We start from the raw sequence: 54686 nt of genomic DNA, 5'->3' as shown, positions 1-54686 counted from the left end.
GGCGCGGTCCTCGTCACCGCGGGGCTCGCCACCCTCGCGTACGGCATCGTCCAGACCGAGGAGGCGGGCTGGACGGCCCCGGCGACCCTGCTCACGCTCCTCGGCGGTCTGGCGCTCCTCGGCGTCTTCGTGGTGGTGGAGGCGCGCACGGCGGAGCCGCTGATGCGGCTGAGCATCTTCCGTACGCGCGCGGTGTCGGCGGCCAACGTGGCGATCCTGCTGTGCGGTTCGAGCTCCTTCGGCATGTGGTTCTTCATGACCACCTACGCGCAGAGCGTCCTCGCGTACACCCCGCTCCAGGCAGGTCTCGCCCTGGTCCCCAGCTCCCTCAGCGTCGTCATCGGCTCCAAACTGGCCCCCCATCTGATGCCGGCCGTCGGCGCCCGGAACCTCGCCGTCATCGGCGCCCTCGTCGGGGCGGCGGGTTTCGCCTGGCAGTCGACGCTCACGGCCGACGGCACCTTCCTCGGGACGATCCTGGGCCCCGGCATCCTGATGATGGCCGGCCTCGGTCTGGCCACCACCCCGCTGGCCGCCCTCGCCACCTCCAGCGCCGCCCCGTCCGACGCGGGCCTCGTCTCGGGCCTGGTCAACACCTCCCGCACGATGGGCGGCGCGCTGGGCCTCGCGGTCCTCTCGACGATCGCCGCGGCGGCCACCCCCGCCGTCACCTCGGGAGCACCCGACCCGTCGTCCCTGGTCCCGGGGTACGCGATGGCCTTCCGGGTGGCGACGGGCGTGCTGATCGGGGCGGCGGCGCTGATGCTCCTGTGGCTCCCGAAGCCGGCCAGGACCATGGCGCGCCGCGGGTGACAATGCCCGGGTGATATCGATCAAGAACAAGCTCAGAACCTCCGTGACCGCGCTGGCCGTCGGTGCGTCCCTCCTCGTCGCGCCGTCGGCCTCGGCGGAACCGGTCCTGGCCGTGACCACCGGCGCTGTCTTCAACGACCCCAACAGCACGGACGCCTCCGCCAGGGGGCGGATCCTCTCCCACCTGGCGGGCCTCGTCGACGGTGCGGAGGCCGGGTCGACCATCCGGATCTCCCTGTACCTGTACCAGTCCGTCTACCTGGCCAACAAGCTGGGCGACGCCCACAAGAGGGGCGTCACCGTCCAGGTCGTCGTCGACAACGACAGCAAATCCACGGGGCTCGACACCCTGAAGAGCCGGCTGGCCGATCCGGCGGGCAGCCCCGACTCCTGGGTCCGCGGCTGCAAGGCGGAGGAAGCCTGCCTGGCCCTGGACCCGGGCACCACGGCGGCGGACCCGAACGGCACGTACGACAACGTCAACCACAACAAGTTCTTCCTGTTCTCCCGCACCAAGGGCAAGGGCACCGTCCCGGTCGACAACGTCGTGGTGCAGGGCTCAGGGAACCTCACGAGCAACGACACCGACGACTGGTGGAACGACGCGCTGACCGTCGCCGACAACGCGGAACTGTTCGACGCGTACACCCGGTACTTCGGCGACCAGGCGGCGGCCGCCATCGGGCAGACACCCCAGGTCGCGGACTACGCGCACGACACCCAGGCGGGCAAGGCGAAGGTCTACTTCTTCCCGCGGTCCAGCACCGACACGGTCGTCAACATCCTCGGGACGGTGGCGCCGGTCGGCACCCCGGACTCCTGCGCGGGCAACTCCCCGGGCGTCGGCACCGCGGACGGACGTACGAAGATCCGCATCGCCCAGGGCCACATCACCCGCACCGAGGTGGCCAGGAAGCTGTGGGAACTCGCCAACGCGGGCTGCGACATCGAGGTCGTCTACCGGTCGCTCGACAACTGGACGGCCGACGACACGCCCATGGGACAGGTGGCCAACTGGCTGACCAGGCCGGTGACGGGCAAGGGCCGCATCACCCTGCACCAGCTCGACAACGACAAGCGCGGCGGCTCCGACTCCCACACCAAGTACCTGCTGGTCGAGGGCACGTACTACGGCGGCGTGGACAAGAAGATCGTCTTCACCGGCAGCCACACCTACACGACGACGGCGCTCAAGTACAACGACGAGGCGCTGCTCAAGTACGAGGACGCGACGGTCTTCGACGCGTACGTGGGGAACTTCGAGGCCCAGCGCGCGGCCGCTCTCGCGGGCCTGTAGGCGTCAGGGCCTACAGCCACCCCTGCCTGCGGGCGGCCCTGACCGCCTCCATGCGGTTGCGCGTGCCGGTCTTGCCGATCGCCGACGACAGGTAGTTGCGGACCGTCGACTCCGAGAGGTGGAGGGTCGCCGCGATGTCCGCGATCGTCGCGCCGTCCACCGCGGCGGCCAGGGCGTCCCGTTCGCGGGCCGTCAGCGGGTTGGGCCCCGCACCGAGCGCCGCGGCCGCGAGGGCCGGGTCGATCACCGTCTCGCCCCGCAGGACCTGACGGATCGACTCGGCCAGCTCCTCGACGGGGCCGTCCTTCACCAGGAAGCCCGCGGCGCCCGCCTCCATCGCCCGGCGGAGATACCCGGGGCGGCCGAAGGTCGTCAGGATCAGGACCCGGCAGTCCGGGGCCTCCGTGCGCAGGTCCGCCGCCGCGTCCAGACCCGAGCGGCCCGGCAGTTCGATGTCGAGCAGTGCGACGTCGGGGCGCGCGAGCAGCGCCGCGTCCACGATCTCGTCGCCCCGCCCGACCTGCGCGACGACCTCCATGTCGTGCTCCATCCCGAGCAGCAGGGCCAGCGCCCCGCGCATCATCCCCTGGTCCTCCGCCAGCAGCAGACGGATCATGTCGTCGGCTCCCCCTCGCAGTCGTGCGGGCCGGGGGTCTCCGCGGGGAGCTCCGCGGTGACCCGGAACCCGCCCCGCGGAGCGGGTCCCGACTCAAGAGTGCCGCCTGCCGCCGCGACCCGCTCGCGCAGGCCCCGCAGACCGCTGCCCGGGGTGGCGTCACCGACGGCGAGCGGGCCCCGGCCGTCGTCGGTGACCGTGAGGCGGACCCGCTCGGCGGTGCCGTCGAGGGTGAACACACAGCGGGACGCGCCGCTGTGCCGTACCGCGTTCGTCGTGGACTCCCGGACCACCCAGCTGAGCAGGGCCTCCGTCTGCGGTTCCAGGAGCGGGCCCGAGCGGCGTACGACCGGTTCGATGCCGACGGTGGTCAGCGCGTCGCGCGCCCGGTCCAGCTCGGTGGCGAGGCTGCCCTCGCGGTAGCCGGTGACGGCCTCCCTGATCTCGGTGAGCGCCTGCCGGCCCACCGCCTCGATGTCCGCCACCTGGGCGAGGGCCGCGTCGAGGTCGCGCGGTGCGAGACGGCGTACGACCTCCGACTTCACCACGATCACCGAGAGCGTGTGGCCGAGCAGGTCGTGCAGGTCGCGGGAGAACCGCAGCCGCTCCTTCTCGACGGCCGCCCTGGCCAGTTCCTCCCGGGTCGCCCGCAGCTGCCGGACCGATTCGTCGAGCGCGAGGATCGCCGCCGTCACCATCACGGACATGAACGTGCCGTACACGACGCCGATCGAACCCCAGCCGTCCCGCCAGAACGTCACGGCCCCCACCGCCACGACCAGCGGGGGGCTGACCCACCGCAGGAGCCTCCCGTGCCGCACCACCGCCCCGACCGCGAGGCCCAGGAGCGGGAAGAGCAGCAGCCACTCCCTCCCGTAACCGATGGCGAGCCCGAAGGTCAGCGCGCCGAGCGTGGCGAGGAGTCCCCAGGTCAGCGGGGTCTCCCGGCTGGGCGGGTGGCAGGCGCGGAAGACGATCGCGATGTAGAGGGTGTTGAAGGCGAGGAGGCCGAGTCCGCCGATCCACGGGTTCGGGGCCTGGCCGCCGAGCAGGTGGGAGAGCGCGCCCAAGCCCATCAGCAGCCAGGGGAGGAGGCTGAGCCCGTTCGGGCCCCGCTCCCGTTGCTGCTGGTCGCGCAGCGCCTTGATGCCTCGCCGGATGTTCCTCACAGCCGCCCCCTCATACCGTCCTGGCCGAACGACGGTACGAGACCGCCGCGTACGTGCCGAAGAGCGCCGCCCATCCGAGCAGCACGACCAGGGTCGCCGCCCCCGGCGCCGTCCCCTCCGTCACCGCCACACCAAGCTCGGCGAAACGGTTCGTCGGTGTGAGCTCCGAGACGGTGCGGAGCCAGTCGGGGAAGAGCACGACGGGGAACCACAGCCCGCCGACCACCGCGAGCCCCAGGTTGCAGGCGACGTTCACGACGCCGGTCGTCTGCGCCGTGAGCCGGTAGCCGTTGCCGAGGCCGAGCAGGGTGAACGGGAGCGAGCCGAGCCAGAGCGTGACGGCGACGGCGCCCCACTGCCAGGCCGCCATGCGCACGCCGTTGGCCAGACCGCCCGCCACCAGGACCCCCGTGATGGCCGGCAGGACGACGACCGAACCGGTCAGGGCGCGGCCCGTCACCACCTGCCGGGGCGTCATGGGCGTGATCCGCAGCTGCCTCAGCCAGCCCGTGGACTTGTCCTCGGCGACGCCCGTACCGAGGGAGAGCGCGGCGCCGAGCGCCCCGTACGCCGCCATCCCGACCATCGCGGCCTTCTTGTACGCGCCGTCGTCCCCGTCGCCGAGGTTGGTGAAGAGGAGGTACATCATCACCGGCACCCCGATCGTCGAGATGACGAATCCGGCGTCGCGCAGGGTCCTGCGCACTTCCAGCCGTACGTACGCGGTGATCATCGGACCGTCTCCAGAGTGGTGAGGGGGCTCTGCGTCAGGGCGAGGAAGGCGTCGTCCAGGGAGACCGGGGTGACTTCGAGGCGTCTGACCGCGTCCCGCTCCGCCAGCGCCCGTACGGTCCCGTCGGAGTCCCCGGTACGCAGCCGGGCACGGTCGCCCCTCACCTCGTACGAGGTGACGCCGGGCAGCAGGCCGAGCCACTCCGTCGGGCCGCCCGCCAGGTCGAAGGAGACCAGGTTTCCCCCGGCGGCCCGCTTGAGCTCCTCGCTCGTCCCCGCTGCGAGGATCCGGCCGGAGTCGAGGACGACGATCCGGTCGGCGTAAGCGTCGGCCTCCTCCAGGTAGTGGGTGGAGAAGAGCACGGTGTTGCCCCGGCGCGCGTAGCCCCGCATCGAGTGCCAGAACTCCTGGCGCGCCTCGACGTCGAGCGCCGCCGTCGGTTCGTCCAGGACGATCAGCTCCGGGTTCCCGACCAGGGCGACGGCGAACCGGACCCGCTGCGTCTGGCCGCCCGAGAGCTCGTCGACCCGGCGGCCCGCGAGCTCGCCGAGCCCGGCGAGCGCCAGCGCCTCCGCGACCGGCATCGGCGCCGGGTAGGTCCGGGCGACGAAGGCGACCAGCTCGTGGACGGTGACGCGGGGGACAGGCCGGCCCTCCTGGAGCATCGCGCCGACCCGCCCGGCCGCGACGGCACGGTCCGGTGTGCCGCCGAAGAGTTCGACCCGGCCGCTGTCGGGCTCGTCGAGGCCGAGGAGCAGGGCGATGGCCGTCGACTTCCCGGCGCCGTTGCGGCCGAGCAGGGCGACCGTCTCGCCGCGCCGGACGGTGAGGTCGATTCCGTCGACGGCGCGCACGGCGGTGCCGAATGTCCTGGTCGCGGCCCGGAAGGCGATCGCGGGTTCGTTCCTGAGGTCCTTCGTCATGGGTACGACGCTACGAAGCGGGCGCCCGCCCGGGCAGGCGTACACGTACGGACCTGGCGGTGACAAATGTACCGGGCGGCATTCCTGACGTACCGTCAGGTGAGGGCCGTCGGGAGGGTTCCCAACTCCCTCCGCCTCGGCTATACATGGGGATCACCGACCTAGAACGCGTTCTAGAACGGCCGCGTACGGGACGGTCCCCGCACGGCCTCGGTGCGGCCGACGGTGCGGACGGCCGCGCCGAGGTCTTCACCGCCACGAGGAGCAGCAGCCCGATGCCCATCGACCCCGCCAAGGCCGTCGCCGCCGAACCCCGCAGCGCCGAGATCTCCTGGGACCACAAGGACGTCCAGCTCTACCACCTGGGACTCGGCGCCGGAATCCCGGCGACCGACCCCGACGAGCTCCGGTACACCCTCGAATCCAGGCTCCACGTCCTGCCCAGCTTCGCGACCGTCGCGGGCGCCGGCATGGGCGTCGTCGGCGGGCTCTCCGCCCCCGGCATCGACATCGACCTCGCCGCCGTCCTGCACGGCGGCCAGACGGTCACCCTCCACCGCCCCGTCCCCGTCGCCGGCCGCGCCGTCTCCACCTCCCGCGTCGCCGCCGTGTACGACAAGGGCAAGGCGGCCGTCCTGGTCCTGCGTTCCGAGGCCTCCGACGCCGACGGCCCGCTCTGGACCAGCGACGCCCAGATCTTCGTGCGCGGGGAAGGCGGCTGGGGCGGCGACCGCGGCCCCTCCGAGCGCCTCGCGCTCCCCGACCGCGAGCCCGACAGGACCGTCGAGCGACCGGTACGCGAGGAGCAGGCGCTCCTCTACCGGCTCTCCGGCGACTGGAACCCCCTCCACGCCGACCCCGAGTTCGCGAAACTCGCCGGCTTCGAGCGGCCGATCCTGCACGGACTCTGCACGTACGGCATGACCCTCAAGGCGGTCGTGGACGCGGTGCTGGGCGGTGACGTCACACGGGTCCGCTCGTACCGCACCCGATTCGCCGGGATCGTCTTCCCCGGCGAGACCCTGCGCATCCGGATGTGGGCCGACGAGGGCCGTGTCCAGGTGACCGTGACGGCGGTGGAGCGCGACGACGCTCCCGTGCTCGCCGACACCCTCGTCGAACACTCGTAGATCCATCCCCGGCACTCGTAGAGCCCTACCGGAGGGAGCCGCACCATGCGCGCAGCCGTACTGCACGAGATCGGCCAGGACAAGCTCGAAGTCGTCGACGACGTCGAGGCGGTGGGCTTCGGCCCCGGCAAGGTGAGGATCCGGGTCCGGGCCACCGGCCTCTGCCACTCCGACGTCTCCGCGATGAGCGGCGTTCTCCCGCAGCCCGCCCCGTTCATCCCCGGCCACGAGGGCGCGGGCGAGATCCTCGACGTCGGCGACGGCGTCACCGGGCTCACCCAGGGCCAGCGGGTGCTGCTCTGCTGGCTGCCCGCCTGCGGCAGCTGTCCCGCCTGCAAGCGCGGCCAGACCCAGCTCTGCCTGGCCGGGTTCATGAACGCCGGCACGCCCAACTTCAAGCGCCCCGGCGGTGACGTCTTCGGCTTCGCCGGCACCGGCACCTTCACCGAGGAGGTCGTCGTCGACGCGGGCTGCGCCGTCCCGATCCCCGACGACGTGCCCTTCGACATCGCCGCCCTGATCGGCTGCGGCGTCACCACCGGCCTGGGCGCCGCCATCAACACGGCCAAGGTGGAGGCCGGATCGTCGGTCGCCGTCATCGGCTGCGGAGGCGTCGGCATCTCCGCGATCCAGGGCGCCAAGCTGCAGGGCGCCGCCCAGATCGTCGCCGTCGACCCCGTCGAGTCGCGCCGCGAGGCCGCGCTGCGCTTCGGCGCCACCGAGGCGGTCGCCCCGGACGCGCTCGCCGACGCCAAGCAGCGGATCACCGCGGGCGAGGGCTTCGACTACGTCTTCGAGGTCGTCGGCAAGTCCGCCACCGCCCGCACCGCGTACGAGAACACCCGGCGCGGCGGCACCCTCTGCGTCGTCGGCGCGGGCGCGATGGACGACAACCTCCAGCTCAACATGTTCGAGCTGTTCTTCGACGAGAAGCGGATCCTGCCCTCCATGTACGGCGGCGGCGACGTGCTCCGCTCCTACGAGCGGGCCATCGCGCTCTGGCGGGCGGGCCGCATCGACCTGGAGTCGCTCATCACCCACCGCGTACCGCTCGCGGGCATCAACGAGGCCCTGGAACAGATGCGGACGGGAGCGGCGCTCCGTACCTGCATCGAGATCTGATCCGTACCCGCATCGAGATCTGAGAGGACCGCGACACATGTCACTCCCTCTTGAGGGACTGAGCGCGATCGTCACCGGCGCCGGCCGGGGGCTCGGTCGCGCCGAGGCCCTGGAACTGGCCCGGCTCGGCGCGGCCGTCGTCGTCAACGACTACGGGCAGCCGGGTCGCGACGGCTCGGGCGCGGCCTCCGCCGCACCCGCCGAGGAGGTCGCCGCGGAGATCCGCGCGACGGGCGGCAGGGCGGTCGCGCACCTCGGCGACATCGCCGACTTCGAGACGGCGCGGGCCCTGATCGACCTGGCCGTGGCCGAGTTCGGCAAGCTGGACGTCCTGGTCAACAACGCGGGCATCCTGCGCGACCGGATGGTCTTCTCGATGAGCGAGGAGGAGTGGGACTCGGTCATACGGGTCCACCTCAAGGGCCACTTCAACACCACGCACTTCGCGGCGGTGCACTGGAGGACCCGGGCCAAGGCGGGGGAGACGGGCGTGTACGGCCGGATCGTCAACACCTCGTCCGAGGCCTTCCTCGCCGGCTCGGCCGGCCAGCCGAACTACGCGGCCGCCAAGGGCGGGATCGTGGGCCTGACGACGTCGACGGCGCTCGCGCTCGCCCGGTACGGGGTGACGGCGAACGCCATCTGCCCCCGGGCGCGCACCCGGATGACGGAGGACGTGTTCGCCGCCATCCCAGCGAACAAGGGGGGCGCCGAGCCGACGGCCGAGGGCGACCTCGACCCGCTGTCCCCGGAGCACGTGGCGCCGCTCGTCGGCTACCTCGCCTCCCCGGCCGCGGCCGGGGTCAACGGCCAACTGCTCGTTGTACACGGCGGGATGGTCGCCATCGTGGACCGGCCGCGGGTGGCGGCCAAGTTCGACACGGCCAAGGAGGCGTTCACGTACGAGGAACTGGACGGCCTCCTGACCCCGCACTACGCGTCCCGCCCGGCGGGCGAGACCTTCGCGGCGTCGGAGGTCCTCGGCCTGAAGAAGGGCTGAGCCGGGGGTGACCACCGGCCGGGGTGCGGCTCGGCCGGGGGGGATGGTGGGGAAGACGAAGGGCCCCGGGGGTGACCCGGGGCCCTTCGCCCGACCTGGTACTGCGCGTTACTGCGAGACGGGCTCGCGGCGGTGGCGGCCGTGCGGGGAGGACGCGGAGTCCTCCGTCGGCGCGGCGTCCCCGCGGTGCTTGCCTGAACCGTTCGGCTGCTGCCCGGTCGTGCTGTTTTCCGACATGGTCGAACTCACCCCGTTGACATCGGTCGTGCTGTGCAGCCCGAGAGTCTAGCCAGCGGGTTTCCCGTCCGTGAGGGGAGCCTGCTGCAACGGCACGGGACGGCACACCCGGGGCTCCCCGACGGCCGCGTCCGCCCCCGCCGAGGCCTCTGTCGAAGCCCCCGTCGCGACCGCCTCGGGTTCCGGCTCCGGCGGCGCCTCCACGTCCGCGAGACCGCAGGGCGCCCCGGCCGTCGCGTACGGCAGCCGGAGCACGCCCCCGGCCGTCCACAGGCCCGCCCCGGCCAGCCACCCCACGGGTGCGGCCAGTTGGCCCATCCGGCGGGCCATGGGCTGCCACGTCCCCACCCAGCTGCCGCCCGCCGCGTCGATCCGCAGGGCGACCGCGCAGGTCTCGGGCATCAGAACCTGCCCCGGCTGGACGGCGAACGGCGTCACCGCCGCGTCGTCGAGCCGCAGGCACTCCGGGAAACGCACCGGCAGCAGACTGCCGAGCACGCCCCAGCCGAGCCGGTCGTGCCCCGGTGACGGCGCGTCGGAACGGATCAGGAGCAGCCCGCTGTCCGGGTCCGCGAGGAGCAGCCGGTCGTTGCTGTCCTCGGTGATCTGCAGCAGCGGCGTCACCTCCCCGCCCCGCTCCAGGTCGACGGCGACCGCCTTCACCGGCCCGTCGTCGAGCCGCCGGTCGAGCGCCAGTATCCGGCCCGTACGGTCGAGCCACACGCCGCCCGCGCACCGGCCCTTGACCTCCGCGACCTGCTCGGGCCCGAAGGCCCCGCCCGCGACCAGCCAGAGCGTGGTCGTGTCGGGGCCGACGCACAGGGCGTACGCGCAGATGCCGTCCGGCGAGGGCGGCAGCAGCACCAGGTGCTCGGAGCCCGGGGCCTCCACGGCGCCGAGCCGGAGCTCCCCGGTGGCGGGTCCCGTGGGATAGAGCAGCGAGAACGTGTTCCGCCGCCCGTCCACGCGGCGGGCGACCAGGACCCGGCCGTCGGCCAGGGGCAGCAGCTGGGTACCGGGCTCCTCCGGCTGGTCGAGGGGGAGCGGGACGGCGTACGGCTCCGGGCCGTCGAGCGTCCACCTCTCCACGTACAGGGCGTCCCCGTCGCCCGCGAGCCTGGCCGCGTACGCGCCGTTCGCCGTGATCGTGAGACCCGTAGTGAACTCCGTCGGCCGGGCGGCACGGCCGGGGTGCTCCCCGCCGCGGTCGTCGTCTTCGGCCGTGGTCTCGATGGCACACGCTGTCATCGACTCGTCACCTCCGGCCATGAAGCTAGTTTTCGCACTTCCAGCCGAACAACACGAGCAGGGTCACTTCACACATAAGGGTGGCTGTGCGGCGGTTCGGCTGAGGGGTGGGGGGCGCGTGTGCTGGAGTTGCCCGTGATGAGTAAGGTAAGGCGAACCTAAACGGAGGCTGTGACTCCGGCCGGGCGCGCCCCGGGCGGAATCTGCGGCTCCGGCCGGTCGTCCCGGACGGAGCCCCCACACCTCCCGCCCGGTCGCGCCCGTCTCTCCGCCAGGACACGTACAGGAGCCTTCTCATGTCCCTCCGCCGCCGCGGCACCGCCGCCGTCGTCGCCCTCGCCGCCGCGCTCTCGCTCGCGGCCTGCGGAGGAGGCGACGGAGCATCCGACGCCTCCAAGAAGGAGGACACGGGCAAGAAGAAGGACGTCGCCACCGGCGGCAAGGACTTCGGCGACGCCGCCGCGAAGACCGCGGCCATGGGCACGGACGCCAAGGCCGGCCAGTTCCCGCGCACCCTGACGCACGCCCTCGGCAAGACCGAGCTGCCGGCCGCCCCCAAGCGGGTCGTCGTCCTCGACGTCGGCGAGTTCGACAACGTCGTCTCCCTCGGCATCAAGCCCGTCGGCTACGCCCCCGCCGAAGGCGACGACGGCATCCCCGCCTACCTCCAGAAGGACGCCGGCACCCCGAAGTCCGTCGGCACGATCAACAACCTCAACCTCGAGGCCATCGCCAACCTCCAGCCCGACCTGATCCTCGGCAGCCAGCTGCGCGCCGCGGACAAGTACGACGAGCTGTCGAAGATCGCGCCGACCGTGTTCTCCATCCGCCCGGGCTTCACCTGGAAGGAGAACTACCTCCTCAACGCCGCCGCGCTCGACAGGACCGCCCAGGCCGAGGAGAAGCTCGCCGCGTACGAGACCAAGGCCGCGAAGCTCGGCACGGAGATCGGCCCGAACAAGCCGACCGTCTCGATGGTCCGCTACCTCCCCGGCAAGATCCGCCTGTACGCGAAGGCGTCCTTCATCGGCACCATCCTCGAGGACACCGGCCTGCCGCGGCCCGAGAACCAGCAGATCGACGAGCTCGCGGCCGAGATCAGCCCCGAGAAGATCGACGAGGCCGACGGCGACTGGATCTTCACCGGCGTCTACGGCGAGGCCAAGGCCACCAAGAAGGACACTGCCCAGGCCAACCCGCTCTGGAAGAACCTCAAGGCCGTCAAGGCCGGCCAGGCCAAGGACGTCCCGGACGAGACCTGGTACCTGGGCCTCGGCGTGACGGCCGCGAACACGGTCCTCGACGACCTGCGCGGCTACCTCGTCAAGTAGCACGGGCCCCTCGTCGAGCAGACGGTGGACGAGCGGCCCCCGACGCCGGCCGACGGCGCCGGGGGCCGCCGGCCGTCGGCACCGCAACGGCGGCGGTACCAGCCGCGAAGGCGAGCCAGGTAGCCTTTCCTCGTGCCCCGTCTGTCTGAAGTCATCGCCGCGCTCGACGCCCTCTGGCCACCAGAGCGGGCCGAGTCGTGGGACGCCGTCGGCACCGTCTGCGGTGACCCCGACGCCGAGGTCACCCGTGTGCTCTTCGCCGTCGACCCGGTCGAGGAGATCGCCGACGAGGCGATCGCCCTCGGCGCCGACCTGATCGTCACCCACCACCCGCTCTATCTGCGCGGGACGACGACCGTCGCGGCCGGCCACTTCAAGGGCCGCGTCGTGCACCGCCTCATCAAGCACGACATCGCCCTCCACGTCGCGCACACCAACGCCGACACCGCGGATCCCGGCGTCTCCGACGCCCTCGCCGGCGCGCTCGACCTCCGGGTCACCGGCCCCCTGGTGCCCGAGAACAACCTCGGCCGGATCTGCGAGCTCGACCACCCCGAGACCCTCGCCGAGTTCGCCGCCCGCGCGGCGAAGCGGCTGCCCGCCACCGCGCAGGGCATCCGGGTCGCGGGCGACCCCGGCATGACCGTGCGCCGCGTCGCCGTCAGCGGCGGCTCCGGAGACAGCCTCTTCGACGCCGTACGTGCCGCCGGCGTGGACGTCTTCCTCACCGCGGACCTGCGCCACCACCCCGTCTCCGAGGCGACCCAGCAGTCGCCTCTGGGCCTGGTCGACGCCGCCCACTGGGCCACCGAATGGCCCTGGTGCGAGCAGGCCGCCGCCCAGCTCGACGAGATTTCCGACCGTCACGGCTGGGACCTCCGCGTCCACATCTCGAAGACGGTCACCGACCCCTGGTCCTCCCACCACACCTCCCCTGGAGCCCCCAACTGAACGCCGCGCCCGCCGACCAGATCCGCCTCCTCGACGTCCAGGCCCTCGACGTCCGCCTCCAGCAGCTCGCGCACAAGCGCCGGTCGCTGCCCGAGCACGCCGAGATCGAGTCGCTGACCAAGGACCTCACCCAGCTGCGTGACCTGCTCGTCGCCGCGCAGACCGAGGAGAGCGACTGCGGCCGTGAGCAGACCAAGGCCGAGCAGGACGTCGACCAGGTCCGCCAGCGGGCCACGCGCGACCAGCAGCGCCTCGACTCGGGCGCCGTGTCCTCCCCGAAGGACCTGGAGAACCTCCAGCGCGAGATCGTCTCCCTCGCCAAGCGCCAGGGCGACCTGGAGGAGATCGTCCTCGAGGTCATGGAGCGCCGCGAGTCCGTGCAGGAGCGCCTCGCCGAGCTGACCGAGCGGGTCTCCGCCGTCCAGGCCAAGACGGACGACGCGAGCGCCCGCCGCGACGCCGCCGAGGGCGAGCTCGCCGCCGAGGAGGCGTCCGTGGAGAAGGAGCGCGAGCTCGTCGCGGGCACCGTCCCGGCGGACCTGCTGAAGCTGTACGAGAAGCTGCGCGTCCAGCAGGGCGGCGTCGGCGCGGCCCGGCTGTACCAGCGCAAGTGCGAGGGCTGCCACATCGAGCTCAACATCACCGAGGTCAACGAGGTCCGTGCCGCCGCCAAGGACGAGGTCCTGCGCTGCGAGAACTGCCGCCGGATCCTCGTCCGCACGTCGGAGTCCGGCCTGTAATGACGTCGTCGTCCTCGCGTGAGGTGATCGTCGAGGCGGACGGCGGTTCCCGGGGCAACCCGGGGCCCGCCGGGTACGGCGCCGTGGTCCTGGATCCGCTGACGGGCGAGACGCTCGCGGAGGCGGCCGAGTACATCGGCGTGGCGACGAACAACGTCGCCGAGTACAAGGGCCTGGTGGCGGGTCTGAAGGCGGCGCGGTCACTGTTCCCCGACGCCACCGTCCACGTCCGGATGGACTCCAAGCTGGTCGTCGAGCAGATGTCCGGCCGCTGGAAGATCAAGCACCCGGACATGAAGCCGCTCGCGGCCGAGGCGGGCCGGGTCTTCCCGGCGGGCCGGGTCCGCTACGAGTGGATCCCGCGCGAACGCAACAAGCACGCGGACCGGCTCGCGAACGAGGCGATGGACGCGGGCAAGCGCGGCCGCCAGTGGGAGCCGTCCGACTCGACGGCCGCCCTCGACACCGCGGCCGCCCGCAACGCCGCGACCCTCCCTCCGGCACCGTCGGGCCCGCCCGGCGACGCGGCGGCGGGCGCGGCGCGGGCCCGCGCCGCCCTGGCGACGGGGGCGGGCACGGCCGGCGACCTCGGCCCGGGCCGTACGGGCACGGGCTCGGGCGCCTGGCCCGGCACCGTCGCGCCGCCGACGGCCCAGGACGACGGCCTGTTCGCCGCCGAGGAGGCCCTCGCGGCCCCGGCGTCGGGAGACTTCGAGGCGCAGGCGGGCGCCCTGGCCCCGACCGGCCACGCCGCGCGCACCCACGCGCTGGAGACCGCCACGGCGCCTGCGGCGGCACCGACCGAGACCACCGGGCCCGAGGCCGCGGGGCCCGCGACCACCGGGCCCGCGGCTGACAGGCCCGCGACCACGGGGCCCGCAACCACCGGGCCCGGGGACGCAGGGAGCGCCGCAGTACCTGCGGCCGCCGGGTCCGCACCCGCACCGGCCGCGCCGCCGGCCTCCGTCACCACGGCGGCTCCCGGTCAAGGCTGGTCCGCCGGCCCCGACATGAGCGCGCCCGCCACCTTCGTGCTCCTCCGGCACGGCGAGACCGCGCTCACCCCCGAGAAGCGGTTCTCCGGCAGTGGGGGAACCGACCCCGAGCTCTCGGCGGCCGGCCTCCGGCAGGCCGAGGCCGTCGCGGAGGCCCTCGCCGCACGCGGGACCATCCAGGAGATCGTCAGCTCGCCGCTCACCCGCTGCCGGCAGACCGCGGCCGCCGTCGCCGGTCGCCTCGGGCTCGACGTCCGCGTCGAGCAGGGGCTGCGCGAGACCGACTTCGGCGCCTGGGAGGGACTGACGTTCGGCGAGGTGCGGGAGCGGCACCCCGAGGACCTCGACGCCTGGCTCGCCTCGCCGAAGGCCGCGCCCACCGGCGGAGGCGAGAGCTTCGCGACCGTCGCCCGCCGCGTCGCCGCGACCCGGGACCGGCTCACCGCCGCCTACGCGGGCCGGACCGTCCTCCTCGTCACCCACGTCACCCCGATCAAGACCCTGATCCGGCTCGCGCTCGGCGCCCCGCCCGAGTCGCTGTTCCGGATGGAGCTGTCGGCCGCCTCGATCTCGGCGGTCGCCTACTACGCCGACGGCAACGCGTCCGTACGGCTCCTCAACGACACCTCCCACCTCCGGTAGGGGCGAAGGCGGCGGGACACCGCAAAGGGAGCGGCGAGGCACCGCACAGGGGTGGCGCGGGGACCCCGGCCCGTACCACCATCCCGTCATGACCTGGCACTTCACCGAAGACACCGCCGCCTTCCGTGCCGCGGCCGGCACGCACCTCGCCGCCGAGCCCGCGCGCAACACCGCCGTGCTGACCCTCATGGACAGGGCCGACCGGCTCGGCTGGTGGGCCGAGCCCGACGGCCTGGTCACCGGGGTCCTCGCCGTCTCCCCGTCCGGGGCCCTCGACCTCGGCGCGACGACGGAGGAGGCGGCCCTCGCGCTCGCCTTCCCCGCGGGCGAGGAGCCGACGGAGGTCCGTGGGGAGACGGCCGCGGTGGAGGCGTACGCGAAGGCCTCCGGCCGCCCTTGGACGCCCGTCGTCCGGATGCGGCTCTTCCGGCTCGGCGAGCTGACCCCGCCGGACCCGGCCCCGGCCGGCCGGCCCCGGACGGCCACCGAGGCCGACACCCCGCTCGTCGCGGCCTGGACGAGCGAGTTCGCGACGGCCATCGGCGACGAGCCCGCCGAGGACTACACCGGCTTCGTCACCGAGCGGATCTCCGAAGGCCGCCTCGTCCTCTGGGAGACGCCCGACGGCCGCGCGGTCTCGATGGCCGCCGTCTCCCGCACGATCGAGGGCCAGGCCCGCGTCCACCTCGTCTACACCCCGCCCGCCGAGCGGGGCAACGGATACGCGGCAGGGGCCACCGAGGCCATCAGCCGGATCGCGGCCGGCACCGGCGCCCCTCAGGTCCTGCTCTTCACGGACCTCTCCAACCCCACCAGCAATGCCCTCTACCAGCGCCTCGGCTACCGCCCGGTGACCGACCACCTGGGTGTGAGGTTCACCGGGGGCGCACGCTGACGGGCCCCCGCAGCGCCGCCGCCTCGCGCGCCAGCGTCTCCACCCGCGCCCAGTCGCGGGCGGCGAGGGCGTCGGGCGGCAGCATCCACGTACCGCCGACGCAGCCGACGTTCGGGAGGGAGAGGTAGGAGGGGGCGGAGGCGAGCGAGACGCCGCCCGTCGGACAGAACCGGGCCCGGGGGAGCGGGCCCGCGAGGGACTTCAGATACGGGACGCCGCCCGCCGCCTCGGCCGGGAAGAACTTCATGTCCTCCACGCCCCGTTCGAGCAGGGCCACGACCTCCGAGGTCGTCGACACGCCGGGGAGGAAGGGCAGGCCCGAGTCGCGCATCGCGCCGAGCAGCCGCTCCGTCCACCCGGGGCTGACGAGGAACCGTGCTCCGGCGCCGACCGCGTCCGCGACCCCGGACGCCGAGACGACCGTCCCCGCGCCGACGACGGCGTCCGGCACCTCGGACGCGATGGCGCGGACGGCGTCGAGCGCGGCCGGCGTGCGCAGGGTGACCTCGACGAGCGGCAGCCCGCCGGCCACCAGGGCCCGGGCCAGCGGCACGGCGTCGGCGGCGTCCTCGATCACGACCACCGGGACGACCGGTACGGGAGAGGCTTCCGGGGCAAGGTCGAACACGCTCGTCATGGGCCTCATCCTGCCCACGACGAGCGTCACACGCAACGATCGTTGCGCAGGGTGCAATGAGGCGATGGGGTCAGTGGATCTCGTCCACCAGCACGTCGAGCGCCCCCGGCTTCCCGCTCTCCTCCACCACGTACCCCAGGTCCCGCAGCGCCACCACCAGCTCCTCCGGCGAGCGCGGACCCGCCCCCGCCTCCAGCAGGCTCCGGACGATCCGGCCCTTCGTCGCCTTGTTGAAGTGGCTGACCACCTTCCGGGTCGGCGCGTGCAGCACCCGCACCGTCGCCGTCCGCGCCGCCACCTCGCCCTTCGGCTTCCACGCCGACGCGTACGCCGACGAGCGCAGGTCCAGGACGAGCCCGTCCCCGGCCGCCTCGGGCAGCACGGAGGCCATCGCGCCCCGCCAGTGCCCGCCCAGCGCCCCGAGCCCCGGCAGCCTGACCCCCATCGAGCAGCGGTACGACGGGATCCTGTCGGTCACCCGCACCGCGCCCCACAGCCCGGAGAAGACCAGCAGGGACCGCCCCGCCCGCCGCCTGGCCGCCGGGTCCAGGGTCGCCAGACCCAGCGCGTCGTACAGCACGCCCGTGTAGATCTCCCCGGCGGGCCGCGCGCCCGCCGTCCGCAGCTCCACGTTCTTCGCGACCTCGCCGCGCAGGCCCTCGCTCAGGCCCAGCACCTCGCGCGCCTTCTCCTCGTCGGCCGCGCACAGCTCGACCAGCTCGTCCAGGACCGCCGCCCGCGCCTCCGCGAGCCCCGGCAGGGACAGCGACTCCGGCTTGAGCGGCGCCCCGCGCCCCGAGGAGGCCTTGCCCTCGGAGGGCGGCAACAGCACGAGCACGGTGGTTCTCCTTCGTCCGTACGGGGAATGGGGGTGCGGCCCCAGGAGCCCAGCGTACGAGGTACGCCGCCCTGTCCCGTACGGACAGACGCGGCGGCCACACCCGAGGACGGCCCCGGCTCCCCTCCGCACGAGGTGCCGCACCCCTCCCCTCCCCATACGCTCGGTCCATGCCCCGCCGCCACATTCACGTGACCGGCGCAGCCGAGGCTCCGCTGCGGGCCGCCCTGCGCGCACTCCGTGCCGAGCTCGCGATCCCCGAGGACTTCCCGCCCGCCGTCCTCGCCGAGGCCGAGGCCGCCGCGAAGAACCCCCGGCTCCCCGCGTACGACGCCACCGACCTGCCCTTCTTCACCGTCGACCCGCCGACCTCCACCGACCTCGACCAGGCCATGCACCTGGCCCGCAGGTCCGACGGCGGCTACCGCGTCCACTACGCCATCGCCGACGTCGCCGCCTTCGTCACCCCCGGCTCCGCGCTCGACACCGAGGCCCACCGGCGCGTCCTCACCCTCTACTTCCCCGACGGCAAGGTCCCCCTCCACCCCACCGTCCTCTCCGAGGGCGCCGCGAGCCTCCTCCCCGGCGAACCCCGCCCCGCCCTCCTCTGGCGCATCGACCTCGACGCCCAAGGCCGCCGCGTCGCCACCGACGTCCGCCGCGCCCTCGTCCGCAGCCGCGCCAAACTCGACTACGCGACCGTGCAGAAGCAGATCGACACGGGCACGGCAGAGGAGCCGGTGGCCCTCCTCCGGGACATCGGACGCCTCCGCGAAGCCCTCGAATCCGAACGCGGCGGGATCTCCCTCAACGTCCCCGAACAGGAGATCGTCGAGCAGGACCACACCTACTCCCTCGGCTACCGCGCCCCGCTCCCCGCCGACGGCTGGAACGCCCAGATCTCCCTGCTCACCGGCATGGCCGCCGCCGACCTCATGACCGCCGCCGGCACCGGCATCCTGCGCACGCTCCCCACCGCCCCCGACGGCGCCGTCGCCCGCCTGCGCCGCTCCGCGCAGGCTCTCGGCGTCGACTGGCCGCACCACGTCTCGTACGCCGACGTCGTCAGGGCCGCCGACCCCACGAACCCGCGCCACGCCGCCTTCCTCCAGGAGTGCACCACCCTGCTCCGGGGCGCCGGATACACCGTCTTCACCGACGGCCACATCCCCACCCCCGCCGTGCACGCGGCCGTCGCCGACGAGTACACCCACTGCACCGCGCCCCTGCGCCGCCTCGTCGACCGGTACGCGGGCGAGCTGTGCGTCGCGGCGGTGGCGGGCGACGAACCGCCCGAATGGGTACGGGCCGCCCTGCCCGCCCTCCCCGACGAGATGGCCGACGGCTCGCGCCGCGCCAACACCGTGGAGCGCGAGAGCGTCGACATCGTCGAGGCGGCGCTGCTGCGGGAACGGGTCGGCGAGATCTTCGACGCGTACGTGATCGACGTGAAGGAACGCGAACCGGCCGTCGGCACCGTCCACCTGGACGACCCGGCGGTCGTCGCCCGCATCGAGGGCGGCGGATCCCGCCTGCCGCTGGGGGAGTGGCTGCGGGTCAGACTCGCGGAGGCGGACCCGGGGAGGGCGAAGGTGCTGTTCGCGCCCGCGTGACGGCCGGACCGAGCTCGCGGTACAGGGCGCGCGCGTCGTCGGCGTGGAAGCGGATCAGCCGTACGGGCCGGGGCGCGCCGAAGAACCGGGGCGCGTCGACCGGTTCGGTCAGTTCGACGGTCAGGGAGGTCTGCGAGCCGACGGCGAGGTTCAGCTCGCCCTCGGCCTTCTCGTGCGAGAACACCGGCTCGTGACGGACGGACGCGATCCGGTCGAGGGGCACGGACACGTCGACGTGCGCGGCCTGGCGGAGCCGCAGGACGCCCCCGGCGAGGGTGTGCGGGCGGGTCACGGCGGCGGCGTGCAGGCCGAGGACGAACAGCACGGTGTACACGTCCAGGACGAGGACGATCGCGTGGACGACGGGCCGGCCGGCGAGCAGATACGACATGCCGACGCTCTCGACCACGCACACGAACGCGAAGCCGTACATGAGCGCCGCCTGGTCCCGCGCGTGCGGGAACACGCCGTCGACACCCCCGACCCCGTGCGGGCGCCGTGCCACCCACCGCCCCAGACTCGCCATGATCCGCAGCTCGTGCCCCATGATCCGCAGCACGGCCTCGGGTACGAGCTCGGCGACGGCCTCCCGCCGGGAGAGCCCCCGACGGCGTAGTCGCAGGTACGAGAGGCCCTCGGCGACGACGAGCGTGACGACGAGGAGCTCGGCGCCGGCCCACACGGCGGCGGGTATCCGGACCCCGCCGACGAGAAGGACGGCGAGGACGACCTCGGCGGGGAGCGTCACATAGGCGACGAGCCGGAGAAGACGCAGGCCCGCACTCCTCCCACCCGCCACAGACCCCGCTCCGGTCATCGGCGTGGCTCCCGTCATCGGCTCCGCTCCGGTCATCGGTTCTGCTCCCGTCGTTCCCGGACCAGGCGCATCGCCAGGTGGACGGCTGCGGACTGCGCGGGGGCGAGATCCGCGAAGAGGGCGTCCGCGAGGGAGGTGCCGGCCTCGTCCGGCGCCCCGGACGGCATGTGCACTCCCAGCTCGTCCGGCAGGCAGGCGGCGAGCACCCGCGCGGCCTCGGCGACCCGGGGATCGTCCGCCTCCGCCCCGGACAGCGCGTCGAGCAGCGGGTACACCTCGTGCGCGTGCTCCGCCGCGCCCTCCATCAGACCCATCAGCCGGGCCCGCTCCTCCTCGGGCACCACGACGTCCATCAGGGCCAGGATCTGCCGGTCCTTCGCCGCCATCGGGGACTCGGGCAGCTCGCCCAGGCCGGCGAGCAGCGAGGTGAGCTCCGGCGAAAGCGGCCCGTCGGCGGGCATCCGCCCGGCCCGGGCCTCGTCGAGGAGGGCGGACAGCCGCTCCCGGCGCGCCCGGATCTCCGACTCCTGGCGGGCCAGGTCCTCCGCGAGCTCCTCCAGCACCTCGACGAGCCCGCGCCCCTCGTCGTCGGCGAGCACCCCCCGTACTTCGTCGAGTCCGAGACCCAGCTCGGTGAGCCGCCGGACACGGGCGAGCAGGACGGCGTCCCGGACGCCGTACTCCCGGTACCCGTTGGCCCGCCGCGCGGGCTCGGGCAGCAGGCCCGACTGGTGGTAGTGCCGCACGGCGCGGGGGGTGACCCCGACCAGGGCGGCGATCTCGCCGATACGCATGGCCCCAGTAGAAACCCTGACGCTGCGACAAGGTCAAGCACGCTCCGCCGCACCTTCGGGATCGCTTCCGGGGCATGCCGTGCCGTTCGGCCAGCCCCTCCCGTTCCCCGCCCCCTTCGGCCGCGACCTGGAGACGGCCGCGTTCCTCCGGGTCCGTCGCCCTCCTGATCGGCGGGTAGCATGGTCGGCACGGCAGACGAGCCGGGCGGGCGGCCGCGTGGAGATCCTCGGATCTTCCCGAGGAACGTCCGGGCTCCACAGAGCAGGGTGGTGGCTAACGGCCACCCGGGGTGACCCGCGGGACAGTGCCACAGAAAACAGACCGCCAAGGGCTTCGGTCCTCGGTAAGGGTGAAACGGTGGTGTAAGAGACCACCAGCGCCTGAGGTGACTCAGGCGGCTAGGTAAACCCCACTCGGAGCAAGGTCAAGAGGGGACACCTCGGTGTCTCTGCGCGGATGTTCGAGGGCTGCTCGCCCGAGTCCGCGGGTAGACCGCAGGAGGCCGGTGGCAACGCCGGTCCTAGATGGATGGCCGTCGCCCCGACGACCGCGAGGTCCCGGGGGACAGAACCCGGCGTACAGCCCGACTCGTCTGTCGGCCCACGTGGGGAGGGCCCCGTCCGGGCGACAAGCCCGGGCGGGGCCCTTCTCGTTCACCCGGCGCCGAGCTCCGGGGAGACCGGCCGCTCGAAGAAGGTCTCGAGGACGACCGTGGCCTGCGTTCCGCTGACCCCGTCGATCGCGTAGATGCGGCGCAGCACGTCCTGCAGCTGCTCCGTGGTCGCCGTCCTGACCTTCACGAGCACCGAGGCGCTGCCGGCGATGACGTGCGCCTCCAGGACCTCGGGGAGCGCGGCGAAGGCCTCTGCCGAATCGCCCATCCACGAGACCGAGTCGACCATCACGTACGCCAGGACGGCACCGCCCACCGCCGCCGGGTCCACCTCGACGGTGGTGCGGCGGATCGCACCGCGCTCCCTCAGCTTCCGTACGCGCTCGTGGGCCGCTCCGGCCGAGAGGCCCACGGCCTGGCCCAGTGCGGCATAGGACTGGGCGGCGTCCTGCTGGAGGTGAGTCAGCAGGGTGCGATCGATGTGATCCACAACTCTCCGTTCGGCTTGATCTTGCGAAGACCGTATCTCATTCGGCAATCTTCCCGTCGAGCCGTACAGCATCCTGAACGGCACCTGTGTGGACGGGAAGGAACCCGCATGACCAGCGAGCGCCCCGCACTGTACGAGATGTTCGACGACCGGTTCCGTACCGGCCGCTGCATGAACGGCGACGACGGCCTGGAGGTCCTGTACACGGGGTGCCGCTGGGCCGAAGGGCCGATCTACCTCCCCGCCTGGAAGCAGCTGGTCTGGAGCGACATCCCCAACGACCGGATGCTGCGCTGGGACGAGGAGACCGGCGGCGTCAGCGTCTTCCGCCGCACCGCCGGGCACACCAACGGCAACACCCTCGACCACGAGGGCCGTCTGATCACCTGTGAGCAGGGCAACCGCCGGGTCACCCGCACCGAACACGACGGCACGATCACCGTCCTCGCCGACCGCTGGAAGGGCAAGCGTCTGAACAGCCCCAACGACGCGGCGGTGAAGTCCGACGGCTCCATCTGGTTCTCCGACCCGGACTTCGGCATCACCAGCGACTACGAGGGCTACCGCGCGGAGAGCGAGATCGGCGCCAACAACGTCTACCGCATCGATCCCGCCACGGGCGAAGTACGGCTGGTCGCCGACTGCTTCGCCGCCCCCAACGGCCTCGTCTTCTCGGCCGACGAGCGGCAGCTCTTCGTCTCCGACACCCGGGCGGGCTTCATCCGGGTCTTCGACGTGCGCGAGGACGGGACGCTGTCGGACGGCGACATATTCGCCGAGGCCGCGGCCCGCGGGGCCGCCCGCTTCGACAACCTCCGCTTCGACGACGGCGGTCGGCTCTGGGCGGCCGCGATGGACGACGGCGTGCACTGCTACGACCCCGACGGCACCCTGATCGGACGGCTGAACGTCCCCGAGGCGGTCGCCAACATCGCCTGGGGCGGAGCCAAGCGCAACCGGCTCTTCATCGCCGCCGAGACCAGCCTCTACTCGGTCGTCATGGCCGTCACGGGCACGCACCCGACCGGACCCGGGCGCAGGCCCTGGCCGGCGCCGCGGTCCCGCTGAACCGGGCCTGCGGGGTGCGTGCCGTTCAGGGGCGACGGACCTCGAAGTGGAAGCAGCCGTACTCGACCGCCCGGACGTGGACCAGTGCCACGGCCGGGTCGGCGAAGGCTTCGGCGAAGGCCCGGTCGAAGCCCTCGGACGTCGCCTCCGGGATCTCCAGGAGCCGGCCCCCGACGATGCGGCCCGCCGCGTCGTAGCGACGCACGGTCCGGAGCGCTTCCGCACGGGCGAAGGGGTACGTCTCCGAGGGTGCGGGGCCGCCGCACTCCTCGGCGTGGACGAAGACGGGGCCCTGCTCGTCGTAGGCGCCCGGCTCGGCCCCCGTCCCGGCCGCCCAGCGCCGCAGCGGCGCGTACGAGACGAGCGCGATCCGCTCGCCCGGGACGGAGAGACGCAGACAGCAGCGGAGCGGGTCGCCGCCCTCGCCGGCGGAGTACGGGACGCAGGCGCGGCCCGCGTCGTCGGTGACGCGCAGCTCGGCGAGGGCGGAGGGCGCGATGGCGCGGGCGTCGTAGGCGGTCGTGGTGGTGGTCTGGGTGCTCATACCGCCAGGGTCGCGCGGCGGGGACGCGGCCGCTGGCGCAATTCGGACGCGGAGGTGCGGGCGGGACACCGGCCGGGATCGACGCGGGGGCTCAGAGCGGCTGGAGCCGGCGGCGCAGGAGACAGAACTCGTTGCCCTCCGGGTCGACGAGCACGTGCCAGTTCTCGGCGCCGGTCTGACCGACGTCCGCCCGCCTCGCGCCGAGCGCCAACAGCCGCTCCAGCTCGGCGTCCTGGTCGCGGTCGGTGGGATTGACGTCGATGTGGAGCGGGAGTTTCCCGGCGCGCGGGTCACTGCTGGGGCTGAGGACGAGGGTGGGCTGCGGGCCGCCGAAGCCGGCGCCGGGCGGCCCGATCTCGATGCTTCCGTCGCTCTCGCGGCCGAGCTCGACGTAGCCCAGGACCTCGCTCCAGAACGCGGCGAGCCGGTCGGGATCGGCGCAGTCGATGACCAGTTCACTGATGCGGCATGCCATGGCCGTCAGTCTAGGCAGCCGTGCCCAGCCAACGGGTGTACCAGGTCCGGAAGTCGGGGTACGCGGGGACGAAGCCGCCCCAGTCCGGGTCCAGCCACCAGACCTCGCCCGCGTGCGGTCCCGTCACGATCAGCCGGACGTACATGCCGCAGCCCTCTTCCGCCAGCGTGAGCGTGCCCGGAGTCAATTCCTCCGCCACGAGGACGCCGATCGCGCCGGGACGGGGGTCGGTGAGGGGGAACGGCGTCGCGAGCCGGCCCGGCAGCCGGTCCTCCTCCCACTCGCCGTCCACGGCCCAGTCTTCCCCCGCCTCCGGGCGGGGAGTCGCCAACGGCAACAGCCCGTGGGCCGGTCCGGCGGGACCGTCGCCCACCTCCGCCACGAAGGCGCGGTAGTCCGCGGGGAGCCGGATGCCGTGCTCCTCCTCGAACGCGCCGATCTCCGCGCCGGGGAGCGCGGGACGCAGCTCGTACCGATGCGTGTCCGCCCCGAAACGCGCCCGCTCAGGGTCCCGCGCCGCCATCTCCCGTATCCGGGCCCGCACCTCGGTCCCGTCCCAGCCGGTCATGGCATGACCCTACGCCTCCGCCCGCTCGTCACCCGGTCGCGGTGGGGCCGCCGCCGAGACGGCGACCGACCGGAGCTTCTCCGCCAGAGCCAGGCAACGAGCTTGGAGCTCCGGGGGATCGAGCAGCTCGAACTCGTGCCCCAGGAGAAGCACGTGCATGAGCACGCGGTCGAGGCTCGCCGCGCCGCTGACGACCTCGCAGCGGTCCTCGCCCCGCTCGCTCACGACCGCCGCCGAGGACGGGACCTGCGCGCGGACCGTGTCCGCCGGTGCGTGGACGAGGAAGCGCGCCCGGTGGGCGTAGACCCGGCTCGTCACGCCCTCCTGGACGTACTGCGCCGCGTCGGGTGCCGGGCGGGGGCGGAAGCGCCACGTCCGGGCCGCCACCGCCGTCATCCTGTCCACGCGGAAGGTGCGCCAGTCGTCCCGGTCGAGGTCGTACGCGAGGAGGTACCAGCGCCGGTCGGAGGCGACCAGACGATGGGGCTCGACCCGGCGCGGCCGTGGAGTGCCCCCGGAGGGATAGTCGAAGCCCGCCTCGACCTCGTCGCGGCAGGCTCCGGCCAATGTGATGAGGACCTCGGGGTCGACCGGTGTGCGGCCCGCGCCGAAGAACTCGACCGAGCCCGACAGGGTGCGCACCTCGTGCCGCAGCCGGGTCGGCAGCACCTGGTCCAGCTTGGTCAGCGCCCGGAGGGCGGCGTCGCCGGAGCCGGCGGCCGCGCCGGCGAGCAGGGAGACCGCCGTCGCGATCGCCTCCTCGTCGTCGAGGAGGAGGGGTGGCAGATCCTGCCCCCGGCCCAGCCGGTAGCCGCCGCCCACTCCCAGGGCGGCGTGGACCGGATAGCCGAGCGTGCGCAGCCGCTCGACGTCGCGCCGCACCGTGCGTGCCGTGACGCCGAGCCGGTCGGCGAGCTCGGGGCCGGACCAGGCCCGGCGCTGCTGCAGCAGCCCGAGGAGGGTGAGTACCCGCTCGGTGGTCCGCCGCTCGTCCATGTGGCCCAGCCTGCCAGAGGTGGCGGACCGATCCTGTCCGCCTTCGGTGTCAGGGTGGATCCATCACACCGCGAGGAAGGGAGCAGCACGATGAGCCGCCGATTCCAGGTCACGTTCGACGCGCACGACCCGGGGGCGCTGTCGACCTTCTGGCGTGACGTGCTGGGTTACGTCCATCCGGGCCCGCCGGGAGTCGAACTGCCGGAGGGGGCGGACCCGATGGCCGCGTGGGACGAGTTCCTGGCGAAGCTGGGAGTGCCGGAGGAGGAGCGCAACACGCGATCGGCCCTGGAGGACCCGGACGGACGGGGGCCCCGGGTGTTCTTCCAGCAGGTGCCGGAGGGCAAGGTGGCGAAGAACCGGGTCCACCTCGATGTCAGGACGGCGCCGGGGCTGGAGGGGGAGGAGCGGATGGCGGCACTGGAGGCCGAATGCGCACGAGTGGTGGCGCTGGGAGGGAAGCGGCTGCGCCGCTTCGAGCCGGCGCCGCCGATGAGTGACGGGTGGATCGTGATGGCGGACCCGGAGGGGAACGAGTTCTGCCTGGACTGAGCGGGGCGGGGTGACGGGCGGGTGGTGGAAGGAGGGCGGCCGCACCGGAAGCCCGCTCCGAACCCCCGCCCCGGAGACCCCAGGGCCCCCTGCCCCTCCCGCCCCCGCTGCTCAGCCGCACAGAGCCGTATCCACGACCTCCTGAACGCCCTTCACGGCCTCCTGCTCCGTCGGGATGCTCGTCACCGCCACGTTCGCCGCCCTGCCGGCGTCCGTGATCCCGCCCCTTGTCTCGTAGCCCGCGATGTCGCCGCCGTGGCCCCAGTAGAAGCCTCCGCACGACAGCGGCCTCTTCATGAGTCCCAACCCGTAGTGGAACCCGGTTCCTTCGATCGGGACCGTCGTCCGCATCTGGTCGCGCTGCTCCTTGCGCAGCAGGCGATCCCCGCCGAGCAGCTCGGCGAAGAAACGGTTCAGGTCCGAGTTCGTCGAGATCATCTGGCCCGCCGCCCAGCCCGCCGACGGGTCGATCCGTGTGAAGTCGCGCAGCGGCTCGCCCGCCTTCAGCCGGTGGTAGCCCTTCGGGTGGGCCTCCCTGATGGTCCTGTCTCCCTGCGCGGGGAAATACGTGTGCCGCAGCCCGATCCTCCTGACCACGCGCCGATCGATCTCCTCGGCCAACGGGCGCCCCGTGATCTTCTGGACGATCAGGCCCGCCAGCACGTAGTTCGTGTTGCTGTAACTCCACTTCTTCCCCGGCGGGAACCCGGCCTCGTGCTTGAGCGCCACGTCGACGAGATCACGGGGCTCGAAGTACCGGTGCAGCATCTCCTCGTCGCTGATGTCCGCCCCGTAATCGGGAATTCCGCTCGTGTGCTGCAGCAGCTGACGGACGGTGATCCTCCCTCCGTCGAGTCCCTTCCCCCGTACCAGCCCCGGCAGGTACGTGTCGACCTTCTCCTCCAGGTCGACCTTCCCCTCGCCGACCAGCTGCAGCACGACCACCGCCGTGAACGTCTTCGTGTTGCTGCCGATCCGCACCTGGCCGTCCCTGGGCACCTTCGCGCCCGTGGCCAGGTCTCCGACCCCGGCGGTGTACGTACGGGCGTGACCCCTGCCGTCCTCGACGCTCGCCAGCGCCGCCGGCTGGCCCCCGCGCACCAGGGCGTTCAGGCCCTGCTGCACGGCGTCCGGCCGCGTCGCGGCGACCGCCGCGGGAGGCGCGAGCGCGCCCGCCGTCATCACCGCTGCGACCACCGCCGCCGCGGCCGCCGCGCCTCCGCGCCGGAGTCCCTTCTGCGGTCGGGAGAGGCGGAACCTCGACGTCCTCGTCTTCGTCGCTCGCATGTTCATCGGCTGTCCTTCCGTCGATCGGGCAGGACACGATCATGTTTTCCGGGGCCCTCCGGGCGCATCGCGGAAACGCGGGAGAATGTGCTCCCCCGATCGGGGGAGGCCGGCCACGAGCCGCCCGTTCATACTGGCCGATGATGATCAAGGCACTCCGGCCGCTGCTGCGCCGCTCCACGTACACGGGCGCGCTGTTCGCCTACTCGGCCGCCCTTGCGAGCCTCCCCCTGCTGTCCTTCGCGCTGCTTCCGGCGCTGGCGTGGCGATCCGCCCCCGAGGGCGTCCTGTTCGTCGTGGTGCTGGTCGTCTGGGCCGTGCTGATCGCCCTGGTCGGCCTGGCCCGCACCACGCGGCGGGTGCTGATCCTGGCCGCCCGCCGACTGTTGCAGGTGGTGCTGCCCGAGCCATCGGCGGTACGCCCGCCCGCGACGTCGCCCGACACCGCGCCGGCCACGGCTGTCCCCGCCGCACCGTCCGCGTCCCCCGCCGCCGACCGCTGGCGGACTCCCCTCTGGCTGCTGCTGCACGTCACCCTCGGCTGGACGGGCGCGCTCGCGAGCGGGCTGCTGCTCTTCCTGGCCCTGGCCCTTCCGGGGGGCTGGCTCCGCGCCGAGCTGGCGCTGAGCCTGTTCGGCCGGTCCGCACGGGTGTCGGGCGGCTGGCAGAGCTGGGCCGTGGCGCTCGGCTGTCTGCTGCTCGCCGCGGTCGTCTGCGTCCTCGTGACCCGTGCCCTGCGGTGGTCGGCTCCCCGGCTCCTCGGGCCGTCGACGGCCGAGCGGCTCGCCCTCGCGGCCGAGCGGGAGCTGCGGCTGGCCGAACGCAACCGGCTCGCGCACGAGTTGCACGACTCCATCGGGCACACGCTGACGACGACCACGATCCAGGCCGCCGTGGCGGACGAGCTGATGTCCACCGACCCGGCGGCGGCGCGGGCCGCCCTGCGCAGCATCGAGGAGTCCGCCCGGGCCGCGCTGGAGGACCTGGACTACGTCCTCGGCGTCCTGCGCGAGGGCGAGACGTCCGGGACCGCCGGTCCCGTCGGGACCGCGCCCACCCGCACCCTGGCCGATCTGCCCGAGCTGCTCGAACGGGTGCGGCACACGGGCGCGGTGGTGGAGTGGGAGCGGTCGGGGGATCCGACGCGGGTGCGGGGGACGCTCTCCCGGGCCGCGTACCGGATCGTCCAGGAGGGGCTGACCAACGCCGTCCGGCACGGCTCCGGCGGTCCGATCACGGTACGGGTGGCGGCCGGGCCGGACGCGCTGGAGCTGGACGTGGTCAACGAGACCGGGGCCGCTGCGCGTACGGGCCGCCCGCGGGCCTTCCCGACCTCCGGGCACGGGCTGCCCGGCCTCGCGGAGCGCGTACGACTCCTGCACGGCGAGATGGACGCCGGCCCGGACGGGCCGAGGCGCTGGCGACTGGCGGTCAGGCTGCCCGTACGGTGGGCTGCATGACCGACTCCGGCGCCATCGAGACCGCGACGACGCTCCTGATCGCGGACGACGACGAGGTGACCCGCACCGGTCTGCGCACCCTGCTCGCGGCACAGCCGGGGATCGAGGTGGTCGGGGAGGCCGCCGACGGCGTCGAGGTGGTCGAGCGGGCGCGGCTGCTGCGGCCGGACGTGGTCCTGATGGACGTACGGATGCCCCGCCGCAACGGGATCGAGGCGACCCGCCTCCTCCTCGCGGAGCCGGACGCGTCCGCGGGGTCGGGGGACGGGAGACCTTCCCAGACGCCGCCGAAGGTCGTGGTGATCACCACCTTCGAGAACGACGACTACGTCACCGCCGCCCTCAGCGCCGGTGCCGGCGGGTTCGTGCTCAAGCGGCTTCCGGTCCGGCAGATCGCCGAGGCCGTTCGGGTGGTGGCGGCGGGCGAGGCGATCCTCTTCCCCGCGGCCCTGCGCCGGATGGTCGCCGCACGTCCGCTGGACTCCGCGGAGGCGCTGCCCAAGGCGGCGCTGACGGTGCGGGAGGAAGAGGTGCTGCGGATGATGGCCACCGGCCGGTCCAACCCGGAGATCGCGGAGTCCCTCACCGTGAGCCTGGAGACGGTCAAGACGCACGTCGGGAACGTCCTGACCAAGCTCGGCGCGCAGAACCGGACCCACGCGGTGGTCATCGCGTACGAGTCCGGCCTCGTGGTGCCGGGCTTCACCGGCTGACGGGGGACACGAACGCCTGCCCCACCCGGGTCCCGGACGGGGCAGGCGACGGGCGAACGGTCAGGCGAGGACCTCGATCCGCCACTGCGGGTCCCGGTCGTCCGTACGGACGAAGATGCGCTTGGGGAGCGGGGAGCGGTCCTCGAACAGGTCGCGGCCGAGGGCAAGGCCGTTCTGGTCGATCACGTACGTGCCGTCCCGGAGGTCCGCGAGCGAGGTGAGGGTGGTGAGCGCGAGGGTGCCGCCGTCGTCCTCGACGCGCTGGAGGCGCCAGACGGACGCGGGGGATTCGTCGGGGCGGGCGACGACGGGCGCGCGCTCGGTGCCCTCCGCGGTGATGGTCTCCTCGGTCCCCTTGGCGGTGAACCGGAAGCCCTCGGCGTCCCGGGTGATCAGCCACTCCCCGGCGCGGGTCGGGTCGACGAGGAAGCCGACGACGGCTCCGTCCTCGACCCCGACCGGGGCCCCCTTCGCGTACAGCTTGACGACCTTGCCGGCGTTCGACATCGCTCCTCCTGGGCTGAGTGGGTTGAGTGGGCCGCGTGCGGCGGTTACGGCGGAGCGTGCCCGTACGGCCGTGCCCGGTGCCAGCGACCACGCAGGTCATAGGCTGTGTGGCGCTGAGAAGTCGTCAGGGAGGGGCAGGTTCCGCGCGCCGTGGAGCAGGCTCGGGACCGGCTGGGGCCCGATGCCCGCCCGCCCCGGCCGGTGTCGGTCATCCGGGGCAGCCTGCCGGGTCCCTTCGGCGTGCGGCACGCGCCCGGGGCCCCGCGAGGTGTACGGGTAGGGCATGACCATTCCTGTGGACCAGCTCAGCGATCCGGCCGTGCGCGCGTTCGTCGCGGCCCTCAACGCCAACGACCAGACGGCCCTGTTCGAGGCCCTGACCCCCGACGCGACGATGTCCGACGACGGCTCCGAGCGTGATCTCCGGGAGTGGCTCGACCGGGAGGTGTTCGGCTCGCGCGGGCACATGGACGTCGTGTCCGAGTCGGACGGCGGGCGCGGTCTCGTGGCCGACTACCGCAACGACACCTGGGGCTCGATGCGCACCAAGTGGCTGTTCACCGTCGACGGCGGGAAGATCTCCCGCTTCGAGACCGGGCAGGCGTAGCGCCGCTGCCGCTGACGTCGGCCGGGGGAGGAGCTTCCCCGGCCGACGTACGGCATCGGGAGTCGCTCCCGGCCGACGTGCGGCACCGGGCGTCAGCCCCGCCCGATGTACGGCATCGTCGTCGCCATCACCGTCGCGAACTGCACGTTCGCCTCCAGCGGCAGTGCCGCCATGTGCACCACCGTCGCCGCCACGTCCGCCGCGTCCATCACCGGTTCCGCCGCCAGTTCGCCGTTGGCCTGGAGGATGCCGGTCTGCATGCGGGCGGTCATCTCCGTCGCCGCGTTGCCGATGTCGAGCTGACCGCAGGCGATCCGGTACGGGCGTCCGTCGAGCGACAGGGACTTCGTCAGGCCCGTCATCGCGTGCTTCGTCGCCGTGTACGCGATCGAGTGCGGGCGCGGCACGTGGGCCGAGATCGAGCCGTTGTTGATGATCCGGCCGCCCTGCGGTGACTGCTCCTTCATCGTCCGGAAGGCCGCCTGGGCGCACAGGAACGCGCCCGTCAGGTTGACGTCGACCACCGCGCGCCAGGTGTCCGGGTCCAGGTCCTCGACGGGGACACCGCCGCCCGCGAACGTCCCGGCGTTGTTGAAGAGCAGGTCGACGCGGCCGTAGCGGTCGCGTACCGCCGCGAAGAGGGCCGTCACCTCGTCCGCCGAGGTGACGTCCGTGGGGACGGTCAGGAAGTCCCCGGCCGGCGCGGCCGCCGCCGTCTCGTCGAGGGCGTCGGCCCGCCGTCCCGCCAGGGCCACCGACCAGCCTGCCGCCGCCAGGGCGAGGGCCACACTCCGGCCGATGCCCGATCCCGCTCCCGTCACCACTGCGATGCTCATGGGCGCGCAGCGTACGCGAGACGCGTGCCCCATGAACTCATGGTCCCGACACGTGGATGTTCTGTACCCGACAACGTGAGGTCGTCCCGCCCCCCTCGAATGACGGACGGACAGCATCCGTCTGGGGAGGGGCACATGAACCGCGTACAGGACGTTCACGAGCATTCCGAGGAACTCCGCGCCGCCGCACGCCACTTGGGGCGCCGCCGGTTCCTCACCGCCACCGGGGCCGCCGCCGCGCTCGCCTTCGCCACGCAGCTCCCGGTCGCCGGTTCCGCGGCCGCGGCCGAGCTCGACGGGCGGCGTGTGTCCGAGGAACCGTTCACCCTCGGCGTGGCGTCCGGTGACCCGCTGCCCGGCTCGGTCCTGCTGTGGACCCGGCTCGCGCCCCGCCCCTTCGAGCCCGGCGGCGGACTGCCCGCCGAGAGGGTCTCGGTGCACTGGGAGCTCGCCCGCGACGAGCGCTTCACCCGGACCGTGCGCCGCGGCCGGGCCACCGCACACCCGGAGTTCTCGCACGCGGTGCACGTCGAGGTCGAGCACCTCGAATCCGACCGGGAGTTCTTCTACCGCTTCCGCGTCGGCGACTGGACCAGCCCCGTCGGCCGGACCCGCACCGCACCCGCCCCCTGGGCCCGGAACGCCGGTCTGAAGCTTGCCGCCGTCTCCTGCCAGGCGTACCACGACGGGTACTTCACGGCCTACCGCCACCTCGCGCGGGAGGACGTCGACGTCGTCTTCCACCTCGGCGACTACCTCTACGAGTACGCGGTGAACGCCACCGGCGGCGCCCGCGCCTACACCGACCGGACCCTCCCGGCCGTCTTCGACCGCGAGACCCTCACCCTGGACGACTACCGGCTCCGGTACGGGCTCTACAAGTCGGACCCCGACCTGCGCGCCGCGCACGCCGCCCACCCCTTCGTCGTCACCTGGGACGACCACGAGACCGAGAACAACTACGCGGGCGGCACACCCGAGAACAGCGTCCCGCCGGAGGAGTTCCTGCTCCGCCGTGCCGCCGCCTACCGCGCCTACTGGGAGCACCAGCCGCTCCGCACGTCCCAGCGGCCCCAGGGGCCCGACATGCGGCTCTACCGCCGGCTGCGCTTCGGGCGGCTCGCCCAGTTCGACATCCTCGACACCCGCCAGTACCGCTCCGACCAGGCGTACGGCGACGGCTGGCAGGTCCCGGGCCCGGAGTCCGAGAACCCGGCGCGGACGATGACCGGAGCCGCGCAGGAGCGGTGGCTGCTCGACGGCTGGCGGGAGTCCCGCTCCCGCTGGAACGTCCTGCCGCAGCAGGTCGTGTTCGCGGAGCGCCGCGACCGTGCCGGCGCCGACTTCAAGCTCTCCATGGACTCCTGGGACGGCTACCCCGCCTCCCGGCAGCGGCTCCTCGCCGGTGCCGAGGCCGCCGGGGTCGAGAACCTGATGGTGCTCACCGGGGACGTCCACGTCGGCTACGGCCTCGACATCAAGGCCGACTTCCGCGACCCGGCCTCCCGGACCGTGGGCACGGAGATCGTCGCCACCTCGATCAGCAGCGGCAAGGACGGCGCCGACCGGCCGTCGAACTACGACAAGCTGATGCAGGCCAACCCGCACCTGAGGTTCTTCAACGGTCGGCGCGGCTATGTGACGGTCGCGCTCGGCGAGGAGACGGCCCGGGCCGACTTCCGTACGGTGCCGTACGTGACGACCCAGGGCGCTCCCGTCACCACGGCCGCCTCCTTCGTCACGGAGGCGGGCGACCCGGGTCTCACGCCGGCGTGACCTCGGGTCCCGGCCGGCACGACCCCGGGTCTCGCGCCGGCATCACCCCGGGTCTCACGCCGGCGTGGCCACCGCTTCCTGGGGGTAGCGGACGCCGATGCGGTCCCGTACCGCATCGAGCGTCCGCATCACCGCGAGCGAGCCGTCGAGGGGGACGAGCGGGGACTCCGTCGCGCCCGCCCGCAGGCAGCGCATGACCTCGGCGGCCTCGTGCCGGAGGGAGTGGGGATCGTCCGACGACGTGATCTCCTCCGGCTCGTGGCCGTTGCGGTGCAGGGTGAAGCGTTCCGGGAAGAAGAAGCCGCGCGGGATGTCGATCCGGCCCAGCGAGCCCGTCACCGAGGCCGTCAGCGGGGTGTCCGCGTCGAGCGAGCAGGACAGCAGGGCCGACGCCCCCGAGTCCGACCAGCCGAGCAGCATGCCGGTGTTCAGGTCGACGCCCTCCGGCGAGAGCAGCGCGTGCGCGTGGACCGTGTCCGGCTCGCCGAGGAGCAGCTGCGCGAACGACACCGGGTACACACCCAGGTCGAGCAGCGCCCCGCCGCCCACCGCCGGGTTCCGCAGTCGGTGGTCCGCCGGGAACGGGCCGGCGAGTCCGAAGTCCGCCTGTACGGTCCTGATCTCGCCGATCGCCCCGTCGCGGACCAGTTCCGCGAGGCGCCGGATCAGCGGGTTGCAGTACATCCACATGGCCTCCATCAGGAAGAGGCCACGGTCCCGGGACAGGGTGACGAGTTCCTCTGCCTCGCGGGCGTTGAGCGTGAGAGCCTTCTCGCAGAGCACCGCCCTGCCCGCCTCCAGGGCAAGGCCGGCCGCCTCCCGGTGCGCGTGGTGCGGGGTCGCCACGTACACCACGTCGACGTCCTCGTCGGCGAAGAGCCCGGCCCACTCGCCGTACGCCCGCGGGATGCCGAACCGGTCCGCGAAGGCCTTCGCGGACGCCTCCGTGCGGGACGCCACCGCGACGACCTCCGCACCGTCGAGCGTCAGCAGGTCCGTGGTGAACCGTTCCGCTATGCCGCCCGTCGCCAGGATTCCCCAGCGCACCGTCTCACCCATGTTCCCCACCCATCCCATATGTCCCACCGGTCCCGCAGAGGTCTCGACCATGCCGGTCGAGCTGAGAGCATAGGCAAGGATTCAACGAAATGGAGCGGTCGATGCCGGAGAGCGGCCAGAAAACAACACAAGGGCACATAACCGAAAGAGCTCCCGAGTCGATCGGCAACGCGGCCGCCCGGCGCACCGGGCTGCTCGTCACCCTCGTCCTCGGCGGGCTCACCGCACTGCCCCCGCTCTCCATGGACATGTACCTCCCGGCCCTGCCCGAGGTCACCGGCGCACTGAACGCCCCCGCCGCCACCGTTCAGCTCACCCTCACCGCCTGCCTCGCCGGCATGGCCCTCGGCCAGCTCGTCGTCGGCCCCATGAGCGACAAGTGGGGCCGCCGCCGCCCGCTGCTCATCGGCATGATCGTGTACGTCCTCGCCACCGCCGTCTGCGCACTCGCCCCCACCGCCGAGACGCTCATCGGCTTCCGGCTGCTCCAGGGCCTCGCCGGCGCCGCCGGCATCGTCATCGCCCGCGCGGTCGTCCGCGACCTGTACGACGGCGTGGAGATGGCCCGGTTCTTCTCCACCCTGATGCTGATCTCCGGCGTCGCCCCGATCATCGCGCCGCTCATCGGCGGCCAGATCCTGCGGATCACCGACTGGCGGGGCGTCTTCTACGTCCTCACCGTCATCGGCATCCTCCTCACCCTCGTCGTCTGGCGCTTCCTCGCCGAGACCCTGCCCCCCGAGCGCCGGCACGAGGGCGGGGTCGGCCAGGCCCTGCGCACCATGAAGGGGCTGCTCGCCGACCGCGTCTTCGCCGGGTACATGCTGACCGGCGGCCTCGCCTTCGCCGCCCTCTTCGCGTACATCTCGGCCTCGCCGTTCGTCGTCCAGGAGATCTACGGGGCCTCGCCGCAGACCTTCAGCCTGCTCTTCGGCCTCAACTCGATCGGCCTCGTCGCCGTCGGCCAGATCAACGGCAAGCTGCTCGTCGGCCGCGTCAGCCTCGACAAGGCACTCGCCTGGGGCCTCGGGACCATCCTCGTCTCCTCCCTCGCGCTGCTCCTCATGACCAGCGGCGTCTTCGGGGAGGTCGGGCTCGTGCCGGTCGCGGCCGGACTCTTCGTCCTGATGTCGGCGATGGGCCTCGCGATGCCGAACACCAACGCCCAGGCCCTGATGCGCACCCCGCACGCCGCCGGCTCCGCGTCCGCGCTCCTCGGTACGACGTCGTTCCTCGTCGGCGCCGTCGCCTCGCCGCTCGTCGGCATCGCCGGCGAACACACCGCCGTCCCGATGGCGGTCGTCCAGCTGACCTGCGCCGTCCTGGCCCTGACCTGCTTCCTCGGCCTGTGCAGGCCGTGGCAGAAGGCCAAGGCCGCCCCGGGGATCTAGCTCCGCCGGTGTGCCGCCGGCCGTTCCGTGGCCGGCGGTGTCACGATCTCCGGGACGGACGGGAGGGCCGGGGATGTGCCACTACTGCGGGTGCCGCGAGATCCCGCTGATCAAGGAGTTCATCGCCGAGCACGAATCGGTCACCGACCTCGCGGGGGACGCCGTGCGGGCGCTCGGCAGCGGCGACCGTGACCGGGCCCGGACGCCGGCCGCGCGGATGGCCGTCGAACTCCGGGCCCACTGGGCGGGGGAGGAGCGGGGGCTGTTCGCGGTCATGCGGGAGAACGAGGAGTACACGGCGTACGTCGACGCCCTCGCCCTGGAACACCGGGGGCTCGCCGCCTTCCTGGACGGACTCGACCTCGACTCGGCCGAGCAGCGCGCGGCGTTCGTCCGCGCCGTCGACGAGCTCCACACGCACATCGCCAAGGAGGAGGACGGCCTGTTCCCCGCCTCCCTGACCGAACTCACGGGTGAGCAGTGGGACCGGTCCATCGACGCGTGGCGGACGGTCCACTCCCGGGACCCGCTGCCGGGCTGACCCGACGGCGGGCCGGTGTGGTGCCCGGTGTCGCCCGGTGGGGCGCAGGGGGCTCCGTGGGCCGCCCCGGTGTCGCCCGGTGCGGCGCAGGGGGCTCCGTGGGCCGCCGAGGCCACCGGTCCCGCCGCCTAGACTGTCTCGGTGAACGCCTCCGCTCCCTCCGCCGACTCCCTGCGCGCCGCCCTCGCCGGGCTCCTCGACGGGCTGCCCCCCAAGCAGGCGGCCCAGGCCGTCGACCGGCTGATCGCCAACTACCGGGGGACCACCCCGACGGACACCCCCGTGCTGCGCGACCGCTCCGACGTCGCCGCGTACGCCGCGTACCGGATGCCGGCGACCTTCGAGGCGGTACGGGGCGCCCTCGGCGCCCTGCGCGAGGCGGCACCCGACTGGGAGCCGCGTACCCACACCGACGTCGGCGGCGGTACGGGCGCGGCCGGCTGGGCCGTCGCCGAGGCCTGGGAGGAGCAGCCGCCCCGCACCACCGTCCTGGACTGGGCCGAGCCGGCCCTCGCCCTCGGGCGCGAGCTCGCCGCCGGGGCCCTGGACATGGAGTGGCGCACGGCCAGGATCGGCGGCGCGCTGCGGCTCGCCGACACGGACCTCGTCACCGTGTCGTACGTGCTCAAGGAGCTGACCGAGGCCGACCGGGCAGCCCTCGTGACCGAGGCGGCGCGTGTCGCGCAGACGGTCGTGATCGTCGAGCCCGGCACCCCCGACGGCTACGAGCGGATCATCGCGGCCCGCACCCTGCTGATCGAGGCCGGATTCACGGTCGCCGCGCCCTGCCCGCACAGCGGGGCCTGCCCGATCGAGCCGGGCACGGACTGGTGCCACTTCTCGGCCCGGGTCAGCCGTTCCTCGCTGCACCGGAAGGTCAAGGGCGGTTCGCTGCCGTACGAGGACGAGAAGTACAGCTACGTGGCGGCGACCCGGTTCCCGCCGGCGCCGGCGACCTCCCGCATCACCCGCAGGCCGCAGATCCGCAAGGGCCTGGTCCTCCTCGACCTGTGCGGCCCGGACGGCCTGACCCGCGACACGGTCACCAAGCGCCACGGCCCGCTCTACAAGCAGGCCCGCGACGCGGAGTGGGGCGACTCCTGGCCGCCGGAGGACGAGGGCTGAGAGCCCCGTCTGCGCGGACCCACCGGAAGCGCCCCCCGCAGTCACGTTTCCGCGGACCGGGAGGGGCGCGTTGCCGAGGCGTCCCCGGCGGCATCGGCCGGCCGGCGCGGTGTGGGCTAGGGCCGCAGCTCCTGGGTGCAGCACTTCACGCTGCCGCCGCCCTTGAGCAGCTCACCCAGGTCCATGCCGATCGGCTCGAAGCCCCGCCGCCGCAGCGGTTCGAAGAGGCCCACCGCCGCCTGGGGGAGGAGGACGTTCCGGCCGTCGCTGACCGCGTTCAGACCGAGGGCCGCCGCGTCCTCGGCCGTCGCGATCAGGGCGTCCGGGAACAGCCGGGCGAGCACCGCGCGGCTGCCGGGGGAGAAGGCGTCCGGGTAGTACATGACCTCGTCGCCCGCGTCGTCCAGGACGCACAGCGCCGTGTCCAGGTGGTAGTACCGCGGGTCCACCAGTTCGAGGCCGATCACCGGGCGGCCGAAGAACTCCTGCGCCTCGTCGTGCGAGAGCGGGCTGGAGCGGAAGCCGCGCCCGGCGAGGATCCAGGAGGCGGTGACGGCGAAGTCCCCCTCGCCCTCGTTGACGTGCTCCGGAGCCCGTACGTCGTCGGCTGCCCAACCGTTTCCCCGGAACCAGGCCAGATGCGCCCCGGCCTCGGCCGTGCGCTCCGCGTGGGCGAACTTCGCTCCGAGGACCCGGCCTTCGACGACGGTGGCGCCGTTCGCCGCGAAGACCATGTCCGGCAGCGCCGGGTCGGGGGCGAGGAGCTCGACCGTGTGGCCGAGCGCGCGGTAGCGGTCGCGCAGGTCCTCCCACTGGGCGAGGGCGAGCGGCAGGTCGACCGGTTTCGTGGGGTCCATCCAGGGGTTGATGGAGTACGTCACCGTGAAGTGCGTGGGTGGGCACATCAGATAACGGCGGGGCGAGGACGTGCGCGGAGTGGTGCGCAATGAGGGCTCCTCACGGACGGGCGGTCAGAGACGCCGGCGGGGTGAAGATCCGCCGGATCGGTGACCCCATGGTCCGCCTTCCGGGCCGCCCGCGCTGTGGACCGTTCGGGTGGTTCGGCTCTGGCCACGACTCGCGAGACGCGCCGTCTCGTAGGCTGCTAGATTGGGCCCATGTCCGACACCAAGGCGCCCGACGCCTCCCGCCGCAGCGAGCGCTCCCGCCGCGCCATCTTCGACGCCGCCCTCGCCCTCGTCTCCGAGACCGGCTACGCGAAGACCACCATCGAGGGCATTGCCGCCCGCGCCGGGGTCGGCAAGCAGACCATCTACCGCTGGTGGCCCTCCAAGGCCGCCGTCCTCCTCGACGCCTTCCTGGACCTCGCGGCCCGCGCGAACGAGGCCCTGGGCGGGGACGCCGACAGTGAGATCCCCGACACCGGCGACCTCGCCGCCGACCTCAGGTACGTCCTGCGCGCCACCGTCGACGAGATGAACGACCCCACGTTCGACGCCCCCACCCGCGCCCTCGCCGCCGAGGGCATCGTCGACCCCGAGCTCGGCGCCCGCTTCACCGAGGCGCTCCTCGAACCACAGCTCCAGTACTACGCCCGCCGCATCGAGGCGGCCCAGGCGGCCGGCGACGTGGACCCCGGCGTCGACCCCCGGATCGCCCTCGAACTGCTCGTCGGACCGCTCCACCACCGCTGGCTCCACCGCACCCTGCCGCTGACCCACGCGTACGCCGACAGCCTCGTCGACCTCGCCCTGCGCGGCCTCGTGCCGAGGGCCTGAATCGTCCGTCGCACACCGGTTCCACACCCCGGTTCCGCACTCCGGTCACCCAAGGCGCAGGATGGTGGGACCATGGGCAGAGCCGAACGGGCGAGCATGAGGTGTGAGGGGATAGATGGGCGACGGGATCGACCGCTACCGCGGCACGGAGAGCAAACTCGCGCAGTGGCTGCGCAGGCGCCCGAAACGCACCGCGGCCGACGACGAGAACGACCGCGAGAAGCTGCTCCTGGCCGTCGCAGCCGCAGGGCTGCCCCTCGCCCCCGCCGCGTACCCCGTCGGCTACAGCTGTTCCTGTGAGCGGATCGGCTGTCCCACCCCCGCCCGGCACCCGGTGTCCTTCGCCTGGCAGACGCAGTCGACCACCGACCGCGCCCAGATCGAGCGCTGGGCCCGCAACGAGCCCGAGGCGAACTTCATCACCGCCACCGGCATGGTCCACGACGTCCTCGACGTACCGCTCGCCGCCGGCCGCGCCGCCCTGGAGCGCCTCCTCGCCGAGGGCGTCGAGGTCGGGCCGGTCGCCGAGTCCGCCGACGTCGACACGGTCGGCGGGCGGATGCTCTTCTTCACCGCCACCCGCGGCACCCCCGAGGACGAGGACGAGTGGTGGCCGTGTGAGCTCGACTGCCACCCCGAGACCATGGACGAGCACCCGGGGCTCCGCTGGCACTGCCGCGGCAGCTACGTCCTCGTACCGCCCGCCCGGCTCCCCGGGGACGAGAGCGCCCATCCGGTCGTCGCCTGGCTCCGCGGCCCCGAGCATCCGCTGCCGGACCCGCTGAACCTCCTGGAGACCCTTCAGGACGCCTGCGCCCGCCACGCGGCCGCGCGCGAGGCGGAGGGCGACGGCGAGCACACGGCCCACGAGATCGCCTGGCCGCTGACCCGCTGACCCGCTGACCCGCTGACCCGCTGACCCGCTGACCCGCTGACCCGCTGAGCTGCCGACCCGCCGTCTCGCTGAGCCATGGCCTGAGCAGTGACCTGACCGGCGGCCTGACCGGCAGCCCGAGAAGCGGGCGACCGGGCCGTTACGAGCCCTGCGCGCCCACCACGCCCTGGAGCCGGGCTTTGATCGTGACCCCGTCGCGGTCCGTGCCCGTCGGCTTCACCAGGACCGCCTGGTTGGACACCCACTCCTTGGTGACCGTGTTCTTGACCTCGCCGGTCAGCAGCGCCTTGATGTCGGGGTCGACCTTGGGCCGGTAGCCCGGCGCCGCCGTCTGCCGCTCGAAGAAACGCGTCGCGAAGAAGACGAACGCGCTGCCGTCCTTCGTCCGCAGCCCGAGCGGCGCGAAGTCGCCCTGGTCCGCGACCCGGTCCAGGTACTGGGTGGCGAGCCCCGGGCGCTTGGCGCCCTTCTGCCGCTGCTCCCGCAGCAGCGTCGTGTGCGGACCCGCCGCGTACGGCCCCGGCTGCCCGTCCTGCAGGTACGAGACGTACTCCTTGCCGAGGTCCGCGGGCGCGACCGCGAGCGTGTCGGTGTTCGCGGCGACCGGCACCGCGTACCCGTCCTCCTCGGCGAACTCGGGCACCTGCGACGGGCTCATGATCACCAGGTGGGCCGCTTCCCACAGCTGCTGGGGCCCGTTGCGTACGAAGACGACGAGCCAGCGCTGGTCACCGGCGCCCTCGTCGGTGTCCAGGTTGGGGTCGGTGTCCGCGAGGAACCAGCGCGGCCAGCCCGCCTTCCTGGGCAGCACGAAGCGCGCGTCCGACAGTTCGAGGGGGCGGTGGTTCGGGTTGCCGCCGGGGGACGTCACCGCACGCGCACGCAGACCCGCCTGGTTGATCTCGCCCAGCGGACCGGTGACCCGGCCCGCGACGAGGGCCGGGTCGTGGGCCTTGTCGGCCGCGTTGTAGGCGGCCGTGAAGTCGGCGAGGGCCTGCGCGGCCTCGGACTGGGTGGCCGGCGGCATCAGGGCGAGCTCACCGTGGACGGTGACGCAGCCGCTCGCCGTCAGCGCGAGGACGGTCGCGGCGGCCGTCGCCGCGAGGAGACGTACGGGGCGCGCGGGGCGCGCGGCTCTCGTGGGTCGCGTGGACCGTCCTGCCGACAGCCGCTCAAGCGGTCGTCCCGGCGCTCGCCTCAGCGTCAGCCTTCTCATCGGTCGCCTTCTGCTTCTTCACCCGCGTGGACGGACCCGACCCTATCGGGGCCAGGAACAGCGCGAGCGTCGGGACCAGATACAGCGCCCACACCGTGACCTGAAGGACCGTCGGGTTCGGCTGGAAGTTGAAGACGCCCTTGAGGAGCGTGCCGTACCAGCTGTCCGGCGGGATGGTCGCCGAGATGTCGAAGGCCTTGTTCGCGAGGCCGTCCAGGAAGCGGGCCTCCTGGAGGTCGTGCACGCCGTACGCGAGGACGCCCGCCGCGACCACGACCAGCATCCCGCCGGTCCAGGTGAAGAACCTGGCCAGGTTGATCCTCAGCGCGCCCCGGTAGAACAGCCAGCCGAGGAGCACCGCGGTGAGCAGGCCGAGCAGCACACCGGCCAGCGGGGCGAACGTGCCGTCCGAGGAGGCCCGGACCGACGCCCACACGAACAGCGCCGTCTCCAGACCCTCGCGCCCCACCGCGAGGAACGCGGTGGCGACCAGCGCGCCCGTGCCCATCCGGAGGGCCGCGTCGAGCTTGCCGTGCAGCTCGGCCTTGAGGTGCCGGGCGGTGCGCCGCATCCAGAAGACCATCCAGGTGACCAGGACGACCGCGACGACCGAGAGCGAGCCGCCGAGCAGCTCCTGCGCCTCGAAGGTCAGCTCCTGGGAGCCGAACTCGAGGCCGGCGCCGAAGGCCAGGGCCACACCGACGGCCACGCCGATGCCGATCCAGATCGGCTTCAGCGCGTCCCGCCGTCCGGTCTTCACCAGATAGGCGATGAGGATGCAGACGACCAGGCTGGCCTCGAGGCCCTCGCGCAGGCCGATCAGATAGTTACCGAACACGCCGGTTCCCTCCCGGGGTTGCGTGGAGTGTCACGAGAACAGCGCCCGGCCCCACCAGTCGCCCTTGTCGCGGACGCCCGGAGGGATCGCGAACAGCGCCGAACCCACGTGCTGGATGTACTCGTTGAGGGCGTCGGCCCGCGCCAGAGAGGTCTGCACCGGGATGAAGCCGGTCCGCACGTCCTTCTGGTACGCCAGGAAGAACAGCCCCGCCTCCAGGCGGCCGAGGCCGTCCGTTCCGTCGGTGAAGGAGTAGCCGCGGCGCAGGATCGTCGCCCCGCCGTTGGTGTCCGGATGGGCGAGCCGCACGTGCGAGTCCGGCTTCATCGCCTTCAGGAACGGCTCGTCGTGTTCCTTGGCCTTGCCGACGGGCGCGCCCTCGCGCTTGTCGCGGCCGAAGATGTCCTCCTGCTCGGCCAGCGGCGTACGGTCCCAGGTCTCGACGTTCATCCGGATGCGGCGGGCGACGAGGTACGAGCCGCCGTCCATCCAGGCGGCCGGGCCCGCGGCGTCCTTCCCGGAGACCCAGACGTGCTTCGCGAGCCGCTCGGTCTCGGTGCCCGCGATGTTGCGGGTGCCGTCCTTGAAGCCGAAGAGGTTACGGGGGGTCTGGGCGTCCGGGGTCGTCGAGGACGTCTTGCCGAAGCCCAGCTGCGACCAGCGCACCGCGACCTTGCCGAAGCCGATCCGTGCCAGGTTCCGGATGGCGTGCACGGCGACCTGCGGGTCGTCCGCGCACGCCTGCACGCAGAGGTCGCCGCCGCTGCGCGCCGGATCCAGGTTGTCGCCCGGGAACTTGGGCAGTTCCACCAAGGCCCCGGGCTGCTTGTCCTTCAGCCCGAAACGCCCGTCGAAGAGCGTGGGGCCGAAGCCGATCGTGAGGGTGAGACGGGAGGGCTTGAGGCCGAGGGCCTCGCCGGTGTCGTCGGGCGGCGCCTCCGGGAGGCCGCCGTACGCGCCCTCGCCGACCTCGGCCCCGGCCGTCATGCGCTCGGCCGCCCGCGTCCAGTCCTTGAGGAGCTGGACCAGCTCGGCGCGGTCGGTCGTCGTCACGTCGAAGGCCGCGAAGTGCAGCCGGTCCTGTACGGCGGTGGCGATGCCGGCCTGGTGCGGGCCGTGGAAGGGGACGGCCGCGCCGCTGTCGGCGACCGGTACCGGGGTGTCCCCGTCCCGTGCCAGCAGCGCGGCGGCGCCGCCCGCCGCGGCGGCACCGAGCGCGAGCCCGGCGCCGCCCAGGGCGATGACCTTGCGACGGGAGGGCGCGGCGGCCGGGGCCGTCGTCGTCTCCTGGTCTTCCTGGGTCTCCTCGGACATGTCCGCGCCTCCCCGTTCTCTCTGTCCGTTACTTGACGACGGCGGCGGAGAGCTTGGAGAGCGGCTCGGCCAGCGCGTTGACGCCGTCCGACAGCTCCTTGCGCTCCGCCGGGCCGACCTTCTCGTACGAGGTGAAGACGTAGCTGTTCTTGTCCGTGCGGTACTTGTCGAGCAGCGTGTTCAGCGCGGCGAACTGCTTCTCCAGTTCGGCGACGAGCTTCGGGTCGTTCTTCGTGGCGACCGGCCGCAGCAGGTCGAAGGACTTCTGCGCGCCCTCGACGTTGGCCTTGAAGTCGACGAGGTCGGTGTGGGAGTAACGCTCCTCCTCGCCTGTGACCTTGCCGGTGGCGACCTCGTCGAGGAGCTCCTTGGCGCCGTTGGCCATCGAGGTCGGGGTGATCTCGGCCTTGCCGACCCGCTTCACCCAGTCCGCGAGGTCCTTGTCGAGGAGGTCGGCGAGCTGCTTCTCGCGCTCGCCGAGCTTCTTGTCCTTCCAGAGGGCCTTCTCCAGGCGGTGCCAGCCGGTCCAGTCCTTTGCCGGGTCCTGGCCGGCCTCCAGGCCGTCCTCGCGGACGTCGACCTTGGGGTCGATGTCACCGAAGGACTCGGCGACCGGCTCGGTGCGCTCCCAGCCGATCCGGGACTCGGCGTAGGCCTTCTTCGCGGCCTCCAGGTCACCGGCGCGGACGGCGTCGGTGAAGACCTTCACCTTGGGGAGGGTCGCGTCGGCCTGCGCCTGGACGTACTGACGGTAGGCGGCGACGGCCGCGTCCATCTCGGGGGAGCGCTTGGCGCCGGCGGCGCCGCCGGTGGCCTTGACCTGCTGGCGGATGCCGTCGCCGACCATGCCGGGCTTGCAGGCGATCTCGTAGTCGCCGGCCTTGATCTCGGCGGTCAGGCTCGCCTTGGTCCCCGGGCCGATGTTCTCGCGCTCGGTGACGATCCGGTCGTCCGGGTAGAGGACGTAGACCTCGGTGACCTTGGAGCCGCGGTTCTCGACGGACAGCTGCACGTGGCCCGCGGGGAACTCCTTCTTCGAGACCTCGCAGGAGTCGTCCTTGGCGACGACGGTGACCGTGCCGTCGTCCGCCTTGGCGTCGCTCTTCTCGGTGCAGCCGGTGACGGCGGCCAGGGCCGCCGCGGTCGCGGCGGCGGTGACGACGGAGAGGCGAACGGCTCGCATGGGTACTCCAGGAACGCGGGGACGGGGACTGAGGCCGACCTAACTTAACCGAGGCTTACCTCAGCCATACCCGATCGTCCAGTGATTCAGCTCTCAGGTCCGGCGGACCGGACACGGCGGGATCACAGGGGCTTCATGGGGTCCTCATGGGGTGGTCAAAGGCGAGTCAAGAGCGGTGAATTGTCCCGTTTTCGAGTTCCTCGCGGACGGCGCCGGTCCGCTTCGGCACGACAAGCGGCACGCCGGTCCGCGGGTGCGGGAAGACCTCCACCGGCTGCCGGTAGACGCGGCTCAGCAACTCCTCCTCGAAGACCTCCGCGGGCGGCCCCTCCACCGCGATCCGGCCGCCGTGCAGCACCGCTACCCGGTCCGCGTGGGCGGCCGCGAGCCCGAGGTCGTGCAGCACGACCACCACCGCGTCCCCGGCCGCCGCCCGCTCCCGGCACACCCGCAGGACCAGTTCCTGGTGGCGCAGGTCGAGCGCGGCCGTCGGTTCGTCGAGCAGCAGGAGGCCGGTCCGCTGGGACAACACCCGGGCCAGCGCGACCCTGGCCCGCTCGCCGCCCGACAGCGCGGAGAACGGGCGTCCGGCGAGGGCCCCGACGTCGGTGGCCGCCATCGCCTCGGCGACCGCCGCCTCGTCCTCGTCCTCCCCCGCGGTCCCCGCCCACGGGGCCCGGCCCATCCGCACCACGTCGGCCGCGGCGAAGGGGAAGGAGAGCGCCGCGTCCTGCGGCAGCACCGCCCGTCGCAGGGCGAGTTCGCCGGGTGTCCAGCCGGACGCCGGCCGGCACCCGATCCGTACCTCTCCGGCGCTCGGGACGAGATCGGCGGCGAGCGCGGCGAGCAGGGTCGACTTCCCGGCGCCGTTGGGCCCGACCAGGGCGAGGACCTCTCCGGCCCGGACGCCGATGCCGACGTCGTCGAGGACGGCCCGGCCGCCCCGTTCGAGCCGTACGCCGACGGCCTCGGCGACCGTCGCGCCCGGCGCGGCGGGGGAGGGCAGGGTGCGCGTGCGCCGGTGCGCGAGTGCGGGGAGCAGCCCCCGGAGCCGTACGGACGTCATGCCCAACCACCTTGCCTGCGACGGGTCCTGCGCAGCAGCCAGAAGAAGAACGGGCTGCCGAGGAGGGCGGTGAGGACGCCCAGGGGAAGTTCGGCCGGGGCCGCGACCGTACGGGCCGCGAGGTCGCCGGCCGTGAGGACGACCGCGCCGCCGAGCGCGCTGCCCGGCACCAGGAACCGGTGGGCCGGGCCGTTCGCCATCCGCAGCAGATGCGGTACGAGCAGACCGACGAAGGTGCGGCGGCTCGGTCACCGCCTCCGGCGGCGCGAAGAGGCAGGGCGCCTCCTACGCGTTCGGCTTCGTCGAGGCCGACCTCGACGCCGAGGCCCGCAAGGCCGAGGCCGCCTTCTCCGGCAAGCTCGCCTTCGTCTGCGCCGCCCACGACATCAACTGGACCATCAGTGACGTGAGGGTGAAGGCGGCCGGCTCCACCGGCACCCTCACCGCCGACGTCACCAGCGCCCGGGGCACCCGGAACGACGTGGCCTTCGCCGACCTGGACCTGTCGGCGTCCGACTGGACGGCGCACGACGGGGTCGTCACCCTCGCGAACATTCCGGCCAGGCTGACGGCGGCCGGCTCCGCCACGTTCGCCGCCCCCGGAGGCCAGGGCGGCTACCCGACCGGCACCGCGATGGACCCGCTGACTCTCACCCTCTCGCTCGACGAGGACGCCACGCTGCCCTCGGCCTCCGGCGGGACCGGCGGCTCCGGCTCCACCGGCACCAGCGGCGGCGAGGCGGGCGGCTCGTCCACCACGGGCGGCGGCGGGACCGTCGGCGGCGCCGGTACGGTCGGCGGCGCCGGTTCCGCGGGCGGCTCCGGCTCCCTCGCGGCGACCGGCTCGGGCGCCCCGACCGGCCTCCTGCTCGGCGCCTCCGGCGCCCTCGCCGCGGCCGGAGCGGCCGTCGTCGTCGCCGTACGCCGCCGCGCCACGGAGTCCTGAACCACCGCCACGCCCTCGGGGCACCCACCGGGAACCGCCCCTCGGAAGAGGCAGGACCGCACCCGATTCGCGGGTGCGGTCCTGCCCGCGCGCCGCGAAATGGTTCAATTTCCGCCATGAACACGACCGTGCCCAGCACCGCCACCGACATCGACGTCCTCCGGGTCTTCTGCGCGGCCGACGGCCGGCACGGCAACGCCCTCGGGGTCGTACGGGACGCCCGTACCCACCCCGACGAGGCCTCCCGGCAGGCGCTCGCCAAGGAACTCGGGTTCAGCGAGACCGTGTTCGTGGACGACCCGGAGCGCGGGATCGTCGACATCTACACCCCCGGCCTGCGGCTGCCCTTCGCCGGACACCCGCTGGTCGGCGCCGCCTGGCTGCTCGACCTGGAGGTCGTCGTCCCGCCCGCGGGCGAGGTGTGGGTGCGCGGCGACGGGGAGTTCACCTGGATCGAGGCGCGCGCCGAGTGGGCGCCGCCCCGGACCCTGCGCCGGTACGGCTCCGCCGCCGAGGTGGACGCGCTCGACGTGCCCGAGCCGGGCGAGTGGATCTACGCCTGGGCCTGGGAGGAGGAGGCCGCGGGCCGGATCAGGGCTCGGGCGTTCCCCGGGCGCGGCGACGGCATCGACGAGGACGAGGCGACCGGCGCGGCGGCACTGCTGCTCACGGCGGAGCTGGGACGGGCCCTGAACATCACGCAGGGCCGGGGTTCGCAGCTGCTCACTGCCCCCGGCCCTGACGGCATCGTGGAACTCGGCGGACGGGTCCGCCTGGAGGGAACGCTCACGCGGTGAGCACGCGAAGGTCCTGAGGGCTCACGCGCCGAGGCCTTCCGGGCCCACCGTCACGCGCCGAGGCCTTCCGGGCCCACCGTCACGCGCCGAGGCCTTCCGGGCCACCCTCAGGCCGTCAGCGGGAACTCGCCGCCCAGCTGCTGGAAGACCGCGCTGTTGAAGGCGAACGCGCGCTTGCACTCGTCGACGATCCGCTGCTTCTCCAGGTCGTCGGCGTTCACCCCGTCCAGGAGCTCCCGGTACGCCCGCTTGAACGCGGCCGGGTTGGAGATCGTGTCGAACACGTAGAAGCGGACGCCGTCGCCCTTGCGTGCGAAGCCCCAGGTGCGCTCCGCCTTGTCGCGGATGATCTGACCGCCCGACAGGTCACCCAGGTAGCGCGTGTAGTGGTGGGCCACGTACCCCGCGGGCCAGTCACGGGCGCACTCGGCGACCCGCTCGGCGTACGCCACGGTGGCGGGCAGCGGGGAGACCCCGGCGCGCCAGTCGGGGCCCCGCAGATGGGCGAGGTCCTGCTCCAGGGAGGCCGTGCGGAACAGTTCGGGCTGTATGAAGGGCCCGGCGACCGGGTCCGAGCGCAGGGCCTCCGCGCCGTCCTCCAGGGCCCGGTACACGAACCAGAGCTGCTCGGTGTAGCGCGCGTAGGCGTCGACGGCCAGGCGTCCGCCCAGGAGGTCGCCCATGAACGACGACGTCTCCGCCTCCGTGTGCTGCTCGTGCGAGGCCGTACGGATGAGCGTGGAGAAGGGCGTGTCCAAGGCGTGCCTCCGGGACCGATGGGACGGGAACCAGTGACGATCCTGCCAAGTTAGGCTTACCTAAGTCAACTGGTTCCCGACGTCCTGTCGGTAAAGGCTCTACCCATTCGAAGGGCTAGGGCAACGTCAGGATCTCCGCCCCGGTCTCCGTCACGACGAGCGTGTGCTCGAACTGCGCGGTCCGCTTCCGGTCCTTGGTCACGACCGTCCAGCCGTCGTCCCACATCTCGTAGTCGTGGGTGCCGAGCGTCAGCATCGGCTCGATGGTGAAGGTCATGCCGGTCTTGATCTCGGTGGTGTGGTGGGGCGAGTCGTAGTGCGGGACGATCAGGCCGGAGTGGAAGGACGAGTTGATGCCGTGGCCCGTGAAGTCACGGACGACGCCGTAGCCGAAGCGCTTGGCGTACGACTCGATGACCCGGCCGATGATGTTGATCTGGCGGCCCGGCTTGACCGCCTTGATGGCCCGGTTCAGGGACTCCCGGGTCCGCTCCACGAGCAGCCGCGACTCCTCGTCGACGTCGCCGCAGAGGTAGGTGGCGTTGTTGTCGCCGTGGACGCCGTTGATGTACGCCGTGACGTCGAGGTTCACGATGTCGCCGTCCCGCAGGACGGTGGAGTCCGGGATGCCGTGGCAGATGACCTCGTTGATCGAGGCGCACAGCGACTTCGGGAACCCGCGGTAGCCGAGGGTGGACGGGTAGGCGCCGTGGTCGCACATGTACGCGTGCGCGACCCGGTCGAGCTCGTCGGTGGTGACACCCGGCGCGATGTGCTTGGCGGCCTCCTCCATCGCCTGCGCGGCGATGCGGCCGGCGATCCGCATCCGCTCGATGGTGTCGGAATCCTGCACCTCGGGCCCGCTGTACGGGGTCGGGGCGGGCTTCCCGACGTACTCGGGGCGGCGGATGGAGCCCGGAACGGAACGATGGGGGGAGAGCTCCCCCGGGACGAGAAGCGACTGGCCAGACATGCCAGCGAGTCTAACGACCGGGTCTGGGGCAGCATGGTCTCGGAGGAAGGAGCCGACGACGATGGCTTTGTTCAAGAAGCGCACCGCGGGCAAACCGGGTGAGTGGTACTACTGCCTGGAGCACCAGAAGGTCGAAGAGGGCCCCGACTGCCCGGCGAAGAACCGCTTCGGCCCGTACGCCACCCGCGAGGAGGCCGCCCACGCGATGGAGACCGCCCGCGAGCGGAACCTGGAGTGGGAGACCGACCCGCGCTGGCACGACACGGCGGGGAAGCCGGAATCGCAGGAGCCGCCGGACTGAGAGCCTTGCCTGTCCGACTGCCGGGACCCGGCCGGGACCGCTCACACGGTCCCGGCCGCCTCCCGCTCCGCCGCTTCCTGCCGGGCCGCCTCCTGCTGGGCCTTGCGGCGCAGCGAGTCCTCGTCGGTCTCGGAGTCGTACGTGAGCAGCTTCGGCAGCGCCAGGCAGAGCAGGCCCACCGAGGCGACGCAGGCCACGCCGCCCGTCCAGACGGCCGACCGGGTGCCGGTCCAGCCCGCCATCGCGCCCGCCCTGACCTGGCCCAGCTGAGGGCCGACGCTGTACGAGAGCACCTCGATGCCCGCGAGCCTGCCGCGCAGCTCCTCCGGGATCGTCTGGTTCCAGATCGTCGCCCGGCCCAGGCCGCTCAGCATGTCGCCGGCCCCGGCGAACGCCAGGCAGAGCAGCACCGGCCAGATGTTCCCGAACCAGCCCGCCGCCGCGATCGCCAGACCCCAGCCGGCGGCGCCCCCGACCACGAGCAGCCCGTGCCGGCGCACCGTCGACGTCCAGCCGCTGGTCAGGCCCAGCACCAGCGAGCCGACCGAACCCGCCGCGTACATCAGGCCGAGCGACCAGTCCGCGTCCAGCTCGTCCGCGAGGAACGGGAAGATCGTGTTCGGGAAGGCGAAGAACATCGCCGCGAGGTCGATCGCGTACGTGCCGAGCAGCACCGGCCTCGACCAGGCGTACCGCGCGCCCTCCGCGATGCCCCGCAGCGAGGGCTTCTCCGCGTCGTGCGCGGGCGGCGCGGGGGAGAGCCGGCGGCACAGCAGCACCGAGGCGGCGAAACCGACGATCGTCACCCCGTACGCGGGCGCGTGACCCGCGTACGCCACGACCAGGCCGGCGAGCGCGGGGCCCGCGATCGAGCCCATCTGCCAGCGCAGCGAGTTCAGCGCGGCCGCCGCGGTCTGGTGCTCGTGCGGCACGATCCGGGCCAGGAGCGAGTCCAGGGCCGGCCGCTGGAGCCCCGCGAGCGCCGAGACGCCGGCCGCGACCACGTACAGCGGCCAGAGCATCGGGGTCGGAAGCAGGGCGTTGACGAGCAGGATCGCGGAGAGCAGGCCGAGACCCGCCTCGGTCAGGAGGATCACCTTCCGCCGGTCGACCGCGTCGGCGAGCGCCCCGCCGTACAGACCGAAGACCACCAGCGGCACCAGCTCGACCGCGCCCATCGCACCGACGGCGAGCGGCGAACCGGTGAGTTCCTTGATCTGCAGCGGCAGGGCGATCATCGCCATCGCGCTGCTGAAGTACGTGACGAGCCCCTGCACCCAGAGCAGCCGGAAGTCCCGGGACGCGCGCCACGGCGCCAGATCGGGCAGGAGCGCGGAGAGCTTCGCGAAGGCAGCAGACACGAGAGGCCATGCTCCGGTGACGCACCGGACGGGGCAAACGATTTTCCCGCCGGCGCGCCGGCACGGCGGCGGCCGCTCCGGGCGGCCCTGCCCCCTCCTACCAGCGCGCCGGAGGCGGCGCCGTCAGCCGGTCCGCGAGGTCCGAGAGGCGGTCGCGGAAGCGCCGGTTCCCCCGCGGGGGCGGCAGGCTGTTCTCGCCGGCCGCCGCGCTCACCAGATGCTGCACCGTGTCCAGGTCCACCTCCGCCCCCTCCGCCACCGTGAGCGTCTCGTGCGCCAGCCCCCGCACCTCCTCGTCGCCGCCGTCGAGCGACAGCACCGTCGCCCCCGCCCGCCGGGCGTCGTGCACCCGCTGCAGAAGCCCCGCGTCCGGCCGGTCCGGCGCCACCATCAGCAGCGTCGCCCCGCGCCCCGCCCCCTCCAGACGACCGAGCCCCACCGCCAGATGCGCCGGATCTCCCGGCCGCACCCGGTGCCGTACCAGCGTCGGCGTCAGCTCGGGGATCCCCGACCAGGCCGACTCGTCGACCAGGTGCGCTGCCAGGTGCCAGGGCTCGTACTCCTCCGTGCCGACCAGGAGCAGCCCGCCCCGGTGCGGGACGACCGAGGACCGGAGCGCACCCGCGAACCGGCGGGCCGCCCGCGGCCACTCCGTCCCGGCGAGCACTTCCCGCAGCAACGCGACCCTTACGGCATCCATGGCCCCGCATCCTGCACCAGACACCGGCCCTCGCGGGGCCGGTTGTGGTGGTTCCACCCGTACGGGAGCCGCCCCGGCGGGCCGACCGCTCGGTAGTGTCGGGTCCATGACTTCCTCGACTCCCAGCACCCCCGCCGCCAAGGCCGCCCAGAAGGACCCGTGGGACCTCCCCGATGTCTCCGGCCTCGTCGTCGGCGTCCTCGGCGGCACCGGCGACCAGGGGCGCGGCCTCGCCTACCGGCTCGCCAAGGCCGGCCAGAAGGTGATCATCGGCTCCCGCGCCGCCGACCGCGCCCAGGAGGCCGCCGACGGGATCGGCCACGGCGTCGAGGGCGCCGACAACGCCGACTGCGCCCGCCGCAGCGACATCGTGATCATCGCCGTGCCGTGGGACGGGCACGCCAAGACCCTGGAGTCACTCCGCGAGGAGCTCGTGGGCAAGCTCGTCGTGGACTGCGTCAACCCGCTCGGCTTCGACAAGAAGGGCGCCTACGCGCTCAAGCCCGAGGAGGGCTCCGCCGCCGAGCAGGCCGCCGCGCTCCTCCCGGACTCCCGCGTCGCCGCCGCCTTCCACCACCTCTCCGCCGTCCTCCTCCAGGACACCTCCCTGGAGGAGATCGACACGGACGTGATGGTCCTCGGCGAGGAGCGCGCCGACGTCGAGATCGTCCAGGCCCTCGCCGGCCGCATCCCCGGCATGCGCGGCGTCTTCGCCGGCCGGCTGCGCAACGCCCACCAGGTCGAGTCGCTCGTCGCCAACCTGATCTCGGTCAACCGCCGCTACAAGGCCCACGCGGGGCTGCGCGTCACCGACATCTGAGCCGCTTCGGGGCAGGATGCCCGAGCCGGTCCCGGCCGGACGGAGGGCATGGGGGACACTGGACGGGCACAGCAGCCGTACCCGGACAGGAGCCGACCCCCATGCCCCGCCTCGCCCTCTTCGCCCTCGTGGTCTGCGCCCTGGCCGTCACCGCGGCCGTCGTCTCCTTCGTCGAGGGCAGCTTCCTCGGCGTCGTCTGGGTCCTGATCGCCGGCCTGTCCTCCAACATGACCTGGTACTACATCCGCCGCGCGAAGGTCGAGAAGGCCGCGGCCGCCGAGGCCTAGACCGGCCGCCCAAGCCCGGACCGGCCTCGGAGGCCGGTCCGGCCTTCCAGGGGTCACCGGCCTCAGACCTGGCAGAACTCCGGCGTCTCCTGCCAGAACCGGAACAGCTGCGAGCCGCAGTAGCGGGACAGCTCCGGCACCCCGAGCGAGCGCATCAGCGCGTCGATCGCGTCGAAGAAACCGTCGTTGACCGCCGGCACGAACAGCAGCGCGATCACGATGAAGAAGCCGTACGGCGCGTACGGCTCGATCTGCCGCTTCACCTTGTACGACAGCCAGGGCTCGACGATCCCGTACCCGTCGAGGCCCGGCACCGGCAGCAGGTTCAGGAGCGCCGCGGTCACCTGGAGGAACGCCAGGAAGGCCAGCGCGAACTGGAACGGGAGCGGGACGCCGTCGAGCGCGTCCAGCCAGAACGGGGCCGTGCAGACGAGCGCGAACAGCACGTTCGCGAGCGGGCCCGCCGCCGAGATCAGGCTGTGCTTCCAGCGGCCCTTGATCCGGCCCTGCTCGATGAAGACCGCGCCGCCCGGCAGACCGATTCCACCCATGATCACGAACAGCACGGGCAGGATGATGCTGAGGACGGCATGGGTGTACGCCAGCGGGTTCAGGGTCAGATAGCCCTTCGCGCCGACCGTGATGTCACCGCCGTGCAGGGCCGTCCGGGCGTGCGCGTACTCGTGGAGACAGAGCGACACCACCCACGCCGACGTCACGAAGAGGAAGATCGCCAGTCCGGGCAGGGCGGCGAAGTCCGTCCACACCGCCCAGCCCGTGACGGCCATGACGGCGAGGATCGCCAGGAAGACGGGGCTGATCCGCCGCTCGTGGCGCCGGGTGGTGGCCGTGGTCATCGCGGGAGCTCCCAGGGGACTGAGGTGGCGCCGTTCGGTGCCTGATGTGCGGGAAACGTATCGGGTGACGGGGCGAGTTCCGGAGTCGGGGACCCTCTCACGGAGAATGGGCCCGTGTACTACTCCGTCCTCGGCCCGACCCTCGCCCGCACGCCCGACGGCACCGACGTGGCCGTCGGCGGCCCGCGGGTCCGCGCCCTGCTCACCGTCCTCGCGCTGCGGGCCGGCCGGACCGTGCCCGTAGCGGACCTCGTCGACGAGGTGTGGCACGGCGACGAGCCGCCCGCCGACGCCGTCGCCGCGCTCCAGGCTCTCGTCGGACGGCTCCGCAAGGCACTCGGCAGGGACCGGATCGTCTCCGCCGAGGGCGGCTACCGGCTCGACGCCCGGCCCGAGGACGTGGACGCCCGCCGCTTCGAGCACCTGGCCGCCCAGGGAGTGGCCGCGCTCGGAGCCGGGGACCCGGCCCGGGCCGCCGCCCTCCTCGACGAGGCCCTCGGTCTCTGGCGCGGTTCCGCCCTCGCCGACCTGCCCGACCGGGACGCGGAGGCCCCCCGCTGGGAGGCCCGCCGCCTCGACGTCCGCCGGGCCAGGCTCGACGCCGCCCTCGGGCTCGGCGAGGCGCCCGCGGCCCTCCCCGAACTGACCGCCCTCTGCGCCGCCCACCCCCTGGACGAGACCCTCCAGGCGCTGCGGATCCGGGCCCTGCGGGACACCGGACGCGCGGCCGAGGCCCTCGCCGCGTACGAGTCGGTCCGGCGCGCCCTCGCCAACCGCCTCGGTACGGACCCGTCGCCGGCCCTGCGCGCCCTCCACGCGGAGCTGCTCACGGGACCGCGGACGCCCGAGCCCGCGCCGCCCGCGCCGCCCGCGCCGAAGCCCGGAAACGAGCCGAAGCCCGGAAAGGAGGGGACCGGGGAGAAGCGGGAGGAGAGCTCCGTCCGGGGCAATCTGCGCGCTCGGCTCACCAGCTTCGTCGGCCGCGACGAGGAGATCGCCGCCCTCCGGGACGACCTGCGCACGGCCCGGCTCGTCACCCTGCTGGGACCCGGGGGCGCCGGGAAGACCCGGCTCTCCCAGGAGGCGGCCGAGCGCGGGGCCGCCGACGGGGCCTGGCCGGACGGCGTCTGGGTCGCCGAACTCGCGGCCGTCACCGACCCGGAGGCAGTCGTGGAGGCCGTCCTCGCGGCCGTCGGCGCCCGCGAGACGGTGCTGCGCGGCGCCGGGGCCGAGGAGCTGCGGGCCGGGGACGACCCGCTCGGCCGGCTCGTCGAGCACTGCGCGGGCCGCCGGATGCTGGTGCTCCTCGACAACTGCGAGCATCTCGTGGCCGCCGCCGCCGCACTCGCCGAGACTCTGCTCGCCCGCTGCCCGGACCTTCGGATCCTCGCGACGAGCCGGGAGCCGTTGGGGGTGCCGGGGGAGGTGGTGCGGCCGTTGGGGCCGTTGCCGGTGGGGATGGCGTTGCGGTTGTTGGGGGAGCGG

Annotated in this window: 57 protein-coding genes, 1 other RNA gene and 2 pseudogenes (1 of these 60 running past the window's edge); 29 read left to right on the top strand and 31 right to left on the bottom strand. The window is 73.2% G+C overall.

The genetic code is table 11. The features are described 5' to 3' along the window. Positions 1-813 carry the 3' portion of an MFS transporter gene (locus tag IF00_RS0125175; RefSeq protein ID WP_030321689.1) on the top strand. It extends 648 nt beyond the left edge of the window, so the window shows 813 of its 1461 coding nt (coding positions 649-1461); its start codon lies beyond the left edge, outside the window; its stop codon occupies positions 811-813. 10 nt (positions 814-823) lie between these two features. Continuing rightward, a complete protein-coding gene (locus IF00_RS0125170) occupies positions 824-2110 on the top strand; it encodes a phospholipase D-like domain-containing protein (RefSeq protein WP_106975877.1) in 1287 nt (428 codons plus the stop codon). A gap of 10 nt (positions 2111-2120) precedes the next feature. Here the strand turns inward: IF00_RS0125170 and IF00_RS0125165 are convergent, their stop codons facing one another. The 4 genes from IF00_RS0125165 to IF00_RS0125150 are packed head-to-tail and all read right to left on the bottom strand — an operon-like array spanning position 2121 to position 5551. After that, complete coding sequence (locus tag IF00_RS0125165) at positions 2121-2726, bottom strand: response regulator transcription factor (RefSeq protein ID WP_030321687.1); 606 nt, start codon at positions 2724-2726, stop codon at positions 2121-2123. Next, positions 2723-3895 (bottom strand): sensor histidine kinase, encoded by a 1173-nt coding sequence (locus IF00_RS0125160; RefSeq protein ID WP_051820609.1) that lies wholly within the window; start codon positions 3893-3895, stop codon positions 2723-2725. Before IF00_RS0125160 ends, IF00_RS0125165 begins: the two co-directional genes overlap by 4 nt. Before the next feature lie 10 nt (positions 3896-3905). Beyond that, positions 3906-4628, bottom strand: coding sequence for an ABC transporter permease (locus tag IF00_RS0125155; protein WP_030321683.1), 723 nt, complete (start codon positions 4626-4628; stop codon positions 3906-3908). Next, a complete protein-coding gene (locus IF00_RS0125150) occupies positions 4625-5551 on the bottom strand; it encodes an ABC transporter ATP-binding protein (RefSeq protein WP_030321681.1) in 927 nt (308 codons plus the stop codon). The genes IF00_RS0125155 and IF00_RS0125150 overlap by 4 nt, the downstream gene beginning before the upstream one ends. Positions 5552-5826: 275 nt before the next feature. Between IF00_RS0125150 and IF00_RS0125145 the strand changes: the two genes are divergently transcribed. Genes IF00_RS0125145 through IF00_RS0125135 form a run of 3 tightly spaced genes read left to right on the top strand, consistent with a single transcriptional unit; the run spans position 5827 to position 8803 of the window. Beyond that, the gene (locus IF00_RS0125145) at positions 5827-6681 is read left to right on the top strand and encodes a MaoC/PaaZ C-terminal domain-containing protein (RefSeq protein WP_030321680.1); all 855 of its coding nucleotides are present in this window, start codon (positions 5827-5829) and stop codon (positions 6679-6681) included. A gap of 45 nt (positions 6682-6726) precedes the next feature. Next, positions 6727-7803, top strand: coding sequence for a Zn-dependent alcohol dehydrogenase (locus IF00_RS0125140; RefSeq protein ID WP_030321678.1), 1077 nt, complete (start codon positions 6727-6729; stop codon positions 7801-7803). Positions 7804-7840: 37 nt separating this feature from the next. Continuing rightward, positions 7841-8803: a 3-oxoacyl-ACP reductase gene (locus IF00_RS0125135; RefSeq protein WP_030321675.1), complete on the top strand. Its 963-nt coding sequence runs from the start codon at positions 7841-7843 to the stop codon at positions 8801-8803. 108 nt (positions 8804-8911) lie between these two features. On the opposite strand, the gene IF00_RS47675 is transcribed toward IF00_RS0125135, so the two are convergent. Then, positions 8912-9040, bottom strand: coding sequence for a hypothetical protein (locus tag IF00_RS47675; protein ID WP_280922625.1), 129 nt, complete (start codon positions 9038-9040; stop codon positions 8912-8914). A gap of 48 nt (positions 9041-9088) precedes the next feature. Beyond that, entirely contained in the window at positions 9089-10288 is a 1200-nt protein-coding gene (locus IF00_RS0125130) for a hypothetical protein (protein ID WP_209439793.1), read from the bottom strand. 296 nt (positions 10289-10584) lie between these two features. Between IF00_RS0125130 and IF00_RS0125125 the strand changes: the two genes are divergently transcribed. The 5 genes from IF00_RS0125125 to IF00_RS0125105 all read left to right on the top strand — a co-directional run bounded on the left by IF00_RS0125125 (position 10585) and on the right by IF00_RS0125105 (position 15842). Then, positions 10585-11619 carry an ABC transporter substrate-binding protein gene (locus tag IF00_RS0125125; protein WP_030321669.1) on the top strand — a complete coding sequence of 345 codons (1035 nt, stop codon included), beginning with the start codon at positions 10585-10587 and terminating at the stop codon, positions 11617-11619. A 132-nt stretch (positions 11620-11751) separates the two neighbouring features. Then, positions 11752-12570 carry a Nif3-like dinuclear metal center hexameric protein gene (locus tag IF00_RS0125120; RefSeq protein ID WP_030321667.1) on the top strand — a complete coding sequence of 273 codons (819 nt, stop codon included), beginning with the start codon at positions 11752-11754 and terminating at the stop codon, positions 12568-12570. Continuing rightward, positions 12567-13310, top strand: coding sequence for a zinc ribbon domain-containing protein (locus IF00_RS0125115; RefSeq protein WP_209439794.1), 744 nt, complete (start codon positions 12567-12569; stop codon positions 13308-13310). The genes IF00_RS0125120 and IF00_RS0125115 overlap by 4 nt, the downstream gene beginning before the upstream one ends. Then, complete coding sequence (locus IF00_RS0125110; protein WP_030321664.1) at positions 13310-14947, top strand: bifunctional RNase H/acid phosphatase; 1638 nt, start codon at positions 13310-13312, stop codon at positions 14945-14947. The genes IF00_RS0125115 and IF00_RS0125110 overlap by 1 nt, the downstream gene beginning before the upstream one ends. Positions 14948-15035: 88 nt before the next feature. Beyond that, positions 15036-15842: a GNAT family N-acetyltransferase gene (locus IF00_RS0125105; protein ID WP_030321662.1), complete on the top strand. Its 807-nt coding sequence runs from the start codon at positions 15036-15038 to the stop codon at positions 15840-15842. On the opposite strand, the gene eda is transcribed toward IF00_RS0125105, so the two are convergent. Then, on the bottom strand, positions 15823-16479 hold the full coding sequence (gene eda, locus IF00_RS0125100; protein WP_030321661.1) for a bifunctional 4-hydroxy-2-oxoglutarate aldolase/2-dehydro-3-deoxy-phosphogluconate aldolase: 657 nt from the start codon (positions 16477-16479) through the stop codon (positions 15823-15825). The genes IF00_RS0125105 and eda overlap by 20 nt on opposite strands. Before the next feature lie 70 nt (positions 16480-16549). Further along, the gene (gene yaaA / locus IF00_RS0125095) at positions 16550-17317 is read right to left on the bottom strand and encodes a peroxide stress protein YaaA (RefSeq protein WP_030321658.1); all 768 of its coding nucleotides are present in this window, start codon (positions 17315-17317) and stop codon (positions 16550-16552) included. Positions 17318-17487: 170 nt separating this feature from the next. On the opposite strand from yaaA, the gene IF00_RS0125090 reads away from it, so the two are divergent. After that, a complete protein-coding gene (locus IF00_RS0125090; protein WP_030321657.1) occupies positions 17488-18930 on the top strand; it encodes an RNB domain-containing ribonuclease in 1443 nt (480 codons plus the stop codon). On the opposite strand, the gene IF00_RS0125085 is transcribed toward IF00_RS0125090, so the two are convergent. Beyond that, a complete protein-coding gene (locus IF00_RS0125085) occupies positions 18875-19783 on the bottom strand; it encodes a hypothetical protein (RefSeq protein WP_388304627.1) in 909 nt (302 codons plus the stop codon). The genes IF00_RS0125090 and IF00_RS0125085 overlap by 56 nt on opposite strands. Beyond that, positions 19780-20541 (bottom strand): MerR family transcriptional regulator, encoded by a 762-nt coding sequence (locus IF00_RS0125080; protein ID WP_030321651.1) that lies wholly within the window; start codon positions 20539-20541, stop codon positions 19780-19782. Before IF00_RS0125080 ends, IF00_RS0125085 begins: the two co-directional genes overlap by 4 nt. 197 nt (positions 20542-20738) lie before the next feature. Between IF00_RS0125080 and rnpB the strand changes: the two genes are divergently transcribed. Continuing rightward, an RNA gene (rnpB, locus tag IF00_RS42825) (RNase P RNA component class A) lies at positions 20739-21137 on the top strand. Positions 21138-21195: 58 nt separating this feature from the next. Here rnpB and IF00_RS0125075 read toward each other — a convergent pair. Beyond that, entirely contained in the window at positions 21196-21645 is a 450-nt protein-coding gene (locus tag IF00_RS0125075; protein WP_030321649.1) for an Lrp/AsnC family transcriptional regulator, read from the bottom strand. Between the two features lie 108 nt (positions 21646-21753). On the opposite strand from IF00_RS0125075, the gene IF00_RS0125070 reads away from it, so the two are divergent. Next, positions 21754-22713: an SMP-30/gluconolactonase/LRE family protein gene (locus tag IF00_RS0125070; protein ID WP_030321647.1), complete on the top strand. Its 960-nt coding sequence runs from the start codon at positions 21754-21756 to the stop codon at positions 22711-22713. Between the two features lie 25 nt (positions 22714-22738). Here IF00_RS0125070 and IF00_RS0125065 read toward each other — a convergent pair whose 3' ends face one another. The 4 genes from IF00_RS0125065 to IF00_RS0125050 all read right to left on the bottom strand — a co-directional run bounded on the left by IF00_RS0125065 (position 22739) and on the right by IF00_RS0125050 (position 25296). Then, entirely contained in the window at positions 22739-23257 is a 519-nt protein-coding gene (locus tag IF00_RS0125065; RefSeq protein WP_030321646.1) for a DUF1203 domain-containing protein, read from the bottom strand. Between the two features lie 91 nt (positions 23258-23348). Then, a complete protein-coding gene (locus tag IF00_RS0125060; RefSeq protein WP_030321644.1) occupies positions 23349-23732 on the bottom strand; it encodes a VOC family protein in 384 nt (127 codons plus the stop codon). 10 nt (positions 23733-23742) lie between these two features. Further along, a complete protein-coding gene (locus tag IF00_RS0125055; protein WP_037639032.1) occupies positions 23743-24300 on the bottom strand; it encodes an SMI1/KNR4 family protein in 558 nt (185 codons plus the stop codon). A gap of 9 nt (positions 24301-24309) precedes the next feature. Next, entirely contained in the window at positions 24310-25296 is a 987-nt protein-coding gene (locus IF00_RS0125050; protein ID WP_030321640.1) for a helix-turn-helix transcriptional regulator, read from the bottom strand. 90 nt (positions 25297-25386) lie between these two features. Between IF00_RS0125050 and IF00_RS0125045 the strand changes: the two genes are divergently transcribed. Next, a complete protein-coding gene (locus IF00_RS0125045; RefSeq protein ID WP_030321638.1) occupies positions 25387-25848 on the top strand; it encodes a VOC family protein in 462 nt (153 codons plus the stop codon). Positions 25849-25959: 111 nt separating this feature from the next. Here the strand turns inward: IF00_RS0125045 and IF00_RS0125040 are convergent, their stop codons facing one another. Further along, positions 25960-27135 carry a serine hydrolase domain-containing protein gene (locus tag IF00_RS0125040; protein WP_030321636.1) on the bottom strand — a complete coding sequence of 392 codons (1176 nt, stop codon included), beginning with the start codon at positions 27133-27135 and terminating at the stop codon, positions 25960-25962. 143 nt (positions 27136-27278) lie between these two features. Here IF00_RS0125040 and IF00_RS0125035 point away from each other — a divergent pair, with 143 nt between their 5' ends. Beyond that, on the top strand, positions 27279-28595 hold the full coding sequence (locus IF00_RS0125035; RefSeq protein WP_037639058.1) for a sensor histidine kinase: 1317 nt from the start codon (positions 27279-27281) through the stop codon (positions 28593-28595). Further along, positions 28592-29308, top strand: a complete 717-nt coding sequence (locus IF00_RS0125030; protein ID WP_030321634.1) for a response regulator transcription factor — start codon at positions 28592-28594, stop codon at positions 29306-29308. Before IF00_RS0125035 ends, IF00_RS0125030 begins: the two co-directional genes overlap by 4 nt. Before the next feature lie 60 nt (positions 29309-29368). On the opposite strand, the gene IF00_RS0125025 is transcribed toward IF00_RS0125030, so the two are convergent. Next, entirely contained in the window at positions 29369-29815 is a 447-nt protein-coding gene (locus IF00_RS0125025) for an RICIN domain-containing protein (RefSeq protein WP_030321633.1), read from the bottom strand. A 283-nt stretch (positions 29816-30098) separates the two neighbouring features. Between IF00_RS0125025 and IF00_RS0125020 the strand changes: the two genes are divergently transcribed. Then, positions 30099-30422 (top strand): nuclear transport factor 2-like protein, encoded by a 324-nt coding sequence (locus IF00_RS0125020; RefSeq protein ID WP_030321631.1) that lies wholly within the window; start codon positions 30099-30101, stop codon positions 30420-30422. Between the two features lie 92 nt (positions 30423-30514). Here the strand turns inward: IF00_RS0125020 and IF00_RS0125015 are convergent, their stop codons facing one another. Further along, positions 30515-31291: an SDR family oxidoreductase gene (locus IF00_RS0125015; RefSeq protein WP_051820608.1), complete on the bottom strand. Its 777-nt coding sequence runs from the start codon at positions 31289-31291 to the stop codon at positions 30515-30517. Positions 31292-31393: 102 nt separating this feature from the next. Here IF00_RS0125015 and IF00_RS0125010 point away from each other — a divergent pair, with 102 nt between their 5' ends. Continuing rightward, complete coding sequence (locus IF00_RS0125010; protein ID WP_030321627.1) at positions 31394-33034, top strand: alkaline phosphatase D family protein; 1641 nt, start codon at positions 31394-31396, stop codon at positions 33032-33034. Positions 33035-33088: 54 nt separating this feature from the next. Here the strand turns inward: IF00_RS0125010 and IF00_RS0125005 are convergent, their stop codons facing one another. Further along, a complete protein-coding gene (locus tag IF00_RS0125005; protein ID WP_051820616.1) occupies positions 33089-34093 on the bottom strand; it encodes a Gfo/Idh/MocA family protein in 1005 nt (334 codons plus the stop codon). Between the two features lie 101 nt (positions 34094-34194). Here IF00_RS0125005 and IF00_RS0125000 point away from each other — a divergent pair, with 101 nt between their 5' ends. The 3 genes from IF00_RS0125000 to IF00_RS0124990 all read left to right on the top strand — a co-directional run bounded on the left by IF00_RS0125000 (position 34195) and on the right by IF00_RS0124990 (position 37150). After that, positions 34195-35484: a Bcr/CflA family multidrug efflux MFS transporter gene (locus IF00_RS0125000; RefSeq protein ID WP_030321623.1), complete on the top strand. Its 1290-nt coding sequence runs from the start codon at positions 34195-34197 to the stop codon at positions 35482-35484. 73 nt (positions 35485-35557) lie between these two features. After that, the gene (locus tag IF00_RS0124995; RefSeq protein ID WP_030321622.1) at positions 35558-36025 is read left to right on the top strand and encodes a hemerythrin domain-containing protein; all 468 of its coding nucleotides are present in this window, start codon (positions 35558-35560) and stop codon (positions 36023-36025) included. A gap of 141 nt (positions 36026-36166) precedes the next feature. After that, entirely contained in the window at positions 36167-37150 is a 984-nt protein-coding gene (locus IF00_RS0124990; protein WP_030321620.1) for a small ribosomal subunit Rsm22 family protein, read from the top strand. Between the two features lie 116 nt (positions 37151-37266). Here IF00_RS0124990 and ddaH read toward each other — a convergent pair whose 3' ends face one another. Continuing rightward, positions 37267-38097, bottom strand: a complete 831-nt coding sequence (ddaH, locus tag IF00_RS0124985) for a dimethylargininase (protein WP_342451054.1) — start codon at positions 38095-38097, stop codon at positions 37267-37269. A gap of 171 nt (positions 38098-38268) precedes the next feature. Here ddaH and IF00_RS0124980 point away from each other — a divergent pair, with 171 nt between their 5' ends. Both IF00_RS0124980 and IF00_RS0124975 read left to right on the top strand, forming a co-directional pair. Beyond that, positions 38269-38889, top strand: a complete 621-nt coding sequence (locus IF00_RS0124980; RefSeq protein ID WP_030321617.1) for a TetR/AcrR family transcriptional regulator — start codon at positions 38269-38271, stop codon at positions 38887-38889. 115 nt (positions 38890-39004) lie between these two features. Continuing rightward, positions 39005-39784 carry a bifunctional DNA primase/polymerase gene (locus IF00_RS0124975; protein WP_030321615.1) on the top strand — a complete coding sequence of 260 codons (780 nt, stop codon included), beginning with the start codon at positions 39005-39007 and terminating at the stop codon, positions 39782-39784. Between the two features lie 139 nt (positions 39785-39923). Here the strand turns inward: IF00_RS0124975 and IF00_RS0124970 are convergent, their stop codons facing one another. From IF00_RS0124970 to IF00_RS41560, 6 genes and pseudogenes are all read right to left on the bottom strand, one after another. After that, on the bottom strand, positions 39924-41000 hold the full coding sequence (locus IF00_RS0124970; protein ID WP_030321614.1) for an SCO2278 family lipoprotein: 1077 nt from the start codon (positions 40998-41000) through the stop codon (positions 39924-39926). Beyond that, positions 40957-41838 (bottom strand): iron uptake transporter permease EfeU, encoded by an 882-nt coding sequence (gene efeU / locus IF00_RS0124965; protein ID WP_030321612.1) that lies wholly within the window; start codon positions 41836-41838, stop codon positions 40957-40959. The genes IF00_RS0124970 and efeU overlap by 44 nt, the downstream gene beginning before the upstream one ends. Positions 41839-41868: 30 nt before the next feature. Continuing rightward, positions 41869-43152, bottom strand: a complete 1284-nt coding sequence (gene efeB, locus IF00_RS0124960; protein WP_030321610.1) for an iron uptake transporter deferrochelatase/peroxidase subunit — start codon at positions 43150-43152, stop codon at positions 41869-41871. A gap of 28 nt (positions 43153-43180) precedes the next feature. Further along, positions 43181-44335, bottom strand: a complete 1155-nt coding sequence (efeO, locus tag IF00_RS0124955; protein WP_030321608.1) for an iron uptake system protein EfeO — start codon at positions 44333-44335, stop codon at positions 43181-43183. Between the two features lie 166 nt (positions 44336-44501). Then, positions 44502-45401, bottom strand: a complete 900-nt coding sequence (locus IF00_RS0124950; RefSeq protein WP_051820607.1) for a heme ABC transporter ATP-binding protein — start codon at positions 45399-45401, stop codon at positions 44502-44504. After that, a pseudogene (locus IF00_RS41560) lies at positions 45398-45637 on the bottom strand (iron chelate uptake ABC transporter family permease subunit); the annotation flags it as partial. The gene IF00_RS0124950 and the pseudogene IF00_RS41560, both read right to left, overlap by 4 nt. A 14-nt stretch (positions 45638-45651) precedes the next feature. On the opposite strand from IF00_RS41560, the pseudogene IF00_RS46485 reads away from it, so the two are divergent. After that, positions 45652-46347: pseudogene (locus tag IF00_RS46485) on the top strand (HtaA domain-containing protein); the annotation flags it as partial. A gap of 116 nt (positions 46348-46463) precedes the next feature. Continuing rightward, positions 46464-47144, top strand: coding sequence for a PhzF family phenazine biosynthesis protein (locus IF00_RS0124940; protein ID WP_030321605.1), 681 nt, complete (start codon positions 46464-46466; stop codon positions 47142-47144). A gap of 107 nt (positions 47145-47251) precedes the next feature. On the opposite strand, the gene IF00_RS0124935 is transcribed toward IF00_RS0124940, so the two are convergent. Next, positions 47252-47902, bottom strand: coding sequence for a biliverdin-producing heme oxygenase (locus tag IF00_RS0124935; RefSeq protein ID WP_030321603.1), 651 nt, complete (start codon positions 47900-47902; stop codon positions 47252-47254). Between the two features lie 115 nt (positions 47903-48017). Further along, a complete protein-coding gene (gene map / locus IF00_RS0124930) occupies positions 48018-48875 on the bottom strand; it encodes a type I methionyl aminopeptidase (RefSeq protein WP_030321601.1) in 858 nt (285 codons plus the stop codon). 61 nt (positions 48876-48936) lie between these two features. Between map and IF00_RS0124925 the strand changes: the two genes are divergently transcribed. Continuing rightward, positions 48937-49176 (top strand): hypothetical protein, encoded by a 240-nt coding sequence (locus IF00_RS0124925; RefSeq protein ID WP_030321599.1) that lies wholly within the window; start codon positions 48937-48939, stop codon positions 49174-49176. Between the two features lie 41 nt (positions 49177-49217). Here the strand turns inward: IF00_RS0124925 and IF00_RS0124920 are convergent, their stop codons facing one another. Both IF00_RS0124920 and IF00_RS0124915 read right to left on the bottom strand, forming a co-directional pair. After that, on the bottom strand, positions 49218-50537 hold the full coding sequence (locus tag IF00_RS0124920; RefSeq protein WP_030321598.1) for an MFS transporter: 1320 nt from the start codon (positions 50535-50537) through the stop codon (positions 49218-49220). Between the two features lie 97 nt (positions 50538-50634). Continuing rightward, positions 50635-51237: a hypothetical protein gene (locus IF00_RS0124915; protein WP_030321596.1), complete on the bottom strand. Its 603-nt coding sequence runs from the start codon at positions 51235-51237 to the stop codon at positions 50635-50637. A gap of 106 nt (positions 51238-51343) precedes the next feature. Between IF00_RS0124915 and npdG the strand changes: the two genes are divergently transcribed. Then, a complete protein-coding gene (npdG, locus tag IF00_RS0124910) occupies positions 51344-52057 on the top strand; it encodes an NADPH-dependent F420 reductase (protein ID WP_030321595.1) in 714 nt (237 codons plus the stop codon). Between the two features lie 101 nt (positions 52058-52158). Further along, positions 52159-52344 (top strand): hypothetical protein, encoded by a 186-nt coding sequence (locus IF00_RS0124905; protein ID WP_030321593.1) that lies wholly within the window; start codon positions 52159-52161, stop codon positions 52342-52344. 62 nt (positions 52345-52406) lie between these two features. On the opposite strand, the gene IF00_RS0124900 is transcribed toward IF00_RS0124905, so the two are convergent. Beyond that, on the bottom strand, positions 52407-53201 hold the full coding sequence (locus tag IF00_RS0124900) for a site-2 protease family protein (protein WP_030321591.1): 795 nt from the start codon (positions 53199-53201) through the stop codon (positions 52407-52409). Positions 53202-53315: 114 nt separating this feature from the next. Here IF00_RS0124900 and IF00_RS0124895 point away from each other — a divergent pair. Next, on the top strand, positions 53316-54686 hold a 1371-nt coding region (locus IF00_RS0124895), incomplete at its 3' end, for an AfsR/SARP family transcriptional regulator (protein WP_030321589.1).

Origin of the sequence: Streptomyces flavochromogenes (assembly GCF_000717595.1) — a bacterium.
Taxonomy (GTDB): Bacteria; Actinomycetota; Actinomycetes; order Streptomycetales; family Streptomycetaceae; genus Streptomyces; species Streptomyces flavochromogenes.
This window is presented reverse-complemented; position numbering and strand designations above follow the sequence as displayed.

Coding starts and splice junctions, on each gene's coding strand:
- IF00_RS0125030 (WP_030321634.1), top strand. CDS start 28,592: ATGACCGACTCCGGCGCCATCGAGACCGCGACGACGCTCCTGATCGCG.
- IF00_RS47675 (WP_280922625.1), bottom strand. CDS start 9,040: ATGTCGGAAAACAGCACGACCGGGCAGCAGCCGAACGGTTCAGGCAAG.
- IF00_RS0125080 (WP_030321651.1), bottom strand. CDS start 20,541: ATGCGTATCGGCGAGATCGCCGCCCTGGTCGGGGTCACCCCCCGCGCC.
- IF00_RS0124915 (WP_030321596.1), bottom strand. CDS start 51,237: ATGGATGCCGTAAGGGTCGCGTTGCTGCGGGAAGTGCTCGCCGGGACG.
- eda (WP_030321661.1), bottom strand. CDS start 16,479: ATGACGAGCGTGTTCGACCTTGCCCCGGAAGCCTCTCCCGTACCGGTC.
- IF00_RS0125070 (WP_030321647.1), top strand. CDS start 21,754: ATGACCAGCGAGCGCCCCGCACTGTACGAGATGTTCGACGACCGGTTC.
- IF00_RS0125145 (WP_030321680.1), top strand. CDS start 5,827: ATGCCCATCGACCCCGCCAAGGCCGTCGCCGCCGAACCCCGCAGCGCC.
- IF00_RS0124940 (WP_030321605.1), top strand. CDS start 46,464: ATGAACACGACCGTGCCCAGCACCGCCACCGACATCGACGTCCTCCGG.
- map (WP_030321601.1), bottom strand. CDS start 48,875: ATGTCTGGCCAGTCGCTTCTCGTCCCGGGGGAGCTCTCCCCCCATCGT.
- IF00_RS0125140 (WP_030321678.1), top strand. CDS start 6,727: ATGCGCGCAGCCGTACTGCACGAGATCGGCCAGGACAAGCTCGAAGTC.
- IF00_RS0124900 (WP_030321591.1), bottom strand. CDS start 53,201: ATGACCACGGCCACCACCCGGCGCCACGAGCGGCGGATCAGCCCCGTC.
- IF00_RS0124950 (WP_051820607.1), bottom strand. CDS start 45,401: ATGACGTCCGTACGGCTCCGGGGGCTGCTCCCCGCACTCGCGCACCGG.
- efeO (WP_030321608.1), bottom strand. CDS start 44,335: ATGCGAGCCGTTCGCCTCTCCGTCGTCACCGCCGCCGCGACCGCGGCG.
- IF00_RS0124980 (WP_030321617.1), top strand. CDS start 38,269: ATGTCCGACACCAAGGCGCCCGACGCCTCCCGCCGCAGCGAGCGCTCC.
- IF00_RS0124970 (WP_030321614.1), bottom strand. CDS start 41,000: ATGAGAAGGCTGACGCTGAGGCGAGCGCCGGGACGACCGCTTGAGCGG.
- IF00_RS0125005 (WP_051820616.1), bottom strand. CDS start 34,093: ATGGGTGAGACGGTGCGCTGGGGAATCCTGGCGACGGGCGGCATAGCG.
- IF00_RS0125060 (WP_030321644.1), bottom strand. CDS start 23,732: ATGGCATGCCGCATCAGTGAACTGGTCATCGACTGCGCCGATCCCGAC.
- IF00_RS0125000 (WP_030321623.1), top strand. CDS start 34,195: ATGCCGGAGAGCGGCCAGAAAACAACACAAGGGCACATAACCGAAAGA.
- IF00_RS0125125 (WP_030321669.1), top strand. CDS start 10,585: ATGTCCCTCCGCCGCCGCGGCACCGCCGCCGTCGTCGCCCTCGCCGCC.
- IF00_RS0125040 (WP_030321636.1), bottom strand. CDS start 27,135: ATGCGAGCGACGAAGACGAGGACGTCGAGGTTCCGCCTCTCCCGACCG.
- IF00_RS0124995 (WP_030321622.1), top strand. CDS start 35,558: ATGTGCCACTACTGCGGGTGCCGCGAGATCCCGCTGATCAAGGAGTTC.
- IF00_RS0125085 (WP_388304627.1), bottom strand. CDS start 19,783: ATGACCGGAGCGGAGCCGATGACGGGAGCCACGCCGATGACCGGAGCG.
- IF00_RS0125150 (WP_030321681.1), bottom strand. CDS start 5,551: ATGACGAAGGACCTCAGGAACGAACCCGCGATCGCCTTCCGGGCCGCG.
- IF00_RS0125045 (WP_030321638.1), top strand. CDS start 25,387: ATGAGCCGCCGATTCCAGGTCACGTTCGACGCGCACGACCCGGGGGCG.
- IF00_RS0125165 (WP_030321687.1), bottom strand. CDS start 2,726: ATGATCCGTCTGCTGCTGGCGGAGGACCAGGGGATGATGCGCGGGGCG.
- IF00_RS0125020 (WP_030321631.1), top strand. CDS start 30,099: ATGACCATTCCTGTGGACCAGCTCAGCGATCCGGCCGTGCGCGCGTTC.
- IF00_RS0125110 (WP_030321664.1), top strand. CDS start 13,310: ATGACGTCGTCGTCCTCGCGTGAGGTGATCGTCGAGGCGGACGGCGGT.
- IF00_RS0125130 (WP_209439793.1), bottom strand. CDS start 10,288: ATGACAGCGTGTGCCATCGAGACCACGGCCGAAGACGACGACCGCGGC.
- IF00_RS0125090 (WP_030321657.1), top strand. CDS start 17,488: ATGCCCCGCCGCCACATTCACGTGACCGGCGCAGCCGAGGCTCCGCTG.
- IF00_RS0125065 (WP_030321646.1), bottom strand. CDS start 23,257: ATGAGCACCCAGACCACCACCACGACCGCCTACGACGCCCGCGCCATC.
- IF00_RS0125155 (WP_030321683.1), bottom strand. CDS start 4,628: ATGATCACCGCGTACGTACGGCTGGAAGTGCGCAGGACCCTGCGCGAC.
- IF00_RS0124975 (WP_030321615.1), top strand. CDS start 39,005: ATGGGCGACGGGATCGACCGCTACCGCGGCACGGAGAGCAAACTCGCG.
- npdG (WP_030321595.1), top strand. CDS start 51,344: ATGACTTCCTCGACTCCCAGCACCCCCGCCGCCAAGGCCGCCCAGAAG.
- IF00_RS0125015 (WP_051820608.1), bottom strand. CDS start 31,291: ATGGGGCACGCGTCTCGCGTACGCTGCGCGCCCATGAGCATCGCAGTG.
- IF00_RS0125135 (WP_030321675.1), top strand. CDS start 7,841: ATGTCACTCCCTCTTGAGGGACTGAGCGCGATCGTCACCGGCGCCGGC.
- IF00_RS0125035 (WP_037639058.1), top strand. CDS start 27,279: ATGATCAAGGCACTCCGGCCGCTGCTGCGCCGCTCCACGTACACGGGC.
- efeB (WP_030321610.1), bottom strand. CDS start 43,152: ATGTCCGAGGAGACCCAGGAAGACCAGGAGACGACGACGGCCCCGGCC.
- IF00_RS0125010 (WP_030321627.1), top strand. CDS start 31,394: ATGAACCGCGTACAGGACGTTCACGAGCATTCCGAGGAACTCCGCGCC.
- IF00_RS0125105 (WP_030321662.1), top strand. CDS start 15,036: ATGACCTGGCACTTCACCGAAGACACCGCCGCCTTCCGTGCCGCGGCC.
- IF00_RS0125055 (WP_037639032.1), bottom strand. CDS start 24,300: ATGACCGGCTGGGACGGGACCGAGGTGCGGGCCCGGATACGGGAGATG.
- IF00_RS0124925 (WP_030321599.1), top strand. CDS start 48,937: ATGGCTTTGTTCAAGAAGCGCACCGCGGGCAAACCGGGTGAGTGGTAC.
- IF00_RS0125050 (WP_030321640.1), bottom strand. CDS start 25,296: ATGGACGAGCGGCGGACCACCGAGCGGGTACTCACCCTCCTCGGGCTG.
- IF00_RS0124905 (WP_030321593.1), top strand. CDS start 52,159: ATGCCCCGCCTCGCCCTCTTCGCCCTCGTGGTCTGCGCCCTGGCCGTC.
- IF00_RS0125025 (WP_030321633.1), bottom strand. CDS start 29,815: ATGTCGAACGCCGGCAAGGTCGTCAAGCTGTACGCGAAGGGGGCCCCG.